Here is a 54,933-nt window from a genome sequence, read left to right as displayed (position 1 = left end):
GGTCGAGGCCGCGACCTGGCTGCACGGTTTCGACCTGGCGGAGCCGCAGCAGCGCCTGGCGCACGCGCTGGAGCAGGCCGCGCCCCAGGCGGCGCTGGAGCGCGCGCTGCTGGCGCTCTCCCCGCCCCTGGGCGGGGACCGGCGCGCGGGCAGCTTCGCCTTCGCCCCGCTCGCCTCGCCGCCCGACGTGCAGGACCAGCTGACGCTCGCGGCCTCGCCCGCGCTGCTGGCGCCGCGGCTGTCGCGCGGCGAGCTCAGCCCGGAGGAAGCGTGGCGGGAGGTCCGGGGCGTGCTGTCGCTGCGCTGAGCAGCGCCTCCAGCCCGGCCTCGTCCTCCCATTGCAGCGCCACGCTCACCACGCGCACGGCGTCGCGGAAGGCGGGGGGGATGCGCACCCAATCCTTGCGCGTGGTCACCGGGATGGCGCCCAGGCGTTCGGCCTTCGCCAGCAGGCCGCGCAGGTCGTCCTCGTCGAACGGGTAGTGGTCCGCGAAGGTCTCGCTGCCGGCCAGCACGCAGCCGCCGCCGCGCAGCGTGCCGAAGAACTTGCGCGGGTTGGCGATGCCGCAGAAGGCGAACACGGATTCGCCGCGCAGCGCCGCGATCTCCGGCCCCGCCACCAGCCCGGCGCGCAGCACGGGCAGGCCGGGCGGCAGCTGCTCCAGCGCGCCGTGCTCGTCCGCGCCGACCAGAACGGCGGCCTGGCAGCGCGCGGCGGCGGCGGCCACCGGCTCGCGCAGCGGCCCGGCGGGGATCACCTCGCCATTGCCGAAGCCGTAGGTGCCGTCGATGGTCAGCAGGGACAGCGTCTTGACCAGGCCGGGATTCTGCAGCCCGTCATCCATCACCAGCGCCCCGGCCCCGGCGGCCAGCGCCGCGCGGGCGCAGGCGGCGCGGTCGGCGCCGACCCAGGTGGGTGCCAGCGCGGCCAGCAGCAACGCCTCGTCGCCCACGGCGTGGCTGTCGTGGCGCGCGGGCTCGACGCGGGCCGGGCCCTTGATGGCGCCGCCGTAGCCGCGCAGCAGGAAGTGCAGCGGCACGCCGCGCGCGCCCAGGCGGCGGCCGATGTCCAGCGCCAGGGTGGTCTTGCCGGCGCCGCCGGCGGTGGCGCCGCCGCAGCAGATGACCGGCACCGGCGACTGCCAGCCCGGGCGCGCCACCCGGCGGGCGGTGGCGCCGGCATAGACCGCGGCGGCGGGGCGCAGCAGCAGGGGCCAGATTCCCCCGCCGCGGCCCCAGAATTCGGGGGCACGGATGCCGATGGCCAAGGCCTCCTTCTCGTCTCAGCCCCGCAGCATCTCCAGCAGGCGCGCGGCCAGCCGGTGCGGGATCTCCTCCGCCGCCTGGGCGAAGCCGGCGGCGGCGCGCCGCATCTCCAGCGCCGCCTGCGGAACGGTTAGCACGTCGCGCACGGCGCGCGCCAGCGCATCGGCGCCGGCCACCGGGCGCAGGGCGCCGGCGGCCTCCAACTCCGCCGCCGCCTCGGTGAAGTTGAAGCGGTGCGGGCCCATCAGCGCCGGGCAGCCCAGCCGCGCCGCCTCCAGCGGGTTCTGCCCGCCATGCGGCACCAGCGAGCCGCCGATGAAGGCCGCCCCCGCCAGGCGGTAGAACAGCCCCAGTTCGCCGATGGTGTCCGCCACGTGGAAGGGGCCGGCATCGGGCAGCGCGCCCTGGCTGCGCCGCCCGGCGCCGCCGCACAGCGCCGCCACCGCCGCCCCGCGCTGCGGGTGCCGCGGGACGATGACGGTCAGCAGCCCGGGCACCGCGGCGGCGCGGGCGGCGGCCACCACCTGCTCGTCCTCGCCCGGGTGGGTGGAGGCGGCCAGCCACACCGGCCGCCCGCCCGCCGCCGCGCGCAGCGCCGCCAGGGCGGCGGCGTCGGCCGGCAGGGGCGGGGCGGCGCGCTTCAGGTCGGCCGGCGGCTCCACCCGCGCCCCCAGCGCGGCGAAGCGCGCCGCGTCCTCGGCCGAGCGTGGCAGCACCCGCGCGAAGCCGCCCAGCAGCCGGCGCGCCGGGCCGGGCGCCCAGCGCCGCCAGCGCGCGAAGGAGCGCGGCGACAGCCGCCCGTTCACCAGCGCCGCCGGCACGCCGCGCGCCGCCAGGGCCGCAAGGGTGTTGGGCCAGATCTCGCTTTCCACGAAGGCGGCGGCGTCGGGCCGCCAGCCGTCCAGGAAGCGGCCCACCCAGGCCGGCACGTCCAGCGGGGCGAAGCGGTGGGTGGCGCGCCCGCTGTCCAGGGCGGGCCAGCGCTCCCGCAGCAGGACGGCGGAGGTGACGGTGCCGGTGGTGAGCAGGACGTGCAGCTCCGGCGCGGCGGCCAGCAGCGCGTCGGCCAGCGGCAGCACGGCCAGGGCCTCGCCCACGCTGGCGGCGTGCAGCCAGATGACCGGCCCCGCCGGGCGGGCGGCGCCGAAGCCCTCGCGCTCGGGCAGGCGGGCGGCGTCCTCCTTGCCGGCGGCGGCGCGGCGGCGCAGGTGCCAGCGCAGCGCCGGGGCGGCGGCGCCGGCCAGGGCGGCCCAGGCCTTCATGCCCCGCCCCTCACGCAGCGGCCCTCATGCCAACTCCCGCGCGCGGGCGGCCGCGGCGTCCAGCGCGGCGGCGATGGCGGGCAGCGGCGTGCCCGGCGGCAGCGGCGCGCCGATGACCAGCGCCCCGCGGCCGAAGGGCAGCGGCAGGCGCATGCGGTCCCAGGAGCCGAGCGTGACGGCCGGCCGCGCATGGCCGGCCACCGGCAGCACCGGCACCCCCGCCAGCGCCGAAAGCTGCGCCACCCCCGGCGCCGCCGCCCGCCGCGGCCCGCGCGGCCCGTCGGGGGTGATGGCGATGACCCCGCCCGCCCGCACCAGCCGCACCAGCGCCAGCGCCCCCGCCGCGCCGCCGCGCGAGGAGGAGGCGTGCACCGTTTCCACCCCGAAGCGCCGGACGCCCGCGGCGATGAACCGCCCGTCGCGGTGGCGGGACACCAGCACATGCGCCCGCCCCACCAGGCCGCGCGCCCGCGCCCCCTCCACCAGCAGCGGCATCAGGGGCAGCATCTCGTGCCAGAAGGCGGCCAGGAAGCCCGGCGGCACGTGCTCCCACCCCTCCACCCGCCAGCGGGTGGTGCGGTAGACCAGCAGCAGGTAGAGGCCCAGCAGCCGGGCCAGGGCCGACTGCACGGCGGGCCGTCGCAGGAAGCGTCGGAGCATCGTCGGCCGGGGCGTTCGCATGGCGGGCGGCACGGGGCAAGGCCCCCTTCCGGCGCCGCGCCTTCCGTGGTGCCCTGCGCGCCCCGAGCAAGGAGACTTCCCCGCATGGCCATCGGCTTCCGCATCCGCCCCGTCACCCGGCGCGTGGCACCCGCCCTGGTCCAGCGCGCCGCCGCCGTGCCGGTGGCCAACCTGGGCGACGTGATGAACCGGATGCAGGCCTTCTCCGGCACCTGGCACCCGTATGGCGGCGTGCGGCGCGTGTGCGGCCCGGCCTTCACCGTCAAGGCGCGCTCGGGCGACAACCTGCTGCTGCACCGCGCGGTGGACCTGGCGCAGCCCGGCGACGTCATCGTCGCCGACGGCAATGGCGACCTGTCGGTGGCGCTGATGGGCGACCTGATGCTGGGCCATTGCGCGCAGCGCGGCGTCGCCGGCGTGGTGCTGGACGGCGCGGTGCGCGACGTCGCCAACCTGGCGCGGATGGAGCTGGGCGTCTGGGCGCGCGGCCACACCCCCGCCGGCCCGTGGAAGGAAGGCCCGGGCGAGATCGGCACCGCCATCTCCTGCGGCGGGCAGGTGGTGATGCCCGGCGACCTGATCTGCTGCGACGAGGACGGCATCGTGGTGGTGCCGCTGGAGGAGGCGGAGGCCGTCATCGCCGCCGCGGAGGCCCACAACGCCAAGGAGGTCCGCAACGAGGCGGAGATCAAGGCCGGCACCTGGGACCGCGCCTGGGTGGCCCCGGCCCTGGCCGCCAAGGGCTGCGAGGGCGCCTGATGCCCCAGCCGCCCCCCGCCGAGCCCGGCATGCGCGAGGAGGAGGTGGACACCCCCGCCCTGCTGCTCGACCTCGACGCCTTCGAGCACAACCTGGACAGCATGGCCGCCCTCATCGCCCCGCACGGGGTGAAGCTGCGGGCGCACGCCAAGACGCACAAGTCGCCCGTCATCGCGCTGCAGCAGATGCGGCGCGGGGCCATCGGGCAATGCGTGCAGAAGGTGGCCGAGGCGGAGGTCCTCGCCTGGGGCGGCGTGCCGGACGTGATGGTGACCAACCAGGTGTGGGGCGCGCGCAAGCTGGCGCGGCTGGCAGCACTGGCGCGCATCTGCCGCGTCTCGGTCTGCGCCGACGACGCGGCGCAGGTGGCCGCCATCGAGGAGGCGGCGGCGGCGGCCGGCGTGCGCATCCCCGTGCTGGTGGAGGTGGATGTGGGCGCGGGGCGCTGCGGCGTGCCGCCCGGCCCGCCCGCCGTGGCGCTGGCGGCGCGCATCGCCGCCTCCCGCCACCTGGAGTTCGGCGGGCTGCAGGCCTACCAGGGCAGCGCCCAGCACATCCGCAGCCCCCAGGGGCGCGCGGCGGCGATCGGCGCGGCGGCGGACATGGCCCGGCGCACGGTGGAGCAGCTGCGCCAGCAGGGCCTGCCCTGCCCGGTGGTCGGCGGCGCCGGCACCGGCACCTTCGGCCTGGAGGCGGCGAGCGGCGTGTACACGGAACTCCAGGCCGGCTCCTACGCCTTCATGGACGCCGACTACGCCCGCAACGAGGAGGCGCCGCCCTTCCGCCACGCGCTGTTCGTGCTGGCCACGGTGATGAGCGCGGCGCAGGAGCGCATCGCGGTGGTGGATGCCGGCCACAAGGCCCTGCCCACCGACAGCGGCCTGCCCCTGGTGTGGCAGCGCCCCGGCGTCGCCTATGCCGGCGCCTCGGACGAGCACGGCAAGCTGGTGGCGGAGGACCCCGCCCTGCGCCCCCGCCTGGGCGAGAAGCTGCGGCTGGTGCCCGGCCATTGCGACCCCACGGTGGACCGCTTCGACTGGTACGTGGGCGTCCGCCAGGGCCGGGTGGAGTGCCTGTGGCCGGTGGCGGCGCGCGGGGCGATGGCCTAACCCAGCAGCACGTCCCGCGCCTGGTTCACCCGCGCGGCCAGCCAGTCGCTGCCGCCGCGGTCGGGGTGGGCGGCCTGCATCAGCCGGCGGTGCGCGGCGCGGACCTCGTCGCGCGTCGCGCCCTCGGCGAGGCCCAGCACGGCCAGGGCCTCGGCGGCGGTCATCGGGCCGCCGGCGGCGGGCGGCGGCGCCGGGCCCTCGACGCGCCAATCGGGGTGGGCGCGGTCCAGCCAGGCTTCCAGCAGGGGAACGCTCTCGGGATCGTCGCGGGCGGCGTCCTCCAGCAGGGCGCGCAGCTCGGGCAGGGACAGGGCGGACAGCTCGCGGCCGGCGAGGCGTCCGGCGCGCACCCGGCCGGTCATGGCGCCGGTCTCCAGGTCCAGCCGCATCTCCAGCAGGGCGGTCTCGACGCCGCTGGCCTCGCCGCCGCCTTCGGCCGGGCGGGCGAAGCGGCGGCGGGCCCACCAGCCGCGCGCCGCCTGCCACAGCGCCGGGCCGAACATCAGCAGCGCCCAGGCCGCCTGCGCGCCGCGGCCGGACAGCAGCAGCAGCAGCGCCACGCCGCCGCCGACCAAACCCAGCCCCCAGCCCAGCCCCTGCTTCACCGCCGCCGGCCGGGCGTTGGCGAAGCCGTACAGCAGCGCCACCATCAGCAGCAGCAGGGCGGCGCCCAGCGCCAGCGCCGTCATCGCGCCGGCCCCGGCAGCTGCCCGGCGATGGCGGCGGCGGTGCGCCCCGGCAGCCGCGCCAGCGCCCCGCGCCCGCCGGCGGCGAACACCGCCACGGCGCGCAGCAATTCCCGCAGGGCGGCGACGCTGGCGGAATCGAAGGGCGCCCAGGCCCCGCCGGACAGCTTCGCCACCTGCCGGAAGGCGTCGGTCACCCGCGGGTCCCCCCCCTCCTGGAAGCAGAAGGCGGGGGTGCCGCGCAGGCCCAGCTGAGCGGCCAGATGGCCGATGGGGTCCAGCTCCTCCTCCAGCGCGTCGCCCACCAGCACCAGGGCGTTCACGCGCTCGCGCGTGGTCTCGGCAAGGGCGTGCTCCAGGCAGCGCAGCACCTGGGTGCGCCCGGCCAGCACGCGCACGCCGGCCATTCGCCGCGCCAGCTCCGCGGCATCCTCCAGGAAGGGGGTGGCGGCGAACTCGCCGTGGCCGCGCCAGTAGCAGAGCTGCACCGCCAGCCCGCCCAGCCCCTCGGTGGCGTGGAACATCTCGGCCTGCAGGTGGCAGGCCTGGTCCCAGGAGGGCTGGCGGCTGGCGGTGGCGTCCACGGCGAACATCAGCCGGCCGCGCCGCGCCGGGCGCGCCGCCGGCATGGCGGCCAGCCGGTCGAGGAAGGCGGCCACCCCTGGGTTGCGCGCGCGTTCGGGAAGCTGTGCCATGGGGAGGAACATGGCCCCGGCCCTGTCCCCCGTGAAGGAGAGACCCATGCGCCCCACCCCCTGGATCGCCGCCGCGCTCGCCCTGGCCGTCGCCGCCGGCGCCGCGGCGCAGGAGAAGCGCAAGAACCTGCCTGCCCAGCCGCCCGCGCCGCCGCAGGCCCAGGCCCCGCGCGCCAACGAGCCCGCGCAGGTGGCGGCGCTGCGCCGGCTGCTGCCGGGCTTCCGCTTCTCCTACGCCGCCGCCGCGCAGGACGGCGCGCGCACCCGGCTGACCGGGGTGGTGATGGGCCCGGCCGGCCAGGAGGTGCGCGCGGCCGAGATGGTGCTGGAAGGCGTGACCGACACCGGCATCGGCCAGCTGCGCGCCACCGGCCTGTCCGCCGCCTGGGGCGGGCTGGAATCGCTGGAACTGGCCGGCTTCGCGCTGCGCGGCGGCATCCCGCAGGCGGAGCGCCTGGAGGCCACGGCCCTGCGCGTCACCGGCCCCTGGCAGGGCGGCTTCGCCCGGCTGGCGCTGCGCGACGCCCTGCCCGGCCGCGAGGCGGCGCTGGAGGTGGACGGGCTGCGCGCCGCGCCGCAGGACCGCTCGGTGGTGGCGGAGGCGACGCTGCGCCGCGTCACCGCCAGCGTGACCGACCTCCAGGGGCTGGTGGCGGCGGTGCAGGCGGGGCGCGAGGCGCCGCCCGGCCGCATCTCCCTGCTGGCCGAGGCGCTGGAGGTGCGCGGCCCCGCCGCCGCGCTGGGCGGCATGGACCGGCTGGCCCTGCGCTCGGAGAACCGCGCGGGTGCGCCGGCCACCGGGCGGCTGTCGCTGGAAGGCATGGCGCTGGCCGAGGGCACGCCGGCCGCCGCCTGGCTGGAGCCGCTGGGCTATCGCGGCCTGCGCGGCGACCTGACGCTGGACGCCACGCAGGACGTGGCGCGCGGCCGGCTGGAGGTCGGCGCCCTGGCGCTGGCGGTGCGGGAGGTGGCGGCCGCCGGCCTGTCCTTCACGCTGGACGGGGTGGACGCCGCCAACCCGCAGCGCGCCTACGCCAACGCGGCGCTGGTGGGCGCGCGGCTGCGCTGGGCCGACCAGTCCCTGCTGGGGCGCATCGCCGCGCAGCAGGCGCGCGAGCAGCGGCGGCCGGAGGCGCAGGTGCGCGCCGAATGGGCGGCCCAGGCGGCGGCGCTGCTGCCCGCCGCCATGCACGCCCCCGCCCAGCGCTTCCTGCGCGGCGAGGCGCGGGAGCTGGACCTGCGCGCCGCCCCGCCGCGCCCGGTGGCGCTGGGGCTGCTGTCCTCCAAGCCGCCGGCGGACGCCGCCGGCTGGCAGCGCGCCCTGGGGCTGGAGCTGTCGGCGCGCTGAGGCCGGGCGCCGCGCCGCCATTCCCGGCGCGCATGCCCTCCGCGATTCCCCCAATTGCCCGCCGGCCCGTCTGCGTCAGTCTGGTGACACCGAGACGGGAGAGCCGGATGGCCATGGGTCAGGTGATGTCGCGGGTGCGGCTGCGCGCCGCGCCGGGACGGGTGTTCCTGGCGTTGCAGGACGGCGAGGCCTGCTCGCCCTTCTCCTTCGCCGAGCTGACGCCGGCGGAGGCCATCCGCATCGCCCGTGCGCTGGACGAGGCCGCCCGCGACGCCGTGCGCAACGGCGAGGACGCCGCCCCGCTGGAGGCCGGGCGCGCCCCCTGGTTCGCCGCGCGGCAGCCGGCGGGATAGGCGGGGCGCCCCCCTTCCTTCCCCTGGGCGGCGTCCGCACCTATGTTGCGCCCCCCAGGACCCCGCGCATGACCCAGAACGCCCCGCCGCCCCCCAGCCTCCTCCCCTACGACCACTGGGCCGGACGCGCGCTGCGCGCCGTGGCGGTGGACGCGCTGGAGCACGCCGCCCGCGAGGGCCTGCCCGGGGAGCACCACTTCTACCTCTCCTTCCGCACCGACCATCCGGGCACCGTGGTGCCGGGCCACCTGAAGGCCCGCTACCCGAAGGAGATGACCATCGTCCTCCAGCACCGCTTCTGGGACCTGGCGGTGGACCGCGCGGCGCAGCGGTTTTCCGTCGGGCTGTCCTTCGCCGGCGTGCCGGCCATGCTGTCGGTGCCCTTCGGCGCGCTGACCGCCTTCCAGGACCCGCACGCCCAGTTCGGCCTGCGCTTCGAGCCGGAGCTGGAGGACGCCCCGCCCGAGGCGACCGACCCCGCGCCGGAACCGGGCGGCAGCCCCCCCGAGCCTGATCCCACCCCTGCCCCCACCCCGCAGGTGGTGAGCCTGGACGCCTTCCGCCGCAAGCGCGACTGAGAAAGACCCCGACGATGACCCCTCCCCTCGACGTGGATGCCGCCCCGGTCACGGACGCGACGCGGACCAAGCGCTACGAGTTCAGCACCATGTACCCGCTGGGCAAGGACGCGACCCCGTATCGCAAGCTGCCGATCGAGGGCGTGGGCACGGTGGAGGTGGCCGGCAAGCGGGTGCTGCGCATCCCGGCGAGGGTGCTGGAGGAACTGGCCTTCGCCGCCTGCCGCGACGTCTCGCACCTGCTGCGGCCCGGGCACCTGCAGCAGCTGGCGAACATCCTGCAGGACCCCGAGGCCAGCGCGAATGACCGCTTCGTGGCGCTGGACCTGCTGAAGAACGCCAACATCGCCGCCGGCGGCAAGCTGCCGATGTGCCAGGACACCGGCACCGCCATCGTCTTCGGCAAGAAGGGCCAGCGCGTCTGGGTCGAGGGCGACGAGGAGGAGGCGCTGAGCCACGGCGTCGCGCGCACCTACACCGAGACCAACCTGCGCTATTCGCAGATGGCGCCGCTTTCCATGTTCGAGGAGGTGAACACCGGCAACAACCTGCCCGTCGAGTTCACCATCCTGGCGCAGCCCGGCGAGGAGAAGGCCGAGGAGCTGCACCTGATGTTCGTCCTCAAGGGCGGCGGCAGCGCCAACAAGACCTTCCTGTTCCAGCAGACCCGCGCGGTGCTGAACAAGCCCAAGCTGCTGGCCTTCCTGGAGGAGAAGATCCGCACGCTCGGCACCTCCGCCTGCCCGCCCTACCACCTGGCGGTGGTGATCGGCGGCACCAGCGCGGAAGCCACGCTGAAGACGGTGAAGCTGGCCTCCACCCGCTACCTGGATGCGCTGCCCACCGCCGGCAGCAAGGCCGGCCACGCCATCCGCGACCCGGAGCTGGAGGCGGAGATCCACAGGCTGACGCAGAACCTCGGCATCGGGGCGCAGTTCGGCGGCAAGTATTTCTGCCATGACGTGCGCGTGGTGCGCCTGCCGCGGCACGGCGCCTCCCTGCCCATCGGCATCGGCGTGTCGTGCAGCGCCGACCGGCAGATCAAGGCCAAGATCACCGCCGAGGGCGTGTTCCTGGAGGAGCTGGAGCACGAGCCCGCCCACTACCTGCCCGAATACACCGACGACATCACCGGCGGCGAGGTGGTGCGGATCGACCTGAACCAGCCCATGGACGCCATCCGCGCCGAGCTGACCAAGCACCCGGTCAAGACCCGCGTGTCGCTGACCGGCACCATCGTGGTGGCGCGCGACATCGCCCATGCCAAGCTGCAGGAGCGGCTGGACCGCGGCGAGGGGCTGCCGCAATACATGAAGGACCACCCGGTCTACTACGCCGGCCCGGCCAAGACGCCGGAGGGCATGGCCACCGGCTCCTTCGGCCCCACCACCGCCGGGCGGATGGACAGCTACGTGGAAGGGTTCCAGGCGGCCGGCGGCTCCTTGGTGATGCTGGCCAAGGGCAACCGCTCCAAGGCCGTGACCAATGCCTGCAAGGCGCATGGCGGCTTCTACCTGGGCAGCGTTGGCGGCCCGGCGGCCCGGCTGGCGCAGGACTGCATCCGCAAGGTCGAGGTGCTGGAATACCCCGAGCTGGGGATGGAAGCCGTGTGGCGGATCGAGGTGGAGGACTTCCCTGCCTTCATCGTGGTGGATGACAAGGGCAACGACTTCTACGACGGGCTGGAGTGAGCGCGGCGTGTTCGCGCCGCGCCACGCCCCGCTGCTGACGGGCTTCTTCCTCACCTTCATCATGACCTTCGTCATCTCGGGGGTCTCGACGCTGCTGGCGCTCGGCCCCACCCACGCCATGCTGGCGCGCTGGCCGTTGGCGTGGCTCACCTCCTGGGCCATCGCCTTCCCCACCGTGCTGGTGGTGCTGCCCATCCTGCGCCGCATCGTGACGCGGCTGACCGCGGAGGCGGGGCGGTGACCCGCCGCCTCATCTCCTCGGGCTCCGTCTTCGAGGAGCAGATCGGCTATTCCCGCGCGGTGGTGGATGGCGAATGGGTCTTCGTCTCCGGCACCACCGGCTACGACTACGCCACCATGACCATCGCCGACGACGTGGCGGCGCAGTGCGAGCAGGCGCTGCGCAACATCGAGGCCGCGCTGGCGCAGGCGGGCGGCAGCCTGCGCGACGTCGTGCGCGCCACCTTCATCGTCCCCCGCCGCGAGGACTGGGCGCCGTGCTGGCCGGTGCTGAAGCGCTTCTTCGGCGAGGTCCGCCCCGCCTCCACCCTGCTGCATGCCGGGCTGCAGACGGACGCCATGCGCATCGAGATCGAGGTGACCGCGCGCCTGCGGCGCCGTGAAGGGGAGCAAGGCTGATGCGCTTCGCCGTGGACCGGCTGGACCACCTGGTCATCACCTGCGCCGACGTGGAGATCACTGCCGCCTGGTACCAGCGCGTGCTGGGCATGGAGCGCGAGGAGTTCGGGCCGCACCGCCGCACCTCGCTGCGCTTCGGCGGGCAGAAGATCAACCTGCGCCCCGTCGAGGCCACCCAGGCCGAATGGTGGTCGGGCACCGACCCGCGGCCGGGCAGCCAGGACCTGTGCTTCATCGTCACCGTCTCGTCGCTGGAGATCGCGGCGCATTTCCACCGCTGCGGCGTGAAGATCGAGCAGGGGCCGGTGAAGAAGGACGGCGCGCTGGGTCCGATCACCAGCGTCTATTGCCGCGACCCGGACGGCAACCTGATCGAGGTCAGCACCTACGGGGACTGAGCCTGCTTGAGGCTCGGTCACGAAGCGTGCCCTCGCCAGGCCGCCGGGCGAGGGGTGACCGCGGCCTCGGCCGCGCCGCCGGCGCTGGGGCTGCCAAGGCCGCCGCCTGCGGCCAGAACCGCTTGCCCTGCCCGGCCCGCACCCCTCCCCTTCCGGCTTTCGCCTTGCGAAACCTTCGATTTTCGGCATCCTGCCCCATTCCGCGGCAGTCCCGCCGCGGGAAGGCCCGCGCACGTGAAGGAGCGCCGACCGTGATTCCCGCCTTGATGCCGACCTACAACCGCGCCGACCTCGCCTTCGAGCGGGGCGAGGGCGCCTGGCTGTGGACGGATGACGGGCGACGTTTCCTCGACTTCGGGTCCGGCATCGCCACCTCCTCCCTCGGCCATGGCCACCCGCACCTGACGCGCGTCATCGCCGAGCAGGCGGCGAAGGTGATGCACGTCTCCAACCTGTACCGCGTGAAGCAGGCGGAGGAGCTGGCGGCGCGCCACGTCGCCGCCTCCTTCGCCGACAGCGTCTTCTTCTGCAACTCGGGCGCCGAGGCGAACGAGGGCATGACCAAGGCCGTGCGCAAGTTCCACGCCGAGGAAGGCCGGCCCGAGCGCTTCCGCATGATCTGCTTCGAGGGCGCCTTCCACGGCCGCACCCTGACGATGCTCAGCGCCACCGGCAACGCCAAGTACCTGGCCGGCTTCGGCCCGCCGGTGGAAGGCTTCGACCACGTGCCCTTCGGCAACATGAACGCCGTGCGCGCCGCCATCGGCCCGCAGACCGCCGGCATCATGATCGAGCCGGTGCAGGGCGAGGGCGGCGTCCGCCCGGCGGAGCTGCGCTTCCTGCGCGAGCTGCGCGACGTGTGCGACGAGTTCGGCCTGCTGCTGGCGCTGGACGAGGTGCAGTCCGGCATGGGCCGCTCCGGCCGGCTGTGGGCGCACCAGTGGGCGGAGATCGAGCCGGACGTGATGTCGGCTGCCAAGGGCATCGGCGGCGGCTTCCCGCTCGGCGCCGTGCTGGCGAAGGAGAAGGTGGCGCGCCACCTCAAGCCCGGCACCCACGGCACCACCTATGGCGGCTCGCCCCTCGCCTGCGCCGCCGGCAACGCGGTGCTGGACGTCATCCTGGCACCGGGCTTCCTGGAGGGGGTGGACCGCGTGGCGCGCCACCTTTGGCGCGGCATGCTGTCCCTGGCCGAGCGGCACCCGCGCGTGGCCGAGGGCGCGCAGGGCGCCGGGCTGCTGCTGGGCCTGAAGCTGCGGCCGGAGGTGACGAACACCGAGATGCAGGCCGCCTGCGTCGCCGAGGGGCTGCTGACGGTGGCCGCCGGCATGAACGTGCTGCGCGTGGCCCCGCCGCTCATCATCACCGAGGCGGAGGCCGACCAGGCGCTGGAGATGCTGGACCGCGCCTGCCGCCGGATGACGCCCTCCCTGGCCCAGGTGGCGGCGAAGTGAGCGCGGCGCTGAAGACGGCGGGGGGCACCGGCCCCCGCCACTTCCTGGAGCTGATGGACCTGGAGCCGGCGGCGCTGCGCCGCATGCTGGAGCTGGGCCGCCAGGCCAAGCGCGGCGAGCTGCAGGGCCAGCCGCTGGCGGGCAAGACGGTGGCGCTGATCTTCGAGCTGCCGAGCACCCGCACCCGCGTCTCCTTCGAGGTGGGCATCCGCCAGCTGGGCGGCACGCCGCTGGTGCTGACGGCCAAGGAGATCCAGCTCAACCGCGGCGAAAGCATCAAGGACACGGCGCGCGTGCTGTCGCGCTACGTGGACGCCATCATGCTGCGCACCGCCGACGTCGCGCAGATCCGCGAGCTGGCGGAATACGCCACCATCCCGGTCATCAACGGGCTGACCAACATCTCCCACCCCTGCCAGCTGATGGCGGACGTGATGACCTTCGAGGAGCATCGTGGCCCCATCGCCGGGCAGGTGGTGGCCTGGACCGGCGACGGCAACAACGTGGCGCAGAGCTTCATCCAGGCGGCGGCGCGCTTCGGCTTCACCCTGCGCCTGGCCACCCCGCCCGAATTGCAGCCCCCGGCCGAGCTGCTGGCCTGGGCCCGGCGCGAGGGCGCCCGGGTGGAGCTGACGCACGACCCGGCCGAGGCGGTGCGCGGCGCGCGCGCCGTCGTCACCGACTGCTGGATCAGCATGAGCGACGAGAAGACCGCCGCCGCGCAGAACCGCCACAACATGCTGATGCCCTACCAGCTGAACGCGGCGCTGATGAAGCACGCCGCGCCCGACGCCATCGTGATGCACTGCCTGCCCGCCCACCGCGGCGAGGAGATCACCGACGAGGTGATGGATGGCCCGCAGAGCGTGGTGTTCGACGAGGCGGAGAACCGCCTGCACGCGCAGAAGGGCATCCTGCTCTGGGCGTTCGGTGCGGGCTGAAGCCCGCACCAAAAACCCAGAGCCGGATCTGGCCCGCGCCTGCCGGTGCGACGGGCGTTCGGTGCGGGCTGAGGCCCGCACCGACCTGCCAGAGCCAGGATGGCCGCGCGCCGGCCAGCGCAACGGGCCTCCGAAGCCGGCCGAGCCCCGCACCGACCACCCAGACCCGGAATTGCCGCGCGCGAGCCGCCGGCAAGGGCATCCGGCACCGGCCCCTCCATCCGTCCTCCCCCAGCGCCGGTTCCTGCTCCTGGCGCCGCTGATGCTGTGGCCCGGTGCCGCCGCGGCCCAGGGCCGGCGCGGCGCCAGCGCCGAGGCCCTGGCCGCCGCCCGCCGCTTCCTCTGCCCGAATGGCGGCGTGCCGCAGGGCCGCGGCCGCTGCGCTCCCTCGCGCGGCGGCGGCGGTGGCGGCGGCGGGGCCGACCCTGACGTGCGAGGCTGGGACCAGGGCATCGCCCCGCCCTCCCGCGCCCAGCGGCCCTGCCCCGAGGGCACCCGGGCCGACGCCGCCCGCTTCAACCCCGGGGTGACGCGATGCATCCCGTCCTGACGCGCCGGCCGCTGCTGGCCCTGCCCGCGCTGCTGCTGGCCGGGCGGGCGCGCGGCGCCGCGCCGCTGTTTCCGTGGGGCGTGGCCAGCGGCGACCCGCGCCCGGACGGCGCGGTGCTGTGGACGCGGCTGGACCCGCCCGCCGGCGCCCCGGTCGAGGTGACCTGGGAGGTGGCGGCCGACCAGGGGTTCCGCCGCATTCTGCAGCGCGGCGTAGCCGAGGCGCGGGCGGCGGAGGCGCACAGCCTGCACCTGGAGCCGGCGGGGCTGCCGCCGGACCGCCCCCTGTGGTTCCGCTTCCGCGCCCAGGGGCAGGAAAGCGCCGTGGGCCGCACCCGCACCGCCCCGCCGCCCGGCGCCGACGCCGCCATCCGCTTCCTCAACGCCGGCTGCCAGAATTTCGAGCACGGCTTCTACACCGCCTGGGCCCATGCCGCGGCGATGGAGGGGCTGCACTTCATCTTCCACTACGGCGATTCGATCTACGAAGGCGCGGGCCGTCAGGGGCCGGGCGGCTGGGGGCCGCTGGTGCGGCCGCACCTGGGCGGGCGCTGCCGCACCCTGGCCGACTACCGCGCCCGCCACGCCCAGTACCTGTCCGATGCCGACTGGCAGGCCGCGCGCGCCGCCCACCCGCTGGTCTGCAGCGCCGACGACCACGAGGTGGACAACAACTGGGCCGGCGACCACACCCCCCGCCCCTTCCCGGAGGACGGCTTCCCCACCCGGCGCGACGCCGCCCTGCAAGCCTGGTGGGAGCACATGCCGCTGCCCCGCGCCGCCCGCACCCGCGCCTTCCGCCGCCTGCGCTTCGGTCGCCACCTGACGCTGCACGTGCTGGACACCCGCCGCCACCGCAGCCCCCAGGCCTGCGGCGACGGCGCCCGCCTGCCCTGCGCGGAATGGTCCGACCCGGCGCGCACCATGCTGGGCGCCGCGCAGGAAGGATGGCTGGCCGAGGGTCTTGCGCTTGGCGATGGCTGGCAGGTGCTGGCGCAGCAGGTGATGCTGGCCCACCGCCTGCTGTCCGGCGACCGCCTCGGCATGGACGCGTGGGATGGCTATCCCGCCGCCCGCGCCCGGCTCTTGGGGCTGCTGCGCGGCCACGACGCCGCGGTGCTGACCGGCGACGTCCACCGCGCCTGGGCCTGCGACGTCGCGCCCGCGCCCGGCGCCGCGCCGGTGGCGGCGGAATTCGTCGCCACCTCCATCTCCAGCGAGGGCGATGGCAGCCCCCGGCAGGCCGGCGCGGCGGAGGTGATGGCGCGCAACCCCTGGATGAAGCTGCATTCCAACCTGCGCGGCTTCACCTGGCACGAAGCGCGCGCCGCGGCGCTGGAGGCGCGCTTCCTGGCGTTGCCCTACGTGACCCGCCCCGGCGCCCCGCTGGAGGAGGTGGGGCGCGCCGTGGCGCTGCGCGGCCGGCCCGGGGTGGAAACCGCCTAGGCTTCCCTGCTAACGGCGTACGGACCAGGGAGTACACGGCCCATGGGCGACACCGCCCCCCGCACCCGCGCCCCCGAGCAGACCCGCCGCGCCATCCTCGACGCCGCCATCGCCGAGTTCAGCGAGAAGGGCTTCGCCGGCGGCCGCGTGGACGACATCGCCGCCCGCACCGCCACCACCAAGCGGATGATCTACTACTATTTCGGCGGCAAGGAGCAGCTCTACGCCGCCGCGCTGGAGGAGATGTACGGCGGCATCCGCGACGCCGAATCCCGGTTGGACCTGGATGCGCTGCCGCCGGAGGACGCGATGCGCCGGATGGTCGAGACCAGCTTCGACCACCACGCCCGGCACCCGGAGTTCGTGCGCATGGTGAGCGTGGAGAACATCCTGGAAGCGCGGCACGTGCGCGAATCGCCCTCCATCCGCGCCCGCAACGCCACGGTCATCGGCAAGCTGGACAAGTTGCTGGCCCGCGGCGTGGCGGCCGGCGTGTTCCGCGCGGGCGTGGACGCGCTGGACCTGCACCTGCTGATCAGCAGCTTCTGCTTCTATCGGGTCTCCAACCGGCACACGCTGGGCGCCATCTACGCGGTGGACCTGCGCGCGAAGGATTGCACCGAGCGCCACCGCGCGATGCTGGTGGAGGCGGTGCTGCGCTACCTCAGCCCGCCGTGAGCCGGGCGAAATGCCGCTCCATCCGCGCCGCATCCGGCTCCAGCCCGGTGAAGTGGCGGAAGGCGCCGACCGCCTGGAACACCGCCATGCCGCCCCCATCGCTGGTGCGGCAGCCCAGCGCGCGCGCGGCCTTCAGCAGCGCGGTTTCGAGAGGGAAGTAGATCACCTCGCTCACCCACAGGCGCCGGTGCAGCAGCGCCGGGTCCAGCGGCGTGCCGGGCAGCTTGGCCATGCCGATGGGGGTGCAGTTCACCAGCCCATCGGCGGCGGCGACATCGGCGGCGAGGTCCCTTGCCACGCGGGCGCGGCCGGTGCCGAAGCGCGCCTCCAGCCCCGTCACGACCGCCTCGGCCCTGGCGGGCTCCACATCCGTCAGCGCCAGTTCGCCGACGCCCTCGGCCAGCAGGGCATGGGCCACCGCCGCCCCGGCACCGCCGGCGCCCAGCTGCACCACGCGCGCCCGCGGCGCATCGCCCAGGCGGCGCCGGAATGCCTCAGCATAGCCGGAGCAATCGGTGTTGTGGCCGATGCGCCGCCCGTCGCGCAGCACCACCGTGTTCACCGCGCCCAGGGCGCGGGCTTCCTCGCTGAGTTCGTGCAGCAGGGGCAGCACCGCCTGCTTGCAGGGGAAGGTGATGTTCAACCCGGCGAAGCCCATGCGCTCGGCGGCGGTCAGCAGCTCGGGCAACGCCTCCGGGCCCAGGCCCAGCGGGGCCAAGTCAATGCGCTGGTAGAGCAGACGCAGCCCCTGCGCCGCCCCTTCCCCCATCTGCATGGCCGGCGTCAGCGAGGCGCCGATGCCCTGGCCGATGAGGCCGAGCAGCACGCTGCGGGGTTCGGTGGTCATCGGCTGGCTCCTGGCGCACAATCCTCTTGCACGGGTTTGTACTACCCGGTACGTACACGTCAACGACAGAAGCGGGGGCGCACCCGACGGCACTTCCACCGCGTCCCTTCAGGAGAGGAACCGCACCCATGAGCATCTTCCGCCGCGCCCTGGGCGCCGCGCTGCTGGCCACTGGCCTCGCCGCGCCGGCCATGGCCCAGAACGCCCCATCCGCCTTCCCCGGCACCCGGCCCGTCACCATCGTCGTCGCCTGGGCGCCCGGCGGCTCCACCGACTTCGTCGGCCGCGTGCTGGCGCAGGCGATGAGCGCCACGCTGGGCGGCTCCGTGGTGGTGGACAACCGGCCCGGCGCCTCGGGCACGGTGGGCCACGCCTCCGTCGCGCGCGCGCGGCCGGATGGCTACACGCTGCTGCTGGGCGTGAACTCCACCTACGCCATGTCGCGCCACCTCTTCCCGCAGCGCGGCTACGACGACGACACCGCCTTCGCGCCGATCGGCCGCGTGGCGCAGTCGCCCATCTTCTTCTGCACCAACCCGCAGACCGGCGTGACCGACCTCGCCGGGCTGGTGGCGCGCGCCAAGGCGCAGCCCGGCCGCATGTCCTACGGCTCGTCGGGCGCCGGCTCCTCCGCGCACCTGGCCACCGAGATGTTCCTGCGCGACGCCGACATCCGGGTGGAGAATGTGACCTACCGCGGCGGCGCGCCTGCCGTGCAGGCGCTGATCACCAACGAGGTGCAGATGGCCATGGTGGACGGGCCGACCGCCCTGCCGCTGATCGCCGCCAACTCCATCCGCTGCCTCGCCGTCTCCACGCTGGAGCGCAACCCGCTGGCGCCGCAGATCCCCACCTTCGACGAGAGCGGCTTCCGCGGCTTCCAGGCCACCTCCGACTTCGCGCTGCTGGCCCCGGCCGGCACGCCTGCCGAGATCATCGCGCGGCTGGAGGCGGCGATGCGCGCCGCCATGGCGAACCCGGAGACGCTGGAGCGCCTGCGCAACGGCGCCATCGTGCCCACCGTCGGCACCGCCGCCGAGTTCCCGGCCTACATGCGCGCCGAGAGCCAGAAGTGGGCGGACGTGATCCGCCAGCGCAACATCACGCTGGAATAGGCGATGCAGGTGCGGGAGGGTGCGTTGCCCGGCCCGCACCACCGCCGAGCCATCTCCGGAGAAGCTGCCTGATGCGCGACGAACTCATCCCCTCCGACCACGGGCAGCACCCGCCGCCGGTCACGCCGATCTACAAGACCAGCGTGTTCCGCGGCCCGCGCATGCCGCTGCTCTCGCTGCACGGCAACCTGAGCGAGCTGACCGGCCCGCGCTTCGGCCATGGCGAGATCGGCCCGCTGGACAACGACCTGTTCCGCAACTTCCAGCATGGCGGCGAGCCGATCGGCGAGCGCATCATCGTCCATGGCCGCGTGCTGGACGGCAACGCGAAGCCGGTGCCCGGCGCGCTGGTGGAGTTCTGGCAGGCCAACGCCTCCGGCCGCTACCGCCACGTCAACGACCGCTTCGAGGCGCCGATTGACCCGAACTTCGGCGGCTGCGGCCGCACGGTGACGGATTCCGAGGGGCGCTACCACTTCCGCACGGTGAAGCCAGGCGCCTACCCGTATCGCAACACCATCGGCGACTGGCGGCCCTCGCACATCCATTTCTCCGTCTTCGGCGGCGGCTTCGCGCAGCGCCTGATCACGCAGATGTATTTCGAGGGCGACCCGCTGATCCCGCTCGACAGCATCCTCAACACCATCCCAGACCCGGCGGCGCGCACCCGGCTGGTGGCGAAGCTGGACCTGGCCGCGCAGGTGCCGCAGCACACGCTGGCCTATCGGTGGGACATCGTGCTGCGCGGCCACCGCTCGACCCTGTTCGAGAACCGGCTGGAGGGGAACTGAGCCATGTGGACGCCTGACATGCCTTTTTCCGCGGCCGATTCCCGCCTCCAGGCTTCGCCTTACGGCGACCGGACGCTGGGCCGCCTGCCCGAGACGCCGTCGCAGACCGCCGGCCCCTACGTGCATATCGGCCTGATCCCGCGCCAGGCGGGGTTCGAGATCTTCGCCCGCGACATCGGCGCCGGCGGCCTCGCCGCGGATGAGCCGGGCGAGCGCATCCGCATCGAGGGCCGCGTGCTGGACGTGACCGGCTCCCTGGTGCGCGATGCGCTGGTGGAATGCTGGCAGGCCAGGGCCGACGGCACGCATGGCATCTTCGGGCGCACCGGCACCTCCTTCGAGACGGGGCTGTGGGGCTTCGACACGGTGCGCCCCGGCGCGGTGCCGGCGCGCGGCGGCAAGGCGCGGATGGCGCCGCATGTCAGCCTGTGGCTGGCGGCGCGCGGGCTGAACCGCGGCCTGCACACGCGGCTGTATTTCGGCGATTGCGAGGAGGCCAACGCCGCCGACCCGGTGCTGCGCCTGATCGAGCAGCCGAACCGCCGCGCCACGCTGGTTGCCGCGCGCACCGAGCGCGACGGCGTGCCGGTCTTCACCCTGGACATCCGCCTCGCCGGCGAGGGCGAGACGGTGTTCCTGGACCCGTGACCGCGCCCCGGGCCGCGCAGGGTGCGGCGCTGCACAACCCAAGCGCGCGCCCGGCACCCGCGGGCATGACCCCCACGGCCGCGCACGGCGCGGCCCGCCGCCCAACCGCGCGCCCGACCAGCGCACCCGCGGCGCGGCGCAAGCCAAGCGCGCGGAGCGTGCGCCCGGCACCCGGGGCCACGACCACCACGGCCGCGCACGGCGCGGCCCGCCGCCTAACTGCGCGTGCGGCCAGCGCACCCGCGGCGCGGCGCAAGCCAAGCGCGCGGAGCGCGCGCCCGGCGCCTGAGGGCAAAGAAACGGCCGCTTCATGCTGCGCATGAAGCGGTCCATCGCCACCGTCTGCCTGTCGGGCACCCTGCCCGACAAGCTGGAGGCCGCGGCCTCCGCCGGCTTCGACGGCGTCGAGATCTTCGAGAACGACCTCCTCACCTTCGAGGGCTCGGCGAAGGAGGCCGGCTGGCTGGCGTGCGACATGGGCCTGTCGGTGGACCTGTTCCAGCCCTTCCGCGACTTCGAGGCGATGCCCGAGCCGCAGCGCGCCCGCAACCTCGACCGCGCCGAGCGCAAGTTCGACACCATGCAGGCGCTGGGCGCCTCCATGGTGCTGGTCTGCTCCAACGTGCAGCCGCACGCCATCGACGACCCCGCCCGCGCGGCGGCCGACCTGCACGAGATGGCCGAGCGCGCCCATCGCCGCGGCCTCCAGGTGGGCTACGAGGCGCTGGCCTGGGGCACCCACGTCAACCGCTGGCGCCAGGCCTGGGAGGTCGTGCAGGCCGCCGGCCACCCGGCGCTGGGCCTGATCCTCGACAGCTTCCACACGCTGAGCCTGGGCGACGACCTCAGGGGCCTCGCGGAAACGGTGCCGGCGGAGAAGCTGTTCTTCCTCCAGCTCGCCGATGCGCCGCGCCTGTCCATGGACGTGCTGTCCTGGAGCCGCCACCACCGCTGCTTCCCCGGCCAGGGCGAGCTGCCGGTGGCCGGCTTCCTGCGCGAGGTGATGCGCGCCGGCTATGCCGGGCCGCTGTCGCTCGAAATCTTCAACGACGAGTTCCGCGGCGCGCCCTCGCGCCGCACCGCGCGCGACGCCTTGCGCTCGCTGATCTGGCTGGAGGAGCAGGCGGGCCTTTCCACCCTGCCCGCCCTGCCGGGACTGCACGGCGTGGAGTTCGTGGAATTCGCGCTGGACCATGCGGCGCGCGAGGCGATGGGCCGCTTCGTCTCGCGCATCGGCTTCCGCAAGGCCGGCACCCACCGCTCCAAGGATGTGGAACTGTGGCGCAACGGCGGCGCCTCGCTGGTGCTGAACGCCGAGCCCGATTCCGCCGCCGCCGAGCGCTTCGCCCTGCACGGCCCCGGCGTCTGCGCCCTGGCGCTGCGGGTGGACGACCCTGCCCGCGCCCTGGCCCGCGCCGAGGCGCTGCGCTGCCCGGTCTGGACCGAGCGCCGCGGGAAGGATGAGAGCGAGCTGCCCGGCATCCGCGCCCCCGACGGCCTGCTGATCCACCTGGTGCGGGACACCGCCTGGGAGGGCGACTTCGCCATCGGCGACGGCGCGCCCGGCGCGCTGCTGGGGGTGGACCATGTGGCCCAGGCGGTGACGCCCGACATGATGGACAGCCTGGCGCTGTTCCTGCGCTCCGTCTTCGGGCTGGAGCCCGAGCCGCTGCTGGAGCTGCCCGACCCCTACGGCCTCATCCGCTCGCGCGCCTTCAGCGATGCGGCGCGGCGGGTGCGGGTGCCGGTGAACGTGTCGGAATCCGCGCGCACCTCCACCGGGCGCTTCGTCTCGGCCACCGCGGGCGCCGGGGTGCACCACATCGCCTTCCGCTGCGCCGACATCTTCGCCGCGCTGGAGGGCGCGCCGCCGCTGCTCGACATCCCGGCCAACTACTACGAGGACCTGGATGCGCGCCTGGGGCTGGACGCGGCGGAGCTGGCGCGGCTGGCGAAGCGCGAATTCCTGCTGGACCGCGACGCGCAGGGCCACCTGTTCCGCCACGCCTACACGCCGGCCTTCCAGGAGCGCTTCTTCCTGGAGGTGCTGCAGCGCGACCCCGGCTATGACGGCTACGGCGCCGCCAATGCCCCGGTGCGCATGGCGGCGCAGCGCGCCCGCCCGCCCGCCGGCTGGACCTGACGGGCCAGGCGCGCCACGCTGGGCCGAGGAGGACACGGCACATGGCGCGCATCGGATTCATCGGGCTGGGCAACATGGGCGGGCCGATGGCGCGCAACCTGGCCAAGGCCGGGCATGACGTCACCGGCTTCGACCTCTCTGCCGCCGCCATCGCCGCCGCCGGCGTGCCCGCCGCCGCCAGCGCCGCCGAGGCCGCGGCGGGCCGCGACGTGGTCATCACCATGCTGCCGGCCGGCCAGCACGTGCGCGACGCCTGGGCGGCGATGGACGCGGCGGCCGGCGAGGCGCTGCGGCTGGACTGCTCGACGGTGGACGTGGAGACAGCGCGCGCCGTGGCCGCAGGGCGGCGCATGCTGGACGCGCCGGTCAGCGGCGGCACCATGGGGGCGGAGAACGCCACCCTGACCTTCATGGTCGGCGGCGCCGAGGCCGATTTCGCCGAGGCCAGGCCGGTGCTGGAGGCGATGGGCCGCACCATCGTGCATTGCGGCGGGCCTGGCGCCGGGCAGGCCGCCAAGCTGTGCAACAACATGCTGCTGGCCATCAGCATGATCGGCACCTGCGAGGCCTTCGCCCTGGCGGAGAAGCTGGGCCTGAGCCACGAGGCGCTGTTCGAGGTGGCGAGCAGGTCCTCCGGCCAATGCTGGTCGCTGTCCACCTATTGCCCGGTGCCGGGGCCGGTGCCGGGCTCGCCGGCCAACCGCGGCTACGCGCCGGGCTTCGCCACCTCGCTGATGCTGAAGGACCTCGGCCTGTCGCAGCAGGCGGCGCAGGCCAGCGGCGCCGCCACGCCGCTGGGCGCCGCCGCGCTGGGGCTCTACGAGCGCTTCGCGCGGGCGGGCGGGGCCTCGCGCGACTTCTCCGGGGTCATCGCGATGATCAGGGAAATGGATCGCTGACGCCTTCGGGCAGCGGCACGCGCGCCACGTTCAGTGTGAAGCCCACCGCGACGTAGTAGCCGCAGGCGGCGACGAGCTCGGCGCAGCCGCGCTCGCCGAACAGGGCCTTGCAGCGGTCGAAGGCGGCGTCGGGCACGTCGCCCTCATCCACCAGGGCGCGGGCGAAGTCGTGCACCGCCGCCTCGTCCTCCGCCATGCCCTCGGGGCGCTGGCGCAGGCGGATCGCCTCGATGATCTCCGCGCGCAGCCCGCCCTCCGCCGCCAGGCGGGCATGGGCGAACCATTCGTAGCGCGCCCGCCAGCGCGCGGCGGTGACGATGATGGCCAGTTCGCTCAGCCGCGGGGGGAAGCTGGTTTCCCAGCGGATGTAGCGGCCCGCCTGCTCCATGCGCGCCGCCAGCTCGGGCGCGTGCAGCCAGGCGTTGTAGGGGCCCTTCACCCCGCCGCGCGCGCCGGCGGCGATGGCGGCGGCCACCTCCTTCTGGCGCGGCGTCATCGTGGCTTCGGTCAGCGTCGTGAAGCGGTCCATGGCGTTCCCCCGTCGTGGTTTGGCGGTATGGTGCGCCAAAGCGGGGGAAGCGCCAGTGGGCACCATCAGGAACGTGCTGTTCATCATGTGCGACCAGCTGCGCTGGGACCACTTGGCGCATGCCGGCCACCCGCACATCCGCACGCCCAACCTGGATGCGCTGGCGGAGCGCGGGGTGCGCTTCGCGCAGCACTACGTGCAGTCGGGCATCTGCGGGCCGTCGCGCATGTCGGCCTATACCGGGCGCTACGTCGCCTCGCACGGCGCCACCCACAACCGCGTGCCGCTCTCCGTGGGCGAGGTGACGCTGGGCTGGCACCTGCGCGAATCCGGCCGCACCCTGGCCCTGGCCGGCAAGACCCACGTGCTGCCCGACGTGCAGGGGATGCGCCGCCTGCTGCTGGACGGCCAGGATGAGCTGGCGGTGCTTCTGCGCGAGGGCTGGTTCACCCTGCTGGACCGCCATGACGGCCACCATGCCGAGACGCAATCCGCCTACGCGCATTGGCTGCGCGCCCAGGGCTATGACAGCGCCGACCCCTGGACCGACTTCGTCATCGCCGTCACCGCGCCCGACGGCACGCAGCATTCCGGCTGGAAGATGCGCAACGTGCGCTGGCCCGCCCGCGTGAGGGAGGAGCACAGCGAAACCGCCTACACCACCGACCACGCGCTGCGCTTCATCGCGGCGCAGGGCGACGACCCCTGGGTGCTGCACCTCTCCTACGTCAAGCCGCACTGGCCCTACGTGGCCCCCGCCCCCTACCACGCCATGTACGGCGCGCAGGACTGCCTGCCGGTCCGCCGCCACGACGCCGAGCGCGGCCCCGGCGTGCACCCGGCCATGCGCGAGTTCCAGGCCGAGGAGGTGGCGGAATCCTTCCAGCGCGACGACTGCATCGCCACCGTCCGCCCGGCCTACCAGGGACTCGTCACGCAACTCGACGACCACCTGGGCCGCGTCTGGGCGCTGCTGGACCGGCTGGGGCGGTGGGAGGACACGCTGGTCCTCTTCACCTCCGACCATGGCGACTACCTGGGCGACCACTGGCTGGGCGAGAAGGAGCTGTTCCACGACTGCATCCAGCGCGTGCCGATGCTGGCCGCCATCCCCGGCGGGGCGCGCGGCGTCACGGTGGACCGCTTCACCGAGGCCGTGGACCTGGTCCCCACCATCCTGGACGCGCTGGGGCTGGATGGCGCCGAGCACGTGGTGGAGGGCCGCTCGCTGATGCCCTTCCTGCGCGGCGAGGCCCCCGCGGCATGGCGTGGCCACGCCATCAGCGAGCTGGACTGGACCTTCCGCGGCGCCCGCCGCCGGCTGGGCCTGCCCACCGGCCAGCACCGCGCCTTCATGATCCGCGACGCGCGGTGGAAATATGTCCACTGGACCTCCGGCCTGCCGCCCATGCTGTGGGACCTGCAGGCCGACCCGGAGGAGTTCCACGACCGCGGCACCGACCCCGCGCTGGAAGGGGTGCGCGCGGCGATGCGCGAGGCGCTGTGGCACTGGGCCTCCACCCTCAAATGCCGCACCACGCTGACCTGGGCGGAGGCGGAATTCCGCACCGACCGCCACAAGGCGGCGGGAGTCTATTTCGGCGAGTGGTGAGCCGCGCCGACCGAGTGGTAGGAGCGCCCGAAATACATCAGCGCCCCGGCGCCGTCGGTGCCGTGGCGCACCGCCTCGATCTCGGCGAACAGCACGGAATGGGTGCCCTTCACCAGCACCTCGCGCACGCGGCAGTCGAAGCTCTCCACCGCGCCGTCCAGCACCGGCGAGCCGGTGACCAGGCGCGACCAGGCGCCGACGTTGAATCGCTCCTCGCCCTCCAGCCCGGTCAGCCCGGCGAAGGCGTTGCTGATCTCCTCCTGCCCCGCCGCCAGGGTGTTCACGCACAGCACCATGTTGCGCAGGAACACCGCGTTGGAGGAGGCGGCGCGGTTGAGGCAGACCAGCAGCGTCGGCGGACTGTCGGTGACGCTGCACACGGCGGAGGCGGTGAAGCCGGCGCGCCCGCCCTCGCCATCGGTGGTGACGACGTTCACCGCGGCGCCCAGCCGGGCCATGGCGTCGCGGAACTCCTTGCGCTCGATGGGCAAGCGGGCTGTCTCCTCAGCAGGCGCCGAAGCGCAGGCGTTCCACCTGCGCGCTGAAGCGCGCGCGCGTGTCGTCGGTGTCGGTGCCGATCGCCACCTCCTGCAGCGGCGGCGGGTCGGCGCCGAAGCTGTCGCGCCAATGCGCCGCCAGGTCCACCCGCTCCTCGAACCAGCGGCCGGTCGGCGCCGTGGCGGGGCGCAGCACCCGCACGCGCCCCAGCCCGCCCATCCAGGGCGAATAGAAATGCGGCGGCTCCTGCCCCGTGCCGCCCCAGGCGTAGATCAGCACGGAACGCGGCAGGCGGTGGCTGCCCGCAGCCGCCTGCGCCACCGCGTGCTGGGACCGCGCCAGGAAGCCGGCGCGGGGCGGGAAGCCCGCGAAGCCCACCGCCACGCTCACCGCGCGGTCGTCGCCGCCGCGCCGCGTCAGGTCGGTGGGCGGCGGGCCGAGGTCCACGCGCCAGCGCCAGGACAGGCACGCCGCCGCGCCCTCCACCCGGCGCCAGATGAAGGAGCCGGCGCCCTCGCCCTCCAGCGCCACGCCGTCGGGCAGGGCGCGGAAGCGGGCGGGGCGGATGCCGTCGTACTCGCCATGGGTCCAGCCGGCGGCGGCCAGCGCGGCATCCCCCTGCGCCAGCGCCGGCGCGGAAAGCAGGGCGGTCCCGGCGAGCATGGCGCGGCGTCTCATCCTGCGGCAACATGGCCGCCCGATCCGGAATCGCCAAGGGAGGCCCCATGCCAGAGATCACGCTCGACGCCGCGGACGGCGCCGGCCGCTTCGCCTGCCACCTGGTGCTGCCCAAGGCCAACCCCGCCCCGGCGGTGGTGGTGATCCAGGAGATCTTCGGGGTGAACGCCAACATGCGCGCCATCTGCGACTGGGTGGCGGCCATGGGCTTCATCGCCCTGGCGCCCGACCTGTTCTGGCGGCAGCAGCCCGGCACCCAGCTGGACCCCGATGGCGGCCAGGGCCAGTGGGAGAAGGCCTTCGCCCTGATGAACGGCTTCGACCAGGACAAGGGCCTGATGGACATCCAGACCGCCATCACCCACGCCCGCGGCATGGCCGGCAGCACCGGCAAGGTCGGCACCATGGGCTTCTGCCTGGGCGGGCGCATGGCGTTCAAGGCCGCCCAGGGCACCGATTCGGAGGCCAACGTCTCCTACTACGGCGTGGGGCTGGACGGGCTGGTGGGCGCGCCGCTGCGCGGGCCGGTGCTGGCGCACATCGCCGAGAAGGACAAGTTCGTCCCGCCCGAGGCGCAGGCCGCCATCAAGGCCGGGCTGGACGGCAACCCGCTGGCGACGGTGATGGTGCACCCGGGCGTGGACCACGCCTTCGCCCGCATCGGCGGCCATTCCTACGACGCGCGCGCCGCCACCATCGCCGGCGGCCGCTCGGCGGAGTTCCTGGTCAGGCACCTGGGCGGCTGAGGGCCAGCATCGTCACGTCATCCGCCGCCGGCGCGCCGCGCGCGTGGGCGGCGATGGCCATCAGCAGCTTGGCCACCGCTTCCTCGGGCGCGGTGGTGCCGCCCAGCGCGGCCAGCACCGCCTCCTTGCCCAGCAGGTCGCCGCCGGGGTCCTGCGCCTCGGTCACGCCGTCGGTCAGCAGCAGCAGGCCCTCGCCGGGCGGGATGGCGAAGGGGTGGCTGGCGTAGGGATAGCCCTCCACCACCCCCAGCGCCGGCTGGATGGGGCCGCAGGCCAGCTCGGCGGCGCCACCGGCGCGCAGGCGCAGCGGCGCCTCGTGCCCGGCGTTGCACAGCCGGCCGGCGCCGGTGGCGGGGTCCAGCACGCCGAACAGGGCGGTGACGAAGGTCATCTCCTCGTTCTCCGCCGCCAGGTCGTCATTGGCCAGGGCCAGCAGCGCGGCGGGGTCGGGCACGCCCGGCGCCATGCGGGCGGCGGCGCGCACCAGCCCGAAGCAGCGCGCCATGGTCAGCCCGGCCGGCGCCCCCTTGCCGGTCACGTCCGCCACGCCGAACAGCACCTGCCCGCCCGGCAGCGGCAGCAGGTCGTACAGGTCGCCGCCCACCTCGCGCGCCGGCTCCATGTGGGCGTGCAGGGCGAAGCCGGGCCGCGCCAGCGCCGCGAAGCCGCGCGGCACGATGGAAAGCTGGGCGCGCCGCGCCGTCTCCATCTCCGCCTCCAGCGCGGCGCGGCGCTGGTCGGCAAGGTCGCGCAGGGCCTTCTTGTCCACCACGGCCTGCAGGCGGGCGCGCAGCAGCGGCGGGTCGAAGCTCTTGGGCAGGTAGTCCTCCGCCCCCAGCTCGATGCAGCGGATCACGCCCGCCATGTCGGTCTGGGCCGAGATGACGATCACCGGCGGCGCGTCGGCGCGGCCGTGCAGGCGCTCCAGCACGCCGATGCCGTCCAGCTCGGGCATCTCCAGGTCCAGCAGCACCACGTCGAAGCGGCGCGCGGCGATGGCGGCCAGCGCCTGCACGCCGTCGGCGGCCATCTCCGGCTCGCCGTGGCCCAGCTCGGCGAGGCGGCGCTTCAGCAGCAGCCGGTTGAAGGAGCTGTCGTCCACGACGAGGATGGCCGCGCTCATCCGCGGCTGGCCGCCATGCTCTCCACCGCCGCGCGGGATTCCGCCGCCAGCCGCGACAGGTCGATCATGGTCACGGTGATCTCCTCCGCCGCCGTGGCGTTGCCCTGGCCGATGCGCGTCAGCGTGGCCACGCGCTCGTCCAGGCTGGCGACCGTCGCCTGCTGCTCCTCCATGGCGACGGCGATGGAGGCGGCCAGCCGCGCCGTCTCCTCCGTCAGCCGCTCGAACTCGTCCATGCCCGCGCCCACCGCGGCGGCGGCGCCCGCGCCCTCGCGCGTGCGGCGGCCGGCCTGAAGCACCACGTCGGCGATCTCCTGCGCCAGCGCCTCGCTGGAGGCGGCGAGCTGGCGCACCTCCTCCGCCACCACCGCCAGGCCGCGGCCGTGCTCGCCGGCGCGCGCCGCCTCGATGGCGGCGTTGATGGCCAGGATGTTGGTCTGGGTGGCGATCTTGGCGATGGTGGCGGCGATGCGCGTCACCCGCTCGGTGTCCTCGCCCACCGCGTCCACCGTCTCGATCAGCAGCCGCACCTTCTCCAGGCTGCCCTGCAGGATGGCGCGGGACTGCGCGGCGGTGTCGCGCGCCTGCTGGGTGGAGCGGCCGACATCGGCCACCGCCTGGGTGGTGTGGCCCAGCGCGTCGGACACCGCGCGCAGCTCGCTCAGCTGGGTCAGGCTGCCCTCGCTCACCTGGCCGATGGCCTGGCTGGCCTGGGTGGTGACGATGGCGGTGCGCCGCGCGCCGTCCAGCGCCTGCTCCATCAGGGCGCGCGTCTCGGCCAGGTTGGTGCGGAACACCGCCACGGCGCGCGCCATCTCCCCCACCTGGTCGGCGCGCTCGGTGCCCGGCACCTGGCCCTCGGCGTCGCCGGCGGCGAGGCGGCGCATGGCGGCGGCGACGTGGCCCAGCGGCTTCACCGTCAGCACCACCAGCACCAGCCAGACCAGCCCGAGGCAGAGCAGCCCCACCAGCGCACCCACCAGGGTGGCGCGCTCGCCCTCGGCGCGCAGGCGGTGTGCCTGGGCCAGGCTCTCGTCGGCATCGGCCTTGGACAGGCGCCGCGCCTCGCTGGCCAGGTTGTTGAAGGCGGTGACCATGTCCAGCCACTCCTCCTGCAGCCCGGCCCATTCGGCGCGCGCCCGGCGGGTGAAGCTGTCGGCCACGCGCTCGCCCACCTCCGGCAGGCGGGCGGCCATGTCGCGCGCGGCCTCGCGCACCACCGGGTTCAGCCGCTCGCCCAGCAGGCCCACCAGCTTGGCGTGGCTGTCGGTGATGCCCTGGGCGTTGCGGCGCATGCGCGGCCCGGTGACGGTGGGCGGCAGGGCGCTCGCCAGCACGGCGGCGAAGGCCTGGGAGAAGTCGGCGACGTCGGAGGTGAAGTCGTCCACCGCCTCGATGGTGGCGCGGTCGCGCACGCCCATGCGCTCGATGATGTCGCCCTGGCGATGCAGCATCAGCAGCGCGTTGCCGGCCAGGAAGCCCAGCACCGCCAGCATCAGCAGCAGCACCACCGCCGCGCGGGTGCCGATGCGGCCCCAGAAGCCGGTGCGGGCCGGCGCCGCCTCGACCGCGCCGGCGCGCGCCCCGCCGGCCCAGCGCGGCGCCTCGCCGTCCATTGCCGTCAGCCCCGCGGCAGTTCCTGCTCCGCCAGGGCGGCGAAGAAGGCCGCCCCCACCGGCAGCAGGTCGTCGTTGAAGTCGTAGCGCGGGTTGTGCAGCGACACCGCGCCCTTCTCCCCCTGGCGCTGGCCCAGCTTCACGAAGCAGCCCGGGCGCTCCAGCAGCATGAAGGAGAAGTCCTCGCCCCCCATGTTCGGCGGGCGCTTGCGGATGACGCCGCCCTCGCCCAGCACCCGCGCCGCGGCCAGGGCGGCGCGCTCCGTCTCCGCCGCGTGGTTCACGGTGGGGGGATAGCCGCGGGTGTAGTCCACCACCGCCTCGGCGTCGTTCATCGCCGCCACGTGTTGCGCGGTGGCGGTGATCAGGCGCTGCATCTCGTCCTGCGTCTCCGGCCGCAGGGTGCGCACGGTGCCCTGGATCTCCGCGGTTTCGGGGATGACGTTGGATGCGCTGCCGGCGTGGAACTGGCACAGCGAGATGACGGCGGAATCCAGCGGGTCCACCCGGCGGGCCACCAGCGCCTGCATCGCCACCACCATCTGCGCGCCGACCAGGATGGGGTCCACCGCCGCGTGCGGACGCGCCGCGTGCCCGCCCTTGCCGGTGATGGCGATGGCCACGCGGTCGGAGGCCGCGAGCACCGGCCCGGCCACCACGGAGGCCTGGCCCAGTTCCAGGCTGGGGTCGTTGTGCACGCCGAACACCGAATCGCAGGGGAAGCGGGCGAACAGCCCGTCCTCGATCATGGCGCGCGCGCCGGCGCCGCCTTCCTCGGCGGGCTGGAAGATGAAGTGGACGGTGCCGTCGAAGTTGCGCGTCTCGGCCAGGTGGCGGGCGGCGCCCAGCAGCATGGCGGTGTGGCCGTCATGGCCGCAGGCGTGCATCCGGCCGGGCACGGCGGAGGCGTAGGGCAGCCCGGTCTCCTCGCTCATCGGCAGGGCGTCCATGTCGGCGCGGAAGCCGATGGTGCGCCCCGAGGTGCCGTTGCGCAGCACCCCCACCAGCCCCGTCACGCCCAGGCCGCGGTGCACCTCGATGCCCCATTCGGCCAGCCGGGCGGCCACGTAGTCAGAGGTCGCGCGCTCCTCGTAGCAGAGCTCGGGCGTGCGATGGAGGGTCTGGCGCCACTGGGCCATCTCGGGCTGCAGGGCGGCGAGGCGGTTGGGGACGGGCATTCCGGGGATCCTGATTCACCGCCATCATCCGCCGCCCATGGGAGGGACGCAACCTTGACCGACACGCTGCTGGCCCTGGACCAGGGCACCACCTCCACCCGCGCCATCGCCTTCGACGCCGCGCTGCGCCCGCTGCGCACCGCGCAGGTGGAACTGCCCCAGCACTTCCCCCACCCCGGCTGGGTGGAGCACGACGCGGAGGAGATCCTGCGCCACGCCGTGCAGGTGCTGCGCGAGGTGGCGCCCGACCCGGCCGGCGTGGCCGGCATCGGCATCACCAACCAGCGCGAGACGACCGTGCTGTGGGAGCGCGCGACCGGCAAGCCGATCGGCCGCGCCATCGTCTGGCAGGACCGCCGCACCGCCCCGCTGTGCGACGCCCTGCGCGGCGAGGAAGCGGCGGTGGCCGCGCGCACCGGGCTGCGGCTGGACCCCTATTTCTCGGCCACCAAGATGCGCTGGCTGCTGGATGCCCACCCGGGCGCGCGGGACGCCGCGGCGCGCGGCGCGCTGTGCCTGGGCACGGTGGACAGCTTCCTGCTGTTCCGGCTGACGGAAGGGCGGGTGCACGCCACCGACGCCACCAACGCCTCCCGCACGCTGCTGATGGACCTGCGGAGCGGCGCCTGGGACCAGGCTTTGTGCGAGCTGTTCGGCGTGCCCCCCGTCGCCCTGCCGGAGATCCGCGACAGCGCCGGCCGCTTCGGCGACACCGCGGTGCTGGGCGCGCCGGTGCCCGTGCTGGGCATGGCGGGGGACCAGCAGGCCGCGACCATCGGCCAGGCCTGCTTCGCGCCGGGCATGGTGAAGTCCACCTACGGCACCGGCTGCTTCGCCCTGCTGGTGACGGGCGGGGAGCCCGTCGCCTCCTCGCACCGGCTGCTGACCACCGTGGCCTGGCAGCTCGGCGGGCGGCGGGCCTACGCGCTGGAAGGCGCCATCTTCAACGCCGGGGCCACGGTGCAGTGGCTGCGCGACGGGCTGGGCCTGATCGCCCACGCGCGGGAGGCCGGGGAATGGGCGGCCAAGGCCGACCCGGCGCAGCGCGTCCATCTGGTGCCGGCCTTCACCGGGCTGGGCGCCCCGCACTGGGACGCCGGGGCGCGCGGCGCCCTGCTGGGCCTGACCCGCGGCACCGGCCGCGCCGAGATCTGCCGCGCCGCGCTGGAATCCGTGGCCTTGCAGACCGCCGACCTGTTGGCGGCGATGCGGGCCGACTGGCCGGGGGCCGCCGAGCTGGTGCTGCGGGTGGATGGCGGCATGGTGGCCAGCGACTGGACCATGCAGTTCCTGGCCGACATCCTGCAGGCCCCGGTGGACCGCCCGGCGGTGCCCGAGACCACGGCGCTGGGCGCCGCCTGGCTGGCCGGCCACGCCGCCGGGCTGCTGCCGGGGCCGGAGGCGCCCGCCGCCCATTGGCGGCTGGACCGCCGCTTCACCCCGGCGATGGCAATGGCCGAGGCCGCGCAGCGCCACGCCGAATGGCGCGGCGCGGTGGCGCGCGTGCTCAGCGCCCCAGCGACAGCAGCGCCGTCCGCGGCGGCACGCCCGGAGTGAATTCCGGCCAGCGCGTCGCCGGCCGCTCGAAGGAGGCGCCGGGCTCGGCGCCCGGGCGGCGGGCGATGGTCAGCACGGTGCCGTCCGGCAGCACCGCCGCGCCGCCGATGCCCGCGGCGCGCGGCGCGCCGTAGAGGGCCTGGCCGTCCAGGAACAGCGTCTCGGCAGTGGGGCCGACGCGGCCCTGGGCGTCGGTGCCGGCCAGCACGCGGCCGCGCGCGTCGGCCACGGCGCAGGCGGCGTTGGGCAGGCGCGCCAGCAGCGCCAGCACCCCGGCCTCGGCCCCCGCCTCGCCGCGCAGCTCCGCCACGCCCTCGGCGGTGGCCAGCAGCAGGCGGTTGCGCGGCGCGTCCCAGGACAGCGCGGCGATGCCGGCGAAGGGGGTGCCGCCGGCGGCGCGCGCCTCGGCCAGCGGGTCGCCGGCGCCGGGCAGCGCGGCCCAGGCCAGGCGCCCGCCGGCGTTGCGCGCCACGGCCAGGGTGCCGGCATCCAGCGCGTCGGGCTCGCGCGCCGGGCCGGCGGACAGGAAGCGGAACAGGAAGCCGGCCTCGCCCATCTCGGCCATGAAGACGGCGGCGCGGCCGTCGCGCGTGGTGGTGGCGGCGCAGTCGGCCTTGGGGAAGCGGCCGGGGGCGGCGCGCTTCACCGGGATGGATTGCGGGTCCAGCGGGTCCAGCTCCACCAGGAAGCCGTGGGCGGCGGGGTCCAGGCCCAGGCGGCGGGTCCAGGCGCCGGTGTCCCCTTCGGCCAGCAGCAGGCTGCCCCAGGGCGTGGCGCTGCCGCCGCGCGGGGCGATGACGCCGCGCAGCGCGCCGGCCGGGCCGCGGCACAGCGTCTGCGCCGTCAGCCGGCGGGACTGGAAGCCGCCCTCCACCACGATCCAGCGCCCGCCCTGGCGCTCCAGGTTCAGCAGGGAGGCGCCCTGCATCATTCCCGCCACCTCGGCGCGGTCCGCGCCGCCGGGAAAGGCCAGCCGCGCCTCCACGGTGGGGTGGACCACGGCCAGCACGGCGCGCGGCGCGGCATCGGCGGCCGGGGGCGGCGGCACCAGGGCGGCGATGCGGCCGTCCCAGCCGAATTGCGCGCCCGCGCCCTCGGCGTCCACAGCGCGGGGGTCCCAGGGGGGCGCGTCGAAGGTCACGCGGTCGCCCCAGCGGGCCAGGATGTCGCGCCGCCAGCCGGGGGCCACGCTGTCATCCTGCCGCACGGCGGGGGCCTGGGCCAGCAGCAGCGGGCTGGCCAGCAGCAGGGTGCGGCGCCGCATCATGCCGGGACCTCCTCGATGCGGGGCGGGGCGTGGACGCGCACCGGGGGCAGCGGGCCCTCCCAGGCTTCCAGCCGCACCAGGCAGGATTGCGCCGACGGCCCCTGGCCGAGGCGCGAGGTGCCGACATCCGCCGTCAGCACGTTGGGGTTGCCGTGCACGCAGAGGCTGCCGGGCACGCCGGGCTCCAGCGGGTCGAACCACGCCCCCGTCGCCATCTGCGCCACGCCGCGGATCAGCCCGGCGTTGAGGCGCACCCCCGCCAGGCAGGCGCCGCGCCGGTTGAACACCCGCACCACCTGCCCTTCCGCCAGGCCGCGCGCCGCCGCGTCTTCCGGGTGCAGGTGGATGGGCTCGCGGCCCCCGATCTTGTCGGCGGCGGCGATGCGGCCGGGGTCGAGCTGGGAATGCAGCCGGGTGGCGGGCTGGAAGCTCAGCAGGTGCAGCTCGTCCTCCGCCGCGTCCAGCAGGGATTCGCGGGGCGGGATCCAGGCAGGGTGGCCGGGGCAGTCGGGCAGGTCCATCGCCGCGATGGCGTCGGAGAAGATCTCGACCTTGCCGCTGGGCGTGTCCAGCGGGTGCGCCTCGGGGTCGGCGCGGAAGGCGGTGAACTGGGTGTATTCCTCGCCGGCGGCGATGGGCGGCAGCTCGACATGGCCGCGCGCCCAGAACTCGTCGAAGGGCGGCACCTCCAGGCCCTGGCGGGCGCAGGCGGTGGCGAAGCGGCCATACAGGTGGCGCAGCCAGGCGCCCTCGTCGCGCTGCTCGGTGAAGCGGGGGCGGAAGCCGGCGGCGTCCGCCAGGTCGGCCAGGATGTCGTGGTCGTTGCGCGCCTGGCCCTGCGGCGGGATGGCCTGGTGCATGGCGCGCACGAAGCGGTCGCGGCTGGTGGAGGCGATGTCGTTGCGCTCCAGCGTGGTGGTCGCGGGCAGCACGATGTCGGCGTGGCGGGCCGGCGCGGTCCACCAGGGTTCCTGGATCACCACCGTCTCCAGCCCGGCCCAGGCGCGCAGCAGGCGGTTGAGGTCCTGGTGGTGGTGGAAGGGATTGCCGCCGGCCCACCACACCATGCGGATGCGCGGCAGCGCCAGCCTGCGGCCGTCATAGTCCAGCGTGCCGCCCGGATTCTCCAGCAGCTCGGTGATGCGGCCGACCGGGATGACGTCGCGGATGGGGTTGGGCACGCCGGGCATCCCCACCGCCGGCAGCGGCCGCCGCGGGTTGCCGATGCCGCCCGAGGAGCCATAGCCGAAGCCCACCCCCTGCCCTGGCTTGCCGATGGAGCCGATGGCGCAGGCCAGCGCCACCAGCGCCCAATAGGGCTGCTCGCCGAAATCGGCGCGCTGGAGCGACCAGGCGGCGGTGAGCATGGTGGGCGTGCGGGCGCAATCCTCCGCCAGCGCGCGAATGGTGGCGGCGGGCACGCCGGTGATGGCCTCGGCCCATTCGGGCGTGCGGCCCTCCAGCGTGGCGGCGAAGCGGTCCCAGCCATGGACGTGGGTGCGCAGGAAGGCGCGGTCCTCCAGGCCCATCGCCAGGATGTGCCGGATCATCGCCAGCAGCAGCGCCGCGTCGGTGCCGGGGCGGATGGGCACCCATTCGGCGCCCATCGCCGCCATGGTGTCGCCGCGGTGCGGCGAGAGGTTGACGAAGCGCACCCCCGCCCGCGCGGCTTCCAGCATGTTGGGCACGTAGGTCTGCGCCGCGGCGCCGCTGGTGACCTGGCCGTTCTTCTCGGCCAGGCCGCCGAAGCACAGCATCAGCCGGGCGTGGCGCGCGATGGCGGCCCAGTCGGTCATGCGGCCCAGCAGCACCTCCACGTCGCCCAGCACGTGCGGCAGCAGCGCCTGGGCGGTGGCGTAGGAATAGGCGTTGACGCTGGAGGTGAAGCCGCCGCCCAGCGCCAGGTAGCGCTGCAACTGGGTGCGCGCATGGTGGAAGCGCCCGGCCGAGGACCAGCCATAGGAGCCGCCGAAGATGCTGCTGGCGCCGTGCTCGGCGCGGGTGCGCGCCACCTCCTCGGCCAGCAGCCGGGTCACGCGGTCCCAGGAGACGGGGATGAAGGCGTCGCCGCCGCGGGCATGGCCGGCGCGGCGGCCTTCCAGCCAGCCCTTGCGGATGTGCGGGCGGTCGATGCGGGCGGCGCTGTGCACCGTCTCGGGCGTGGCGGCGATCAGCCGCGGGGGCAGCGGGTCCTGCGCGAAGGGGCGGGCCTCGACGAAGCGGCCGTCGCGCACCACGGCGTCGAAGAAGCCCCAGTGGGAGGCGTGCGGGACGGTCGTTTCCATGACGGCGGTTATGCCCTTCCTTGAAACGCGCGGCCAGCTAGGATGCACGGGACAGGAGAGCCGCGATGACCCCGCCCCGCAACAGCACCGCCATGCGCGACGTCGCCTCGGTGCTGCACCCCTACACCGATGCCCACGCCCACCAGAAGAACGGTCCGCTGGTGATCACCCGCGGCGAGGGCGTGCGCGTCTTCGACGACCAGGGCAACAGCTACATCGAGACGGTGGCCGGGCTGTGGTGCGCCGCGCTCGGCTTCTCCAACGAGCGGCTGGTGGAGGCGGCGACGCGGCAGATGCGCCAGCTGCCCTTCTACCACGGCTTCACCGGCCGCACGCACGAGCCGCAGGTGGAACTGGCGGAGATGCTGCTGGAGCGCGCGCCGGTGCCCATGTCCAAAGTCTTCTTCGCCAACAGCGGCTCAGAGGCCAACGACACCGCGCTGAAGATGGTGTGGTACTTCAACAACGCGGTGGGCCGGCCGGAGAAGAAGAAGGTCATCTCCCGCCTCAAGGGCTATCACGGCGTCACCATCGGCTCGGCCTCGCTCACCGGGCTGCCCTACAACCACAAGCTCTTCGACCTGCCGATCGCCGGCATCCACCACGTCTCGACGCCGCACCATTACCACGGCGCGCAGGAGGGCGAGACGGAGGAGGAGTTCGCCACCCGCCTGGCGACGGAGCTGGAGGAGACCATCCTGCGCGAGGGCCCCGACACGGTGGCCGCCTTCTTCGCCGAGCCGATCATGGGCGCCGGCGGCGTCATCGTCCCGCCCGCCACCTATTTCGAGAAGATCCAGGCCGTGCTGCGCCGCCACGACGTGCTGCTGGTGGCCGACGAGGTGATCTGCGGCTTCGGCCGCACCGGCGCCTACTGGGGCTGCCAGAGCTTCGGCATCGCGCCCGACATCCTGACCTGCGCCAAGGCGCTGTCGTCGAGCTTCCTGCCGATTTCCGCCGTGATGGTGAATCAACGCGTGTTCGACGGGCTGGCGGATGGCAGCGCCTCGCTGGGCACCTTCGGCCATGGCTACACCTATTCCGGCCATCCGGTGCCCGCCGCGGTGGCGGTGGAAACGCTGCGCATCTACGACGAGCTGGACATCATCGGCCACGTGGGGCGCGTCGCGCCGGTGCTGCAGGACGGGCTGCGCCGGCGCTTCGCCGACCACCCGCTGGTGGGCGAGGTGCGCGGCCGCGGCCTGATCGCCGCCGTGGAGATGGTCGAGGACAAGGCGGCGCGCCGCAACTTCGACCCCGCGCGCAAGGTGGCGCCGCGGCTGGTGGCGCTGGCGCAGGACAATGGCCTCATCATGCGCGCCCTGCCCGGCGACGGCATCGCCTTCTCGCCGCCGCTGATCATCACGGAAGCCGAGATCACCGACATGCTGAACCGCTTCGGCCGCGCGCTGGACCAGCTGCATGTCGAGCTGCGGCGCGAAAGCATCGCCGCGGTGTGACCCGCGCCGCGCTTCCCCTGGGCATCGCGCTGGCGCTGCTGCCGGCGGCGCTGGTGCTGCAATCGCGCCTGCTGGCGCCGGTGGCGCTGCTGGCGCTGCTGGCGGCGGTGGCGCTGGGTTGGCGCGCCGGTTGGCGGCCGGGCGCGCTGCCACGTTTGGCTTGGCCGGCGCTGGCGCTGCTGGGCTGGGCCGCGCTCTCCGCCCTGTGGTCGCCCGAGCCGGGGCGCGCGCTGGACGTGGCGGCGCGGCTGGCGGGCATGGTGGTGCTGACGGCGCTGGCCGCCCAGGCCATCGGGCCGGCGCCGCGCCTGGCGCGCTGGCTGTGCGGCGGGCTGCTGGCCGGGCTGGCCCTGGCGGTGCTGGACCAGATGACCGGCCACGCGGTGCGCGCCGCCGTGCGCGGCGTGCCGCCGGGCAGCGAGGTGCTGGGCTTCGGGCTGAAGAACGCCATGGCCGGCATGGCGCTGCTGGCGCCCCTGGCCTTCGCCGCGCCCGGCCTGCCCCTGCCCGCCCGCGCGGCGCTGGCCGCCGCCACCCTGGGCGCCGCCCTGCTGCTGCCGGGCGAGGCGGCGAAGATCGCCGCCCTGGCCGGGCTGGCCGCCGCCATCCTGTGCGCGCTGCGGCCGCGCCTGGCCGGGCAGGTCATCGGTCTGGGCGCGGCGCTGCTGGTGCTGGGCGCGCCCTTCCTGGCGCTGGGGCTGCTGGGGCCGGGGCTGGACCTGTCGCACTGGCCGCCCTCGGCCGCGCACCGGCTGCTGATCTGGGATTTCGTCGGCGCCCGCATCTGGGAACATCCCTGGCTGGGCTGGGGCATGGAGGCCTCGCGCGCCATCCCCGGCGGCAGCGGCCAGGCGTCGCCGGCGGTGCTGGCGCGCTTCGGCCTGGGCGGGCCGTTCTTCGCGGCGCAGGCGCAGCTGCTGCCGCTGCACCCGCACAATCTGGGCCTGCAGCTGTGGCTGGAACTGGGCATGGTGGGCGCCGCGCTGGGTGGCTGGCTGCTGTGGGAACTGGGCAAGGCGGCGCGCAGCCCGGCCGCCTGCGGGGCGCTGGCGGCCGGGCTGGCGGTGGCCATGCTGTCCTACGGGGCGTGGCAGTACTGGTGGGTGGCCGGGCTGCTGCTGGCGGCGGTGGTGGCCGCCGCCACGCGGCCCTCAGCCGTCTGAGGACGCCAGCTTCATCAGCACCAGCCCGCCCAGGATCATCGCCGCCGCCAGCAGCCGCAGCGGATTGGCGGATTCGCCCAGGAACAGGATGCCGACGACGAAGGCGCCCAGCGCGCCGATGCCGGTCCAGACCGCGTAGGCGGTGCCCAGCGGCAGCACCCGCATGGACCACGCCAGCAGCGCGAAGCTGATGGCCATGGCCCCCAGCGTCACCAGGCTGGGCCACAGCCGGGTGAAGCCGGCGGACTGCTTCATCGCGAAGGCCCAGACCACCTCGAACAGGCCGGCCACGGCCAGCACCGCCCAGGCCATCGCCGCTACACCAGCCGCGCCTGCTTCACCGCCGCCCCGACGAAGCCGGCGAACAGCGGGTGCGGCGCGAAGGGCTTGCTCTTCAGCTCGGGGTGGAACTGCACGCCGATGAACCAGGGGTGGTCGGGGTACTCCACGATTTCCGGCAGGCGCCCGTCGGGCGACATGCCGGAGAAGCGCAGCCCGCCGCCCTCCAGGCGGTCGCGGTAGGCCACGTTCACCTCGTAGCGGTGGCGGTGGCGCTCCTCGATGCGGGTGGCGCCGTAGACCTGCGCCACCAGCGATTCCTCGGCCAGCGCGGCGGGATAGACGCCCACCCGCATGGTGCCGCCCAGGTCGGTGGTCTCGCCGCGGGTCTCGGTGCTGTTGCCGCGCACCCATTCGGTCATCAGCCCCACCACCGGCTCCTCGCAGGGGCCGAACTCGGTGGAACTCGCCTTCTCGATGCCCAGCAGGTTCCGCGCGGCCTCGATGACGGCCATCTGCATGCCGAAGCAGATGCCCAGGAAGGGGATCTTGCGCTCGCGGGCGAAGCGCACGGCGGCGATCTTGCCGGGCGTGCCGCGCTCGCCGAAGCCGCCGGGCACCAGGATGCCGTGCACCCCTTGCAGCCGCGCCACCACCTCCTCCTCGCCGCGCTCGAACACCTCGCTGTCCACCCAGTCCAGGCGGACGCGCTGGTTGTGCGCGATGCCGCCATGGGCCAGCGCTTCGTTCAGCGACTTGTAGGCGTCCAGCAGCCCCGTGTACTTGCCGACCACGGCGATGGTCACCTCGCCTTCCGGGTTGGTGATGCGCTCCATGATGCGCTCCCACGGGCGCATGTCGGGCTCGCCGTAGATGGACAGGTTGAAGTGCCGCAGCACCTCGCGGTCCAGCCCCTCGCGGTGGTAGTTCAGCGGCACCTCGTAGATGGACTTGGCGTCGTAGGCGGGGATGACGCTCTCGGGCCGCACGTTGCAGAACAGCGCGATCTTGCGGCGCTCGTTCTCCGGGATCACGCGGTCGCAGCGGCACAGCAGGATGGAGGGCTGGATGCCCATCCCCAGCAGCTCCTTCACCGAGTGCTGGGTGGGCTTGGTCTTCAGCTCGCCGGCGCTGGGGATGTAGGGCACCAGCGTCAGGTGGACGAAGAGCGAGCGCGCGGGCGTCAGCTCGTTCGCCAGCTGGCGCAGCGCCTCCAGGAAGGGCAGGGATTCGATGTCGCCCACCGTGCCGCCGACCTCGACGAGGACGAAGTCGTAGGCCTCGGTGTCGGCCACCACCGCGTCCTTGATGGCATCGGTGATGTGCGGGATGACCTGGACGGTGGCGCCCAGGTAGTCGCCGCGGCGCTCCTTGGCGATGACCTCGGAATACAGGCGGCCGGTGGTCCAGTTGTCGGCGCGCGTCGCGTGCTCGCCGGTGAAGCGCTCGTAATGGCCGAGGTCGAGGTCGGTCTCGGCCCCGTCATCGGTCACGAAGACCTCGCCGTGCTGGTAGGGGCTCATCGTCCCCGGGTCCACGTTGAGGTAGGGGTCGAGCTTGCGGATGCGCACGCGGTAGCCGCGCGCCTGCAAGAGGGCCCCGAGGGATGCCGCCGCGATGCCTTTTCCGAGGGAAGAGACCACGCCGCCGGTAACGAATACGAACCGCGCCATGGGAGCCCTTGCTAACCCGTTTGCCGGGCCGGAGTCACCCCCCCGCCTGCGCAACCCCCGCATGCGCCGCCTCCGCCTCGGCCAGGGCGGCGCGCAGGGCGGGCAGCGCTTCCCCCGCATCGGCGAAGCGGCGGGTGGTGGCGCGGGCCAGGGCGCGCAGCAGCCAGGATTCCAGCGGCCCGGGCAGGCCGGGGGCCAGCTGGCGCGGCGGGATGATCGGCTCCTCCAGGATCATCTCGCGCATCGCCTCCGGCGCGCCGGCCCAGGGCGCTTGGCCGGTCAGCAGCAGGTAGGCCAGCACGCCGAAGGCCCAGACGTCGCCGCCCGGGTGCGGCGCCTCGCCGCACAGCACCTCGGGCGCGGCGCCCAGCACGGGCACCCGGCCGGTCTCGGGCTCCAGCAACACCGGGTCGGCGGCGCCGCGCACCAGGATGTTGCCGCCATGCACCCCGCCATGCGCCACGCCCGCGGCGTGCAGCGCCCGCAGCGCGTCCAGGCTGGGCAACAGCAGCGCGCCGGCCGCGCCGGCCTCCAGCGGGCGGCCGGGCGAGGGCCAGTCCCGCAGGGGCAGGCCGCGGACGCGCTCCATCACCAGCATCTCCCACCGCGGCTGCCCGACGACCGTGACCAGGTGGGGGTGGCGCGGCCAGGCCTGCGCCATCACCGCCAGCGGCAGGCGCTTCAGCGCCAGGGCGCGGTTGGTGCCGCGCTCCGTCACCGCCCAGACGATGGAGGATCGGCCGCGGCCGATCACCCAGTCGGGCCGGTACTGCGCCAGCAGCGCGGGGGGAAAGGTCTCGTCCATGCGGCGCGCCTCCATGGGCGCAGCATGGACGTCCGGGGTGGAGGATTGGTGAACGCGCGCCCTCAGATGGCGCGCAGGAAGTAGTCGCCCACCGTCTTCAGGCCCACCCGCACCAGGAACACCGTGTTGCCGGCGTATTCCGCCCCGGTGGAGGGGTCGGAGGCGAAGCGGCGCAGCAGGCGGCCTTCCAGGATGAAGCACTCGTCCTCATAGCCGCCGGCGGCGGTGATCAGCACCGTTTCCTGCCGCTGCACGTCGTAGCGCACCTGCGCCGAAAGGCGCCACGTGCCGCCCTGCCGCGTGCGGTAGGCGCCGCTGACGCCGAAGGAGGCCTCGTTGCGCGTGCGCTCGCCCCCGGCGAAGGCGAAGGGCGGCGAGTAGAGGTAGCCGCCCCACAGCGCCACATTGTCCAGCGGCCCCACCCGCCCGAGGTCCAGCCGCGCCACGATGTCCGACTGCCGGTGCTGGCCGGACTGGCTGTCCAGCCGCGTCCGCCCGGTGAAGGACAGCCAGGAGACAGGCGTGACGCCGACGCGCGCCACGTAGTCCGACCAGCGGCGCTCCAGCCCCGTGTTCTGCGGGAATTGCTGCGATTCGTTCAGCCGGAAGGAGCGCCCGGCCAGGCCTTCCAGCCGGCCGCCATTGGGCAGGTCCCAGGCGCCGCGGAAGGCGCCGTCCACGCGGGTGCCGCCCTCGTAGCGGTCGCGCCCGGTGAAGCGGTTGAGCGAGAACAGGTTGGCGTCGCTGAACTCGAAGTCCAGGCTGTCCTCGTTGGCGAAGTCGGTCTGCCGGCCGGTGCTGGGGCCGGTGACCACCTGCAGGCGCGGCTCGATGGTCTGGCGGCCCCATTGGCCGGCGTCGCGCACCATCGGCAGGCGCCAGTCGAGCGCCAGGCGGAAGTTGCCGTCCACGTGCTCCCCGTTCACACCGGGCTGGGGGGTGGAGAGCTTCTCCTGGTTGCGGGCCAGCAGGCCGCGGGCGTCGCCCTGGGCGCGCACCGTCCACACCTCGCCGAAGCCGCCGACCATGGGGCGGTCCCAGCTCACGCGGGTGGTGGCGCGCTGGCTCCAGGGGCCGGCGGTGCGGGTCAGGCCCAGCAGGCCGGTGTCCACCACCAGGTTGCCGCCCAGGTACTTGCGCCCCGGCGCCCACTCGTAGAACGCGTTGGGCGTGACCAGCGGCGTCTGCTCGAAATTGTCCGTGGTGCGCAGCCCCTGGTAGGCGCGCACGTCGAAGCGGGCATAGGCCTCGGTGCCCCAGAAGCCTTCCAGGTAGACGTCGCTGGTGAGGAAGCGCCGCACCTCGAAGCGGTAGGTTCGCAGGTACTGCTCGGAGGACGCGCGGTTCAGGTTGAAGCCCGCCCGCCAGTTCTCGTTCAGCGTGACGCGGCCGCGGGCGAAGATGTGGCCCGACAGCTCCTCGCTGCGCCGGGTGCCGGCCGACAGGCGCCGGGCGTCGTTGCCGTCGAAGTAGCCGACGGAGCCCTGAGCCTGCAGTTCGCCCGCGTTGAAGCGGCGGCGGTATTCCAGGCCGATGTTGGGCAGCACCTTCTCGGCGATGGTGGGCGTCACCAGCAGGTCCTGCTGCTCGTCGATCGCCCAGAAATACGGCGTCTGCGCGAAGGCGCCGAGGAAGCGGGTGTAGCCCAGCGTGGGGAACAGGAAGCCCGAGGCGCGCGGCGTCTGCGGGTCGGGGTGGGAGAAGAAGGGCGTGTAGAGCACCGGCACCCCGCCGATGGCGATGGTGGCGTCGCGGTAGGAGATGCGCTGGGCGTCGCGGTCCTGCGTGGCCAGGCGGGCGCGCATCTGCCACAGCGGCGGCCGCTCCGGGTCCTCGGCGCACAGGTTGCAGGAGGAGTAGACCACGCGCGACAGGTCGGTGACGGTGCCGCCGGTGCGCCGGGCGCCGTTGCCGGCCATGCGGGCGTTCTGCGCCAGCCGGGCGCGCACCTCGCGCAGCACGCCGTCCTTGAAGCCGTCCTGCAGCTCCACTTCCTCGGCGAAGAAGACCTGGCCGTCGGCCTCGATCAGCTGCACCTCGCCGCGCAGCACGGCCACGCCGGTCTCGCGGTTGTAGATGAACTCGCGCGCGCGCAGGAAGCGCTCGCCCTGCCAGGCCTCGACGCGGCCGCGGGCGGTCACCACGCCGGATTCGCGGTCGTACTCCACCTCCTCGGCGGTGAAGGTCACCGGGGCGTCGGCGGCGGCGGGCTCGGCCTCGCTGCGCGGGGCGGCGGGGGCGGCCGGCACGTCGGGCAGGTCGCGCAGCACCGGGCCGGGCAGGCCGCCCTGCGGGTCGGCCAGGCGGCTCAGCTCGGACAGGCTGCCGGGCTGCTGCGCCTCGCCCGCCGTGCCCAGGCTCAGCGCTGCCAGCGCGACGCCGCCCAGCAGCGCCCGCCGCAGAGCGGAGGCGCCGCCCCGGCGCGCGCGGCGCGGCATGCGGTGCGGCAGGAGGGGGGGCGGCGCGCTCATCCGTCCTCCTGATAGACCAGCAGCGCCAGCGCGGCGAGCAGGCCGGTGGCGGCCGGCACCCAGGCGGCGATGGCCACCGGCAGGGCGCCGCTTTCCCCGAACTCGCCGGTGATGCGGTCCAGCATGAACAGGGCGAAGCCGGCCGCCACCCCGGCGCCGATCATCCGCCCCACCCCGCCGCGGCGGGAATGGCGCATGGAGAAACCGGCCGCCAGCAGCGCCATCGCCATGGCCAGCACGGGGGTGGACAGCATGGACTGGTACTGCAGCCGGTGCCGCAGCGCCGAGAAGCCGGCCTGCTCCAGCACCGCGATGAAGCCGGGCAGCGCCCAGAAGGACAGCGTGTCGGGCGAGGCGAAGCTGTCCTCGATGCGGTCGGGCGTCAGGTCGGTGGGCAGGGAGAGCGCCTCCGCCGGGCGGCCCTGGCGCTCGCCGGGCAGGAAGGCGGTGGCGTCCTCCAGCAGCCAGGCGCCGGGCTGCAGGCGGGCGCGCGGCGCCTCGATGCGCGCCAGCACGCGGTCCCCAGCGGAAAGGCGCCAGATGGAGACCTCCGCCAGGGTGAACTCGGCGCGGTCGGTGGCCAGCAGCCGCGCGGGCCGGCCCGAGACGATGGCCACCCCCCCCGGCTCCAGCCCGCGGTCGGCCTGGCGCAGCCACAGCCGCCCGCCGGCCAGGGCGGTGACGCCGCCGCCCGCGCGCAGGAAGGAGGCGTCCAGCCGTTCGGCGCGCGACAGCAGGGCGGAGGAGATGGGCGAGACGGCGGCCACCGCCACCGTGCCGAACAGGATGGCCACCAGCATCGGCCCCGACAGGAAGCCCCAGGCCGAGATGCCGGCCGCGCGGGCCACGATCAGCTCGGAGGAGCGCGCGAGGCGCCAGAAGGCCAGGATGCCGCCCAGCAGGATGGCGAAGGGCATGATCTGCGTCGCCACGAAGGGCATGCGCAGCGCGGCGATGGTGGCCACCAGGGCGAAGGTGGCGTCCGGCCGGGTGGCGCCGCGACGCAGCAGCTCGATGAAGTCGAACATGCTCACCAGCAGGGTCAGCGCCATCAGCATCGTCAGGGTCGCCCCCAGGAAGCGGCGGGCGACGTAGAGGGTGAGCGTCGGCGCGGCGATCATCGCGACCACGCCCGCAGGCGGTTGGACAGGCCCGGCCGGCCGGCCAGCACCCAGGCCGAGGCGAGGCCCGGCAGCAGCGCGTGCAGCCAGATCAGGAAGATGAGCTTGGGCTGCCGCGCCGCCACCGAGCCGATGCCCAGCCCTGCCGCGAGCAGCGCCACCATCAGCAGCGTGCCCAGCGCCAGGGGCAGCGCCCCGCCATGCCGGCGGAAGCCCGCGCCCAGCGCCACCGCCAGCGCCATCAGCGCGAAGCCCACCGCGGTGAAGGGCCCGGCCAGGCGGGAATGCGCCTCGGCCAGGAAGCGGCGGCGGTCGCGGGTGCCGATCTCCGGCTCGGGGTGCAGCAGCTCGCCCAGGGTGCGTTCCTGGGCGTTGCGGAAGCGGCTCTGCTCGGCGCGGGTGGCGCGCGCCAGGTCCAGCGAGTTCTCGGCGAAGCTGAGCACGGACAGGCGGGTCTGCACCGTGCCGTCGGGCTGCTGCACGCGCTCCAGCTGCTGGCGCTGGCCGTTCACCAGCACCACGCGGGGCCCGGTGGCGCCCTGGGTGATGCGCCCGCTCTCGGCGATGATGGTCACCGGGGCGCCGCGCTCGCGCGCGTCATGCACCAGGATGCCGCGCAGGTTGCCCTCGCCGTCGCGGTCGCGGGCGTAGACCGTCAGGTCCTCGCCCACCGCGCTGAACACGCCTTCCTGCAGCAGCAGCCCGGCCATCTGGTTGCGGATCTCGAACTGCCATTCGCGGAAGGCCTGGGCCGAGGCCGGGGTGAGCCACAGGTTCAGCAGGAAGCAAAGCGCCATGGCCAGCGAGGCGACGAGGAGCGCGGGCTTGGCCAGCTGCGCGTCCGACAGCCCGGCGGCGCGCATCACCACCAGCTCGCGGTCGGAGGCGAGGCGCACGTAGGTGAACAGCGTCACCACGAAGGTGGTGATGGGCAGGATGACGCCGAAGAAGCCGGGCAGCAGCAGCCCGGTCAGCTCCAGGAACACCCAGATGCTCAGGCCGCGGTCCAGCACCAGCTCGATGAAGCGCAGCGATTGCGTCAGCCAGACCAGCGCCGCCAGCCCCACGGTCACCGCCAGCAGCGCCACCAGCAGCTGGCGCATGACGTAGGTGTCCAGCCGCCTCACGGCGCCGGGAACACCACGCCCGGGTTGAGCAGGCCCTGGGGGTCCAGCGCCGCCTTGATGGCGCGCATGGCGGCGTATTCCGCCCCGCCGCGCCATTCGGCCAGCATGTCGGTCTTGAGCCGGCCCACCCCGTGCTCGGCGGAGAAGGAGCCGCCGAGGCGGCGCACCACCGCGTTCACCGCGTCCATGATGTCGTGCGCGCGGGCCAGGAAGGCCCCGGCGTCCATCCCTTCCGGCTGCTGCAGGTTCATGTGGATGTTGCCATCCCCCATGTGGCCGAAGGGCACCGGCCGGGCGCCGGGAATCAGCGCGCGGCAGGCGGCCGAGGCCTCGCGGATCAGGGCGGGCACGGCGGAGACGGGCACGCTCACGTCGCTCTTGACGCTGGCGCCGGCGCGCTTCTGCGCCTCCGGGTGCTCCTCGCGCAGCTTCCAGATGGCCTGGCGCTGCGCCTCGGATTCGGCCAGGGCGGCGTCGGTCACCTCCCCGGCCTCCAGCGCCGCCTCCAGCACCGATTCCATCAGCGCGCGCAGGCCGGCGCCCTCCCGGCTGGCGGAAAGGTCCACCAGCGCGTAGTGCGCCGCCGGCGCGGACAGCGGCAAGGTGACGCCCTCGATGGTGTCCAGCACCAGGCCCATGCCGATGCCGGACATGTACTCGAAGGCGCGCACCGCGCCCTCGTCGGCGGCGCAGAAGCGGCGGAACAGCGCCAGGGCCGCGTCCTCGTCCGGGCAGGCGCACAGGGCGGTGGCAGTCTCCTTCGGGGCGGGGAACAGGCGCAGCACCGCCTTGGTGATGATGCCCAGCGTGCCCTCGGCGCCCACGAACAGGTGGCGCAGCGCGTAGCCGGTGTTGTCCTTGCGCAGCCGCCGCAGACCCTCAATCACGCTGCCGTCGGGCAGCACCACCTCCAGCCCCAGCATGAGTTCGCGCGCATTGCCGTAGCGCACGGTGGTGTTGCCGCCGGCATTGGTGGAAAGCAGGCCGCCGATCATCGCCGTGCCCTCGGCGCCCAGGCTCAGCGGGAACAGCGCGCCGTGCTCCGCCGCCGCCTGCTGGGCGTGGGCGAGCACCAGCCCGGCCTCGACCGTCATGGTCATGTCGGCCACGTCCACCTCCAGCACGCGGTTCATCCGCGCGAGGCTCAGCACCACCTGGCGCGGGGCGTCGGGCGGGGTGGCGCCGCCGACCATGGAGGTGTTGCCGCCCTGCGGGAAGATGCGGATGCCCTGCGCGGCGCAGAGCTTCACGCAGGCCGCCACCTGCTCCGTGCTCGCGGGGCGCAGCACCGCCATGGCCTGGCCGCGGTACAGCCCGCGCCAATCGGCCAGGTGCGCGTCCATGTCGGCACCCGTCAGCAGGCCGGAAGGCCCGAGGATGTCGGCGAAGCCGGGGGGAAGGGCGTCGAGCGGCATGGCCGGGTCATAGCGCCCCGCGCCGGGCCGCGCGAGTCACCGCCGCGCCGCCGCGTCCGTCCTCACCGCGGCGCCGCCGCGTCTTTCCTCACCGCGGCGCCGCCGCGCGGGCCAACCGGTCGCGGATGGCCTCGCCCAGCCCCTCGGCGGGGATGGGCATGGCGGCGATGCCGCGCAGGCCCTGGCGCTGGCCCGCGGCGTCCAGCGCGCGCAGCCCGGCGAACAGGCGCGCCGCCGCCTCGCGCAGGTCGCGCGCCGCGGAAAGCTGGAACAGCGCGCCCGCCCCCGGCGGGGCGGGGCCGAAGGCCAGCAGCGCCTCGTCCGGCGCGGCGGCGTCCGCCTCCAGCCGCAGCGGCAGAGTGGGCGCGTAGTGCGACAGCAGCAGCCCCGGCGAGCGGTGGGTGGGCGCCGGCCCCGCCCCCGGCGGCACCGGCCGCCCCACCGGCCCGACCACCGCCGCGATGGCCTCGGCCGGCACGCCGCCGGGCCGCAGCAGCGCCGCCCCACCGGGCGAGGACAGGTCCAGCACGCTCGACTCCACCCCGACGGCGCACTCCCCGCCCTCCAGCACCGCGGCGACGCGGCCGGACAGCTCCTCCAGCACGTGGGCGCTGCTGGTGGGCGAGACGCGGCCCGAGCGGTTGGCCGAGGGCGCGGCCACCGGCGTCCCGGCGGCGCGCAGCAGGGCCAGGGCCTGCGGGTGGGCGGGCACGCGCAGCGCCAGCGTGTCCAGCCCCGCCCCCGCCAGCAGCGCAACCCGGCTGTCGGCCCGGCGCGGCAGCACCAGCGTCAGCGGGCCGGGCCAGAAGGCGGCGGCCAGGGCGCGGGCGCGGCCGTCGGCGCGCACCTCGGCCCAGGCGGCCTCGGCGTCGGGGAAGTGGCAGATGAGCGGGTTGAAGTGCGGCCGGCCCTTGGCCTCGAAGATGGCGGCCACCGCGCGGTCGTTCCGCGCGTCGGCGCCCAGGCCGTAGACCGTCTCGGTGGCGAAGGCGACCAGTTCGCCGGCGCGCAGCAGGGCGGCGGCCTCCGCGGCGTCGTGCAGCAGCGCGGTCACCCGCGCCGTCCCGGGGCCATCGCCCGCGCCTTCCTCAGGCCCATCACTTGCGCCTTCCCCGGGCCCATCATTCGCGCCTTCCCCAGGCCCATCACTTGCGCCTTCCCCAGGCGACGAACCCCCCCTGCCGGTAGCCGGGCTTGCCGTGGCGCAGGCGGTGGCCCTGCGGGTCCAGCACGGCGCCGCCGGCGGCTTCCAGCAGCGCCTGGCCGGGCGCCACGTCCCATTCCATCATGGTGCCGTTCAGCCGGGGCGAGACGTCGGCCTCGCCCGCCGCCAGCCGGGCGAACTTCAGCGCCGAGCCGATGCGCCGCACCTCGCGCACCCGCAGGGCGGCGCAGAAGGCGTCGGTGGCCGCGGCGTCGCGGTGGGAGACGCTGTCCACCACCACCAGCCCGTCCGGCGGCGGCGGGCGGGCGGCCAGCGGGCGGCGCGCGCCCTCCGCGTCCTCCGTCCAGGCGCCCAGGCCCTGCCCGCCGGCATGCACCAGGCCGCGCGCGGATTCGCCCAGCACCCCCAGCACGGGGAAGCCGTCCTCCACCAGGGCGATGCAGGCGCAGAACTCGTCGCGGCCGGCGGCGAACTCGCGCGTGCCGTCCAGCGGGTCCACCAGCCAGAAGCGTGGCGCCACCGGCGGCGGGGCGCCGTCGCTGCACGCCTCCTCCGCCACCACGGGGATGCCGGGGAAGGCGTCCAGCAGGCCCTCGGTGATGATGGTCTCGGCCAGGCGGTCGGCGGCGGTGACGGGGCTGTGGTCGCTCTTGCGCTCCACCGCGAAGCCGGCGCGGCGGACGGACATGATCGCCTCCCCCGCCGCGCGCGCCAGGCGCGCCATCACTTCCAGGGCCGCTGCATGCTCCATGCGGTGCTGCCTATCCCCGTGCCCGGCGTGACGCAACGCGCGGCAGGGCCTAGGCTGCCCCCGACAGACGACATGATTCCGGGAGCCCCCATGCTGGACATCGCCTTCGCCAAGCCCGCCCTGCCCAAGGCAGGGGCGGTGGTGCTGCCCCTGTTCGAGGGCGAGGCGCCGGCCGGCCAGGCCGCCGCGCTGGACGCCGCGGCGGGCGGGGCGCTGACGCGCGCCCTCGACGCCGCCGCCTTCAAGGGGCGCAAGGGGCAGTCGGTCACCCTCTACGCCCCCGTCGCCGGGCTGACGCGGGTGGTGGTGACCGGCATGGGCCAGCGCGACGGCTTCAAGGCGGAGGAAGCCGGCGGCGCCCTGGTGCCCCACCTGTCGAACGAGCCCACGGCCACCGTGCTGGCCGAGGGGCTGACCGGGCAGGAGGCCGCGCAGCTGGCCATGGGCGCGCTGCTGCGCTCCTGGCGCTTCGACCGCTACCGCACCACGGAGAAGCCGGAGGACAAGCCGAAGCTGGCGCGGCTGGTGCTGGCCGGGCCGGATTCCGGCGGCGCCAAGGCTGCCTTCGCGGCGCTGAAGCCGGTGGCCGACGGCGTCTTCCTGGCCCGCGAGCTGACCAGCGAGCCGCCCAACGTGCTGACCCCCGCCGTGCTGGCCGAGCGCTGCCTGGAGCTGACGCGGCTGGGCGTGCAGGTGGAGGTGCTGGGCCCCAAGGAGATGCGCCGCCTGGGCTTCGGCGCCCTGCTGGGCGTGGCCCAGGGCAGCGCCAACGAGGCCCGCATGGTGGTGATGCGCTGGAACGGCGCCGAGGGGGCGAAGGGCGGCCGCAAGGGCGCCAAGCCGCTGGCGCTGGTCGGCAAGGGCGTGACCTTCGACACCGGCGGCATCTCCATCAAGCCCGCCGCCGGCATGGAGGACATGAAGTGGGACATGGCCGGCGCCGGCGCGGTGATCGGCGCCATGGCCGCCATCGCCGGGCGCAAGGCGCGCGCCGACGTGGTGGCGCTGGTCGGGCTGGTGGAGAACATGCCCTCCGGCACCGCCCAGCGCCCGGGCGACGTGGTGAAGTCCGCCTCCGGCCAGACCATCGAGGTCATCAACACCGACGCCGAGGGCCGGCTGGTGCTGGCCGACGTCATCCACTACGCCATCGAGCGCTTCGACCCCGCCGCCGTGGTGGACCTGGCGACGCTGACCGGGGCCATCATCATCGCGCTGGGCCACGAGCACGCGGGCCTGTTCAGCAACGACGACGCCCTGGCCGCCAGGCTGGAGGCCGCCGGCCGCGCGACGGGCGAGGCGGTGTGGCGCATGCCGATGGGCGACGCCTACGACAAGCAGCTGAAGTCCGACATCGCCGACATGAAGAACGTGTCCGGCCGGCCCGGCTCCTCCATCACCGCCGCGCACTTCATCGGCCGCTTCGTGCAGGGCCGGCCCTGGGCGCACCTGGACATCGCCGGCACCGCCTGGAGCAGCAAGGACACCGCCACCTGCCCCAAGGGCGCCACCGCCTTCGGCGTGCGCCTGCTGGACCGGCTGGTGGCCGAGCACCACGAGGGCTGATGCGCCGCCGCCGCCGCCCGCCGGAGGGCGCGCACCTCCTCCTCCCCGACCCCGCCCTGGGTTGGGGCGTGGAGCGGGCCGAGGGCACGCGCACGCGCATCGGCGCGCGGGGCGTCGCCGGGGCGCGCGGCTGGGAAAGGCTGGGCGCGCTGGCCGTCGCCGCCGCGCCGGTGGAGGCGCCGCTGCTGGCGCTGGACTGCACCGCCCTGCCCCCGGCGGACGGCGCGGCCTTCGCCCTGGGCGCGGCGCTGCGCCACTGGCGGTTCGACGCGCTGAAGCTGGCCCCGCGCACCCAGCGCCTGGAAGCCGTGCGCCCGGCCGAAACCGCCGAATGGGCCGCGCTGGACGCGCTGCTGCCCGCCATCGCCTGGACCCGCACCCAGGTGGCCGAGCCCGGCAACCGCCTGGACCCCGCCGCCTTCGCCGAACGGCTGCGCGCGCTGGAGGCGGAGGGGCTGGAGGTCCGCATCCACGACGCCGCCTGGCTGCGCCGGCGGGGCGCGGGCGCCCTGCTGGCGGTGGGCGGCGCCGCCCGCAGCGGGCCCTTCCTGGCCGAGATCCGCTGGCGCGGCCGCTTCCGCGCCCCGCCGGTGGCCTTCGTCGGCAAGGGCCTGACCTTCGACACCGGCGGCGTCTCGGTGAAGCCGGCGGCGGGCATGGAGGCGATGCGCGCCGACATGGCCGGCGCCGCCGCCTGCGCCGGGGCGATGCTGGCGCTGGCCCGGCGCGGCTCGCCCTGCCCCGCCGTCGCGGTGCTCGCCATCGCGGAGAACGCGCTGGGCGCGCGGTCCTACCGGCCCGGCGACGTGCTGCGCACCGCCTCAGGGCGCACGGTGGAGGTGCTGGACACCGACGCCGAGGGGCGGCTGGCCCTGGCGGACGCGCTGCACCTGGCCATCGCGCGCCACCGCCCGCTGGCCGTGCTGGACCTGGCGACGCTGACCGGCGCGGTCATCGTGGCGCTGGGGCACCAGCGCGCCGGGCTGTTCGGCACCGACGCCGCCCTGTCCACCGCCGCCGCCGCGGCGGGCGAGGCGGTGGGCGAGAAGCTGTGGCCGCTGCCCATCGGCAACCGCCACCGCGAGGACCTGCGCTCGGACATCGCCGACATCCGGCAATGCGCCCCCGCCGGGTCGGGCGCCTGGGGCGGGCGGCTGCTGCCCGACGCCTCCCACGCCGCCGCCTTCCTGCGCGAGTTCGTCGGCGCGGTGCCCTGGGCGCACCTGGACATCGCCGGCATGGACGCGGCGGAGGACGCATCGGGGCTGGCCGCCAAGGGCAGCCCCACCGGCTTCGGCGTGCGCCTGCTGGACGCGCTGGTTGCGCGCCACTTCGAGGACCCGCACCGGCTGTGACCGAGATCGGCTTCTACCACCTCACCCGCTCCACGCTGGAGCAGGCGCTGCCCCGGCTGCTGGGCCGGGTGCTGGCCCTGCCCGCCCGTGCCCTGGTGCTGTGCCCGGACGAGGAGCGGCTGCGCGCGCTGGACGCCGCGCTGTGGACCTGCCCGGAGCCGGACTGGCTGCCGCACGGCACCGCGGACGGGCCGGAGCAGCCCATCTTCCTCACCGGCACCGACGCCCCGCCGCCCAACGGCGCCCGCCACCTGTTCCTGGTGGGCGGCGCCGAATCGGCGCACCTGTCCCTCTACGAGCGCGGCTTCGACCTGTTCGACGGCACCGACGAGGCGGCGCTGGAGGCCGCGCGGCGCCGCTGGAAGGCCGCCCGCGCCGCCGGCCACGCCCCCGCCTACTGGCAGCAGGGCCCCAAGGGCTGGGAACGCAAGGCATGACCCCCGAGCAGGCGACGCACTCCCTGGAAGGGCTGGCGGACGGGCCGCGCTGGCGCGCCGGGCTGGACCTCGCGGCCGGCTTCATGCTCAGCGGCTGGGCGCTGGACGCGCGCGACCCGGCCCGCCCGCTGCGGGTGGAGGTGCGCATCGGCGGCGAGCCCGTGGCCGCCGGGAAGACGGGGGAGGAGCGCGGCGACATCGCGCCCTTCGCCCCCGGCGCCCGGCCGGGCTTCCGCCTGGACCTGCGCGACGCGCCGGGCGCCGGGCTGCTGGCGGCGCTGCGCGCCACCGCCGCCATGGCCGAGGACGAGCCCGCCGTGACCCTGGGCATCGAGGGCGCGGCGGAGCTGCCGGCGGCCATCTGCGCCCACCTGCCCGCCGGGCTGCTGCGCCGCACCCTGCTGGCCCTGCCGCCCGAGGCGCTGCTGCCCGCGCCCGCGGCCGAGGCGCCCGCCACCGATGGCCGCCCCCTGCTGGCCACCCTGGCCGGCGCCGCCCTGCTGTTCGACGAGGAGCGCTGGCTGGAGGAGCACCCGCGCGACGCCCGCGCCGGCCTGTCCGACCTCGCCGCCGCCCATGCCGGCTGGCAGGCCTCCGGCCGGCCGCCGGGCCATCCGGACCAGCTCGGCCAGGCGCAGGACACCGCCGCGCTGCTGCGCGGCGAGGTGGCGCTGGCCGAGGGGCGCATCGGCGCGGCGCGCCAGGTGCTTTCCCTCTCCGCCGCGGCCCTGCTGGGCGAGCCCGCGGCGGCCGCCGACTTCCCCCGCGCGCTGGAAACCGCGCTGGGCGCGCTGGAAGCCGGGCGCCTGGCCGCGCAGCCCTGGCGCGAGCGCCTGCTGGCGGCTTCCGCCTTCTTCCTGGCCGTGGCGCAGGAGCCCGGCGCGGCGCAGGAGGTGGCGCTGCTGCGCCTGGCCCCGGTGCTGGAGCGCCTGCACCATGCGGGCTCGGGCGGGCCGTCGCGCCTGTCGGACCTGCGCGTCTGGGTGCGGCTGGCCCCGGCCATCCTGGGGCTGCGCCCTCCCGGCGGCGTGGCCGCCGCCCTGGCGCTGGCGAGCTGGCAGCACGCCCCGCCCGGCGAGCGCGCCCGCCACCCCATGCCGCCCACCGCCGCCCTGCGCCGCCTGCTGCTGCTGGCCTGGGCCGCCGAGGCGCTGGCCGAGGGCCGCGAGGACGAGGCGCGCGGCGCCGCCCTGCAAGCCTTCCGCGAGCTGCTAGCCCTGCGCGAGCGCCCCTGGCGGCAGGCGCTGCAGGCGCCGATGGAGGCGCTGTTCCGCCCCGGCCCGGCCGACCGGCGCGAGGTGGCTTCCTGCCTGGCCGCCATCGGCGAGGCGGGGTTCGGCGCCCGCCGCGCCATGGCGGTGCAGGGGCTGCTGCGCGCCATGGGGCTGGACGCCCCGCCCGCCCGCCGCATCGCCCCCGCCGAGGCGCCTTCCCGCCCGCCGCTGGACGTCGCCTTCCTGGTCGGCGCGGCGGAGGGCGAATCCCTGCGCTACCGCGTGGTGAACCTGGTGGGCGGGCTGGAGGCGCGCGGGCTGGCCGCCGCCACCCTGCTGCCGGCCGAGGCGGCGGAGCTGCACCGCCACTGCGGCGCCCTGGGCACGCTGGTGGCCTTCCGCGCCCCGCACGGGCCGGAGCTGGCCGCGGCCATCCGCGCCGCCCGCCGCCTGGGCGCGCGCATCGTCTACGACGTGGACGACCTGACCTTCGACCCCGCCCTGGCGGGGGAGATGACCTCGCTTTCCGCCATGGCGCGCGGCGAGCGGGAGGAGGCGCTGGCCGGGCTGCGCCGCTACCGCGAGGCGCTGCTGCTGGCCGACGCCGTCACCGGCTCCACCCCCGCCATCGCCGAGGCGGCGCGGGCGCTGGGCCGGCCGGCGCAGGTGGTGCCCAACACCCACGGCCCGTTCGAGCGCCTGCTCGCCGCCCGCACCGCCCCGGCGCGGGCCGAGGCCGCGGTGACGCTGGGCTACTTCTCCGGCACCTGGACCCACAGCGGCGACTTCGCCCGCATGGAGGCGCCGCTGCTGGCGGCGATGCACCGCCACCCCCGGATGCGCCTGCTGCTGGTGGGCGCCCTGCG

52 protein-coding genes (2 of these 52 only partly in view) are annotated in these 54,933 nt (G+C 75.2%); 29 read left to right on the top strand and 23 right to left on the bottom strand.

Going from position 1 to position 54,933, the window contains the following annotated elements:
• Nucleotides 1-307, top strand: partial view of a hypothetical protein gene (locus ACI6QG_RS00600; protein WP_407022619.1) — the 3' portion only. 638 nt of this gene lie to the left of the window's left edge; the window shows 307 of its 945 coding nt (coding positions 639-945); its start codon lies off the left edge, out of view; the stop codon is at nt 305-307.
• On the opposite strand, the gene lpxK is transcribed toward ACI6QG_RS00600, so the two are convergent.
• Genes lpxK through ACI6QG_RS00585 form a run of 3 tightly spaced genes read right to left on the bottom strand, consistent with a single transcriptional unit; the run spans nt 255 to nt 3,188 of the window.
• The gene (gene lpxK, locus ACI6QG_RS00595) at nt 255-1,256 is read right to left on the bottom strand and encodes a tetraacyldisaccharide 4'-kinase (protein WP_407023034.1); all 1,002 of its coding nucleotides are present in this window, start codon (nt 1,254-1,256) and stop codon (nt 255-257) included. The genes ACI6QG_RS00600 and lpxK overlap by 53 nt on opposite strands.
• 27 nt (nt 1,257-1,283) lie before the next feature.
• Nucleotides 1,284-2,528 carry a 3-deoxy-D-manno-octulosonic acid transferase gene (locus tag ACI6QG_RS00590; RefSeq protein ID WP_407022618.1) on the bottom strand — a complete coding sequence of 415 codons (1,245 nt, stop codon included), beginning with the start codon at nt 2,526-2,528 and terminating at the stop codon, nt 1,284-1,286.
• Nucleotides 2,529-2,552: 24 nt separating this feature from the next.
• Nucleotides 2,553-3,188 (bottom strand): lysophospholipid acyltransferase family protein, encoded by a 636-nt coding sequence (locus ACI6QG_RS00585; RefSeq protein WP_407022617.1) that lies wholly within the window; start codon nt 3,186-3,188, stop codon nt 2,553-2,555.
• A 105-nt stretch (nt 3,189-3,293) separates the two neighbouring features.
• On the opposite strand from ACI6QG_RS00585, the gene ACI6QG_RS00580 reads away from it, so the two are divergent.
• Together ACI6QG_RS00580 and ACI6QG_RS00575 are read left to right on the top strand one after the other, a co-directional pair.
• Nucleotides 3,294-3,968 carry an RraA family protein gene (locus ACI6QG_RS00580; protein WP_407022616.1) on the top strand — a complete coding sequence of 225 codons (675 nt, stop codon included), beginning with the start codon at nt 3,294-3,296 and terminating at the stop codon, nt 3,966-3,968.
• Nucleotides 3,968-5,077 (top strand): DSD1 family PLP-dependent enzyme, encoded by a 1,110-nt coding sequence (locus tag ACI6QG_RS00575; protein WP_407022615.1) that lies wholly within the window; start codon nt 3,968-3,970, stop codon nt 5,075-5,077. The genes ACI6QG_RS00580 and ACI6QG_RS00575 overlap by 1 nt, the downstream gene beginning before the upstream one ends.
• Here the strand turns inward: ACI6QG_RS00575 and ACI6QG_RS00570 are convergent.
• Entirely contained in the window at nt 5,074-5,766 is a 693-nt protein-coding gene (locus ACI6QG_RS00570; protein ID WP_407022614.1) for a J domain-containing protein, read from the bottom strand. The two genes, ACI6QG_RS00575 and ACI6QG_RS00570, sit on opposite strands and share 4 nt — an antisense overlap.
• On the bottom strand, nt 5,763-6,458 hold the full coding sequence (locus tag ACI6QG_RS00565) for a VWA domain-containing protein (RefSeq protein WP_407022613.1): 696 nt from the start codon (nt 6,456-6,458) through the stop codon (nt 5,763-5,765). The genes ACI6QG_RS00570 and ACI6QG_RS00565 overlap by 4 nt, the downstream gene beginning before the upstream one ends.
• Before the next feature lie 46 nt (nt 6,459-6,504).
• Here ACI6QG_RS00565 and ACI6QG_RS00560 point away from each other — a divergent pair, with 46 nt between their 5' ends.
• The 12 genes from ACI6QG_RS00560 to ACI6QG_RS00505 all read left to right on the top strand — a co-directional run bounded on the left by ACI6QG_RS00560 (nt 6,505) and on the right by ACI6QG_RS00505 (nt 16,533).
• The gene (locus ACI6QG_RS00560) at nt 6,505-7,806 is read left to right on the top strand and encodes an aq_1923 C-terminal domain (RefSeq protein ID WP_407022612.1); all 1,302 of its coding nucleotides are present in this window, start codon (nt 6,505-6,507) and stop codon (nt 7,804-7,806) included.
• 107 nt (nt 7,807-7,913) lie between these two features.
• A complete protein-coding gene (locus ACI6QG_RS00555) occupies nt 7,914-8,159 on the top strand; it encodes a hypothetical protein (protein WP_407022611.1) in 246 nt (81 codons plus the stop codon).
• 68 nt (nt 8,160-8,227) lie between these two features.
• Nucleotides 8,228-8,737 (top strand): SspB family protein, encoded by a 510-nt coding sequence (locus ACI6QG_RS00550; protein WP_407022610.1) that lies wholly within the window; start codon nt 8,228-8,230, stop codon nt 8,735-8,737.
• Between the two features lie 89 nt (nt 8,738-8,826).
• Nucleotides 8,827-10,428, top strand: coding sequence for a fumarate hydratase (locus tag ACI6QG_RS00545; protein WP_407023033.1), 1,602 nt, complete (start codon nt 8,827-8,829; stop codon nt 10,426-10,428).
• A gap of 7 nt (nt 10,429-10,435) precedes the next feature.
• Nucleotides 10,436-10,669: a DUF2798 domain-containing protein gene (locus ACI6QG_RS00540; RefSeq protein WP_407022609.1), complete on the top strand. Its 234-nt coding sequence runs from the start codon at nt 10,436-10,438 to the stop codon at nt 10,667-10,669.
• Entirely contained in the window at nt 10,666-11,067 is a 402-nt protein-coding gene (locus ACI6QG_RS00535; protein WP_407022608.1) for a RidA family protein, read from the top strand. Before ACI6QG_RS00540 ends, ACI6QG_RS00535 begins: the two co-directional genes overlap by 4 nt.
• Nucleotides 11,067-11,465, top strand: a complete 399-nt coding sequence (locus tag ACI6QG_RS00530; protein WP_407022607.1) for a VOC family protein — start codon at nt 11,067-11,069, stop codon at nt 11,463-11,465. The genes ACI6QG_RS00535 and ACI6QG_RS00530 overlap by 1 nt, the downstream gene beginning before the upstream one ends.
• Nucleotides 11,466-11,716: 251 nt before the next feature.
• Nucleotides 11,717-12,919 carry an aspartate aminotransferase family protein gene (locus tag ACI6QG_RS00525; protein WP_407022606.1) on the top strand — a complete coding sequence of 401 codons (1,203 nt, stop codon included), beginning with the start codon at nt 11,717-11,719 and terminating at the stop codon, nt 12,917-12,919.
• Complete coding sequence (argF, locus tag ACI6QG_RS00520) at nt 12,916-13,860, top strand: ornithine carbamoyltransferase (RefSeq protein ID WP_407022605.1); 945 nt, start codon at nt 12,916-12,918, stop codon at nt 13,858-13,860. The genes ACI6QG_RS00525 and argF overlap by 4 nt, the downstream gene beginning before the upstream one ends.
• A gap of 262 nt (nt 13,861-14,122) precedes the next feature.
• Complete coding sequence (locus ACI6QG_RS00515; RefSeq protein ID WP_407022604.1) at nt 14,123-14,410, top strand: hypothetical protein; 288 nt, start codon at nt 14,123-14,125, stop codon at nt 14,408-14,410.
• On the top strand, nt 14,395-15,855 hold the full coding sequence (locus ACI6QG_RS00510) for an alkaline phosphatase D family protein (protein WP_407022603.1): 1,461 nt from the start codon (nt 14,395-14,397) through the stop codon (nt 15,853-15,855). Before ACI6QG_RS00515 ends, ACI6QG_RS00510 begins: the two co-directional genes overlap by 16 nt.
• A 42-nt stretch (nt 15,856-15,897) precedes the next feature.
• Nucleotides 15,898-16,533: a TetR/AcrR family transcriptional regulator gene (locus tag ACI6QG_RS00505; RefSeq protein ID WP_407022602.1), complete on the top strand. Its 636-nt coding sequence runs from the start codon at nt 15,898-15,900 to the stop codon at nt 16,531-16,533.
• Here the strand turns inward: ACI6QG_RS00505 and ACI6QG_RS00500 are convergent.
• Entirely contained in the window at nt 16,520-17,380 is an 861-nt protein-coding gene (locus ACI6QG_RS00500; RefSeq protein ID WP_407022601.1) for a shikimate dehydrogenase, read from the bottom strand. The two genes, ACI6QG_RS00505 and ACI6QG_RS00500, sit on opposite strands and share 14 nt — an antisense overlap.
• A 128-nt stretch (nt 17,381-17,508) precedes the next feature.
• On the opposite strand from ACI6QG_RS00500, the gene ACI6QG_RS00495 reads away from it, so the two are divergent.
• The 5 genes from ACI6QG_RS00495 (at nt 17,509) to mmsB (ending at nt 22,976) form a co-directional block, all read left to right on the top strand.
• Complete coding sequence (locus ACI6QG_RS00495) at nt 17,509-18,495, top strand: Bug family tripartite tricarboxylate transporter substrate binding protein (RefSeq protein ID WP_407022600.1); 987 nt, start codon at nt 17,509-17,511, stop codon at nt 18,493-18,495.
• Between the two features lie 71 nt (nt 18,496-18,566).
• Entirely contained in the window at nt 18,567-19,286 is a 720-nt protein-coding gene (pcaH, locus tag ACI6QG_RS00490) for a protocatechuate 3,4-dioxygenase subunit beta (protein ID WP_407022599.1), read from the top strand.
• 18 nt (nt 19,287-19,304) lie between these two features.
• Complete coding sequence (gene pcaG, locus ACI6QG_RS00485; RefSeq protein WP_407022598.1) at nt 19,305-19,934, top strand: protocatechuate 3,4-dioxygenase subunit alpha; 630 nt, start codon at nt 19,305-19,307, stop codon at nt 19,932-19,934.
• 319 nt (nt 19,935-20,253) lie between these two features.
• The gene (locus ACI6QG_RS00480; RefSeq protein ID WP_407022597.1) at nt 20,254-22,077 is read left to right on the top strand and encodes a bifunctional sugar phosphate isomerase/epimerase/4-hydroxyphenylpyruvate dioxygenase family protein; all 1,824 of its coding nucleotides are present in this window, start codon (nt 20,254-20,256) and stop codon (nt 22,075-22,077) included.
• A 41-nt stretch (nt 22,078-22,118) separates the two neighbouring features.
• The gene (mmsB, locus tag ACI6QG_RS00475) at nt 22,119-22,976 is read left to right on the top strand and encodes a 3-hydroxyisobutyrate dehydrogenase (RefSeq protein ID WP_407022596.1); all 858 of its coding nucleotides are present in this window, start codon (nt 22,119-22,121) and stop codon (nt 22,974-22,976) included.
• Here mmsB and ACI6QG_RS00470 read toward each other — a convergent pair.
• Nucleotides 22,957-23,505: a carboxymuconolactone decarboxylase family protein gene (locus ACI6QG_RS00470; RefSeq protein ID WP_407022595.1), complete on the bottom strand. Its 549-nt coding sequence runs from the start codon at nt 23,503-23,505 to the stop codon at nt 22,957-22,959. The genes mmsB and ACI6QG_RS00470 overlap by 20 nt on opposite strands.
• Before the next feature lie 73 nt (nt 23,506-23,578).
• Here ACI6QG_RS00470 and ACI6QG_RS00465 point away from each other — a divergent pair, with 73 nt between their 5' ends.
• Nucleotides 23,579-25,117 (top strand): sulfatase-like hydrolase/transferase, encoded by a 1,539-nt coding sequence (locus tag ACI6QG_RS00465; protein WP_407022594.1) that lies wholly within the window; start codon nt 23,579-23,581, stop codon nt 25,115-25,117.
• Here the strand turns inward: ACI6QG_RS00465 and ACI6QG_RS00460 are convergent.
• The gene (locus tag ACI6QG_RS00460) at nt 25,099-25,608 is read right to left on the bottom strand and encodes a flavin reductase (RefSeq protein ID WP_407022593.1); all 510 of its coding nucleotides are present in this window, start codon (nt 25,606-25,608) and stop codon (nt 25,099-25,101) included. The two genes, ACI6QG_RS00465 and ACI6QG_RS00460, sit on opposite strands and share 19 nt — an antisense overlap.
• A gap of 13 nt (nt 25,609-25,621) precedes the next feature.
• On the bottom strand, nt 25,622-26,293 hold the full coding sequence (locus ACI6QG_RS00455) for a DUF3047 domain-containing protein (protein ID WP_407022592.1): 672 nt from the start codon (nt 26,291-26,293) through the stop codon (nt 25,622-25,624).
• A gap of 47 nt (nt 26,294-26,340) precedes the next feature.
• Here ACI6QG_RS00455 and ACI6QG_RS00450 point away from each other — a divergent pair, with 47 nt between their 5' ends.
• A complete protein-coding gene (locus ACI6QG_RS00450) occupies nt 26,341-27,039 on the top strand; it encodes a dienelactone hydrolase family protein (protein WP_407022591.1) in 699 nt (232 codons plus the stop codon).
• Here ACI6QG_RS00450 and ACI6QG_RS00445 read toward each other — a convergent pair.
• From ACI6QG_RS00445 to ACI6QG_RS00435, 3 genes are read right to left on the bottom strand one after another with little or no spacing between them, the layout of a single operon-like run.
• Nucleotides 27,020-28,162 carry a PP2C family protein-serine/threonine phosphatase gene (locus tag ACI6QG_RS00445; protein WP_407022590.1) on the bottom strand — a complete coding sequence of 381 codons (1,143 nt, stop codon included), beginning with the start codon at nt 28,160-28,162 and terminating at the stop codon, nt 27,020-27,022. The two genes, ACI6QG_RS00450 and ACI6QG_RS00445, sit on opposite strands and share 20 nt — an antisense overlap.
• Complete coding sequence (locus ACI6QG_RS00440) at nt 28,159-29,778, bottom strand: methyl-accepting chemotaxis protein (protein WP_407022589.1); 1,620 nt, start codon at nt 29,776-29,778, stop codon at nt 28,159-28,161. Before ACI6QG_RS00440 ends, ACI6QG_RS00445 begins: the two co-directional genes overlap by 4 nt.
• 5 nt (nt 29,779-29,783) lie before the next feature.
• Nucleotides 29,784-30,956 carry a M20 aminoacylase family protein gene (locus ACI6QG_RS00435; RefSeq protein WP_407022588.1) on the bottom strand — a complete coding sequence of 391 codons (1,173 nt, stop codon included), beginning with the start codon at nt 30,954-30,956 and terminating at the stop codon, nt 29,784-29,786.
• Between the two features lie 54 nt (nt 30,957-31,010).
• Between ACI6QG_RS00435 and glpK the strand changes: the two genes are divergently transcribed.
• Nucleotides 31,011-32,513 carry a glycerol kinase GlpK gene (glpK, locus tag ACI6QG_RS00430; RefSeq protein ID WP_407022587.1) on the top strand — a complete coding sequence of 501 codons (1,503 nt, stop codon included), beginning with the start codon at nt 31,011-31,013 and terminating at the stop codon, nt 32,511-32,513.
• Here glpK and ACI6QG_RS00425 read toward each other — a convergent pair.
• Both ACI6QG_RS00425 and ACI6QG_RS00420 read right to left on the bottom strand, forming a co-directional pair.
• Nucleotides 32,464-33,780, bottom strand: a complete 1,317-nt coding sequence (locus tag ACI6QG_RS00425; protein ID WP_407022586.1) for an alkaline phosphatase PhoX — start codon at nt 33,778-33,780, stop codon at nt 32,464-32,466. The two genes, glpK and ACI6QG_RS00425, sit on opposite strands and share 50 nt — an antisense overlap.
• Nucleotides 33,777-36,065: a molybdopterin-dependent oxidoreductase gene (locus ACI6QG_RS00420; protein WP_407022585.1), complete on the bottom strand. Its 2,289-nt coding sequence runs from the start codon at nt 36,063-36,065 to the stop codon at nt 33,777-33,779. Before ACI6QG_RS00420 ends, ACI6QG_RS00425 begins: the two co-directional genes overlap by 4 nt.
• A gap of 65 nt (nt 36,066-36,130) precedes the next feature.
• On the opposite strand from ACI6QG_RS00420, the gene ACI6QG_RS00415 reads away from it, so the two are divergent.
• Both ACI6QG_RS00415 and ACI6QG_RS00410 read left to right on the top strand, forming a co-directional pair.
• Complete coding sequence (locus ACI6QG_RS00415) at nt 36,131-37,525, top strand: aspartate aminotransferase family protein (protein ID WP_407022584.1); 1,395 nt, start codon at nt 36,131-36,133, stop codon at nt 37,523-37,525.
• The gene (locus tag ACI6QG_RS00410) at nt 37,522-38,688 is read left to right on the top strand and encodes an O-antigen ligase family protein (RefSeq protein ID WP_407022583.1); all 1,167 of its coding nucleotides are present in this window, start codon (nt 37,522-37,524) and stop codon (nt 38,686-38,688) included. The genes ACI6QG_RS00415 and ACI6QG_RS00410 overlap by 4 nt, the downstream gene beginning before the upstream one ends.
• Here the strand turns inward: ACI6QG_RS00410 and sugE are convergent.
• From sugE to ACI6QG_RS00365, 9 genes are all read right to left on the bottom strand, one after another.
• Entirely contained in the window at nt 38,677-39,000 is a 324-nt protein-coding gene (gene sugE / locus ACI6QG_RS00405) for a quaternary ammonium compound efflux SMR transporter SugE (protein ID WP_407022582.1), read from the bottom strand. The two genes, ACI6QG_RS00410 and sugE, sit on opposite strands and share 12 nt — an antisense overlap.
• 5 nt (nt 39,001-39,005) lie before the next feature.
• Nucleotides 39,006-40,640, bottom strand: coding sequence for a CTP synthase (pyrG, locus tag ACI6QG_RS00400; protein WP_407022581.1), 1,635 nt, complete (start codon nt 40,638-40,640; stop codon nt 39,006-39,008).
• A 34-nt stretch (nt 40,641-40,674) separates the two neighbouring features.
• On the bottom strand, nt 40,675-41,460 hold the full coding sequence (locus tag ACI6QG_RS00395; RefSeq protein ID WP_407022580.1) for a protein kinase family protein: 786 nt from the start codon (nt 41,458-41,460) through the stop codon (nt 40,675-40,677).
• A 47-nt stretch (nt 41,461-41,507) separates the two neighbouring features.
• Nucleotides 41,508-43,916, bottom strand: a complete 2,409-nt coding sequence (locus tag ACI6QG_RS00390) for an LPS-assembly protein LptD (protein ID WP_407022579.1) — start codon at nt 43,914-43,916, stop codon at nt 41,508-41,510.
• Nucleotides 43,913-45,037, bottom strand: coding sequence for an LPS export ABC transporter permease LptG (gene lptG / locus ACI6QG_RS00385; RefSeq protein WP_407022578.1), 1,125 nt, complete (start codon nt 45,035-45,037; stop codon nt 43,913-43,915). Before lptG ends, ACI6QG_RS00390 begins: the two co-directional genes overlap by 4 nt.
• On the bottom strand, nt 45,034-46,164 hold the full coding sequence (gene lptF / locus ACI6QG_RS00380) for an LPS export ABC transporter permease LptF (protein WP_407022577.1): 1,131 nt from the start codon (nt 46,162-46,164) through the stop codon (nt 45,034-45,036). Before lptF ends, lptG begins: the two co-directional genes overlap by 4 nt.
• Entirely contained in the window at nt 46,161-47,579 is a 1,419-nt protein-coding gene (locus ACI6QG_RS00375; RefSeq protein WP_407022576.1) for an FAD-binding oxidoreductase, read from the bottom strand. The genes lptF and ACI6QG_RS00375 overlap by 4 nt, the downstream gene beginning before the upstream one ends.
• 88 nt (nt 47,580-47,667) lie before the next feature.
• Nucleotides 47,668-48,633, bottom strand: a complete 966-nt coding sequence (locus tag ACI6QG_RS00370) for an L-threonylcarbamoyladenylate synthase (protein ID WP_407022575.1) — start codon at nt 48,631-48,633, stop codon at nt 47,668-47,670.
• Between the two features lie 91 nt (nt 48,634-48,724).
• Complete coding sequence (locus ACI6QG_RS00365) at nt 48,725-49,495, bottom strand: 3'(2'),5'-bisphosphate nucleotidase CysQ family protein (protein ID WP_407022574.1); 771 nt, start codon at nt 49,493-49,495, stop codon at nt 48,725-48,727.
• 90 nt (nt 49,496-49,585) lie between these two features.
• Here ACI6QG_RS00365 and ACI6QG_RS00360 point away from each other — a divergent pair, with 90 nt between their 5' ends.
• The 4 genes in view from ACI6QG_RS00360 to ACI6QG_RS00345 are tightly spaced (each overlapping or abutting the next) and all read left to right on the top strand, a layout consistent with a single transcriptional unit that may run on beyond the window.
• Nucleotides 49,586-51,061, top strand: coding sequence for a leucyl aminopeptidase (locus tag ACI6QG_RS00360; protein WP_407022573.1), 1,476 nt, complete (start codon nt 49,586-49,588; stop codon nt 51,059-51,061).
• Nucleotides 51,061-52,416 (top strand): leucyl aminopeptidase family protein, encoded by a 1,356-nt coding sequence (locus ACI6QG_RS00355; protein ID WP_407022572.1) that lies wholly within the window; start codon nt 51,061-51,063, stop codon nt 52,414-52,416. Before ACI6QG_RS00360 ends, ACI6QG_RS00355 begins: the two co-directional genes overlap by 1 nt.
• Entirely contained in the window at nt 52,413-52,853 is a 441-nt protein-coding gene (locus ACI6QG_RS00350; RefSeq protein WP_407022571.1) for a DNA polymerase III subunit chi, read from the top strand. The genes ACI6QG_RS00355 and ACI6QG_RS00350 overlap by 4 nt, the downstream gene beginning before the upstream one ends.
• Nucleotides 52,850-54,933, top strand: the 5' portion of a protein-coding gene (locus ACI6QG_RS00345; protein WP_407022570.1) for a glycosyltransferase family protein. Its footprint extends 1,384 nt past the window's final position; the window shows 2,084 of its 3,468 coding nt (coding positions 1-2,084); the start codon lies at nt 52,850-52,852; its stop codon lies off the right edge, out of view. Before ACI6QG_RS00350 ends, ACI6QG_RS00345 begins: the two co-directional genes overlap by 4 nt.

This window comes from Sabulicella flocculans (assembly GCF_045449635.1).
Taxonomy (GTDB): Bacteria; Pseudomonadota; Alphaproteobacteria; order Acetobacterales; family Acetobacteraceae; genus Roseococcus.
The sequence above is the reverse complement of the archived record's forward strand: the minus strand, read 5'-3'. Positions and strand labels throughout refer to the sequence as shown.

Excerpts from the sequence above, each read along its gene's own strand:
- ACI6QG_RS00590 (WP_407022618.1), bottom strand. The coding sequence starts at position 2,528 with ATGAAGGCCTGGGCCGCCCTGGCCGGCGCCGCCGCCCCGGCGCTGCGC.
- ACI6QG_RS00585 (WP_407022617.1), bottom strand. The coding sequence starts at position 3,188 with ATGCTCCGACGCTTCCTGCGACGGCCCGCCGTGCAGTCGGCCCTGGCC.
- ACI6QG_RS00580 (WP_407022616.1), top strand. The coding sequence starts at position 3,294 with ATGGCCATCGGCTTCCGCATCCGCCCCGTCACCCGGCGCGTGGCACCC.
- ACI6QG_RS00575 (WP_407022615.1), top strand. The coding sequence starts at position 3,968 with ATGCCCCAGCCGCCCCCCGCCGAGCCCGGCATGCGCGAGGAGGAGGTG.
- ACI6QG_RS00570 (WP_407022614.1), bottom strand. The coding sequence starts at position 5,766 with ATGACGGCGCTGGCGCTGGGCGCCGCCCTGCTGCTGCTGATGGTGGCG.
- ACI6QG_RS00565 (WP_407022613.1), bottom strand. The coding sequence starts at position 6,458 with ATGGCACAGCTTCCCGAACGCGCGCGCAACCCAGGGGTGGCCGCCTTC.
- ACI6QG_RS00560 (WP_407022612.1), top strand. The coding sequence starts at position 6,505 with ATGCGCCCCACCCCCTGGATCGCCGCCGCGCTCGCCCTGGCCGTCGCC.
- ACI6QG_RS00555 (WP_407022611.1), top strand. The coding sequence starts at position 7,914 with ATGGCCATGGGTCAGGTGATGTCGCGGGTGCGGCTGCGCGCCGCGCCG.
- ACI6QG_RS00550 (WP_407022610.1), top strand. The coding sequence starts at position 8,228 with ATGACCCAGAACGCCCCGCCGCCCCCCAGCCTCCTCCCCTACGACCAC.
- ACI6QG_RS00545 (WP_407023033.1), top strand. The coding sequence starts at position 8,827 with ATGTACCCGCTGGGCAAGGACGCGACCCCGTATCGCAAGCTGCCGATC.
- ACI6QG_RS00530 (WP_407022607.1), top strand. The coding sequence starts at position 11,067 with ATGCGCTTCGCCGTGGACCGGCTGGACCACCTGGTCATCACCTGCGCC.
- ACI6QG_RS00515 (WP_407022604.1), top strand. The coding sequence starts at position 14,123 with ATGCTGTGGCCCGGTGCCGCCGCGGCCCAGGGCCGGCGCGGCGCCAGC.
- ACI6QG_RS00510 (WP_407022603.1), top strand. The coding sequence starts at position 14,395 with ATGCATCCCGTCCTGACGCGCCGGCCGCTGCTGGCCCTGCCCGCGCTG.
- ACI6QG_RS00505 (WP_407022602.1), top strand. The coding sequence starts at position 15,898 with ATGGGCGACACCGCCCCCCGCACCCGCGCCCCCGAGCAGACCCGCCGC.
- ACI6QG_RS00500 (WP_407022601.1), bottom strand. The coding sequence starts at position 17,380 with ATGACCACCGAACCCCGCAGCGTGCTGCTCGGCCTCATCGGCCAGGGC.
- ACI6QG_RS00495 (WP_407022600.1), top strand. The coding sequence starts at position 17,509 with ATGAGCATCTTCCGCCGCGCCCTGGGCGCCGCGCTGCTGGCCACTGGC.
- pcaH (WP_407022599.1), top strand. The coding sequence starts at position 18,567 with ATGCGCGACGAACTCATCCCCTCCGACCACGGGCAGCACCCGCCGCCG.
- pcaG (WP_407022598.1), top strand. The coding sequence starts at position 19,305 with ATGCCTTTTTCCGCGGCCGATTCCCGCCTCCAGGCTTCGCCTTACGGC.
- ACI6QG_RS00480 (WP_407022597.1), top strand. The coding sequence starts at position 20,254 with ATGAAGCGGTCCATCGCCACCGTCTGCCTGTCGGGCACCCTGCCCGAC.
- mmsB (WP_407022596.1), top strand. The coding sequence starts at position 22,119 with ATGGCGCGCATCGGATTCATCGGGCTGGGCAACATGGGCGGGCCGATG.
- ACI6QG_RS00470 (WP_407022595.1), bottom strand. The coding sequence starts at position 23,505 with ATGGACCGCTTCACGACGCTGACCGAAGCCACGATGACGCCGCGCCAG.
- ACI6QG_RS00455 (WP_407022592.1), bottom strand. The coding sequence starts at position 26,293 with ATGAGACGCCGCGCCATGCTCGCCGGGACCGCCCTGCTTTCCGCGCCG.
- ACI6QG_RS00450 (WP_407022591.1), top strand. The coding sequence starts at position 26,341 with ATGCCAGAGATCACGCTCGACGCCGCGGACGGCGCCGGCCGCTTCGCC.
- ACI6QG_RS00445 (WP_407022590.1), bottom strand. The coding sequence starts at position 28,162 with ATGAGCGCGGCCATCCTCGTCGTGGACGACAGCTCCTTCAACCGGCTG.
- ACI6QG_RS00440 (WP_407022589.1), bottom strand. The coding sequence starts at position 29,778 with ATGGACGGCGAGGCGCCGCGCTGGGCCGGCGGGGCGCGCGCCGGCGCG.
- ACI6QG_RS00435 (WP_407022588.1), bottom strand. The coding sequence starts at position 30,956 with ATGCCCGTCCCCAACCGCCTCGCCGCCCTGCAGCCCGAGATGGCCCAG.
- ACI6QG_RS00425 (WP_407022586.1), bottom strand. The coding sequence starts at position 33,780 with ATGATGCGGCGCCGCACCCTGCTGCTGGCCAGCCCGCTGCTGCTGGCC.
- ACI6QG_RS00420 (WP_407022585.1), bottom strand. The coding sequence starts at position 36,065 with ATGGAAACGACCGTCCCGCACGCCTCCCACTGGGGCTTCTTCGACGCC.
- ACI6QG_RS00415 (WP_407022584.1), top strand. The coding sequence starts at position 36,131 with ATGACCCCGCCCCGCAACAGCACCGCCATGCGCGACGTCGCCTCGGTG.
- sugE (WP_407022582.1), bottom strand. The coding sequence starts at position 39,000 with ATGGCCTGGGCGGTGCTGGCCGTGGCCGGCCTGTTCGAGGTGGTCTGG.
- pyrG (WP_407022581.1), bottom strand. The coding sequence starts at position 40,640 with ATGGCGCGGTTCGTATTCGTTACCGGCGGCGTGGTCTCTTCCCTCGGA.
- ACI6QG_RS00395 (WP_407022580.1), bottom strand. The coding sequence starts at position 41,460 with ATGGAGGCGCGCCGCATGGACGAGACCTTTCCCCCCGCGCTGCTGGCG.
- ACI6QG_RS00390 (WP_407022579.1), bottom strand. The coding sequence starts at position 43,916 with ATGAGCGCGCCGCCCCCCCTCCTGCCGCACCGCATGCCGCGCCGCGCG.
- lptG (WP_407022578.1), bottom strand. The coding sequence starts at position 45,037 with ATGATCGCCGCGCCGACGCTCACCCTCTACGTCGCCCGCCGCTTCCTG.
- ACI6QG_RS00375 (WP_407022576.1), bottom strand. The coding sequence starts at position 47,579 with ATGCCGCTCGACGCCCTTCCCCCCGGCTTCGCCGACATCCTCGGGCCT.
- ACI6QG_RS00365 (WP_407022574.1), bottom strand. The coding sequence starts at position 49,495 with ATGGAGCATGCAGCGGCCCTGGAAGTGATGGCGCGCCTGGCGCGCGCG.
- ACI6QG_RS00360 (WP_407022573.1), top strand. The coding sequence starts at position 49,586 with ATGCTGGACATCGCCTTCGCCAAGCCCGCCCTGCCCAAGGCAGGGGCG.
- ACI6QG_RS00355 (WP_407022572.1), top strand. The coding sequence starts at position 51,061 with ATGCGCCGCCGCCGCCGCCCGCCGGAGGGCGCGCACCTCCTCCTCCCC.